This is a genomic window from Streptomyces sp. NPDC060028, from assembly GCF_042736725.1.
GTDB lineage: Bacteria > Actinomycetota > Actinomycetes > Streptomycetales > Streptomycetaceae > Streptomyces.
In genome coordinates this window covers 55243-106477 of record NZ_JBHWVJ010000017.1, presented here as the reverse complement: position 1 = coordinate 106477, position 51235 = coordinate 55243, and the positions used below count along the sequence as shown (strand labels likewise).

Sequence of the window (51235 nt, the reverse complement as noted above, 5' to 3'; positions counted from 1 at the left end):
CCCCCGAGGGGGCCCGCCTCTCACGCACCTCCGTCAACGGCCGCCGGGGCTATGCGAAGAGTCGGCGCCAGGTCTCGGGGCCGGGGTAGCCGTCCGCTGACGAACCTGTCCAGCCTTGGGCGCGCTGGAAGGCTTCGACGTTGCGCCGGTCGCTCTCGGTCCACCGTTCCCCGGGCCCTTGGGTGTAGTGCTTTCCGAAGCCCTTCTTCACCAATTGCACACCGATGGCCTTGACGTGCGTATTGACGGCGCCCGGACGGAAATGCGACGCGCCGGGGAAGGCGGTGCCGCTTTCGCCGCCTCCGGTGCCGATGTTCTTGCCCTTGCCGTTGACCAGGTAGTCCCAGGTGGCTTTGCCGGGTATGCCGTCGGCGTCGCTGCCGGTCCAGCCCTGGGCTCGTTGGAATGCCTGGGTGGCTTTGCGGTCGGATTCGGACCAGCGGGGGCCGGGACCTGAGGTGTAGTGGGAGCCGCCGCCCCGTTTGACCAGCATCTGGCCCAGCTTGGTCACATGGTTGTTGTTGGCTCCCGGGCCGAACTTGCCGGCGCCGGGGAAGGCGGTGCCGCTCTCGCCACCACCGTCCGAGGCCAGGTTGTTGTACCGGTACGCCACGTAGCGCGAGGAGTTGTTCCAGTAGGCGTAGGGCGTCGTGCGCTTGAGGGTGTGCGGTCGGGTCTGGTCGTAGGCGATGTACTGGGTCTTTGCCGAGTTGGCCCAGCCGCCGAAGATGACCACATGTGAACCGGCCACCGGATTCGCCGAGTTGTGGAACAACAGCATGTCACCGGGCTTGAGTTCACCCTTGGATATCCGGGTGCCGTATGAGGCCAGACTGCCGGTCCACTGGTTGTCACGCAGCCCCCAGGCCTGGGAAACGAACCCTGAACAGTCCATGCGGTATCCGTCTGACCAGTAGCGGTTCATGGAGTACGGCACCTTGGCGTTCACCCAGACCTGGGCCCGGGCGATGATCTGCTCCCGGGTCAGCCGCATGTCCTGTGAGGCCCGCCGGGTCGGCGCTCCGAACAGCGGCCCCGGCTTGCCCTGCGGGTTTCCCGTTGCCGCGACGGTGTCGGCCGCGGAAGAGACGGCAGACCGCTGTGGGGCGGCTTCGCCCGGTGCTGGATTCGCCGCGAACGCCGTACCCGCACCGGTCACGAGTGTGGCGCCGCCTGCCAGAGTGGCCACCAAGGCGGCTTTGGCGCCCTTCGGGCCATGAAGACCTGAGCGGCGGGCGGCGCGGGCTTCATGTACGCAGCCACCGCAATGACATTCCGCGGGAGCTCGGATCTCGTCGAAAACGGGTGCGCAGGACGTCACTTCGCAACATCCTTCCCGTTGTCTCCGCAGGGGACCCCAGCAGGAATTACGCGGGGGAAGGGACGCATGCAGCTTCTCCGATCGTTTACGGGACGGGTTTGACGGGGTGGTCGCCACGCCAGGCAGCCGGTTCCGGTGGGGGCGTGGCCCCTGCTGAACCAGGGGTGGACGGGGCGTGCTCCTCCTCGGCCATGGGACGTCCTGGTGTGACACATGCCGAAACCCCGGCACCGAGGTGGCGTGCAGGCGGGGCAGCCCGGAGCGGGGACGGGGCCGGGATGCATGCTGCCTGCGGCGGAGCCTCAGCGCCGGGATCGCCTGGTTCAGGGTCTGCGGGCCGGCCGACCCGCGCCGTCGGGCGGGTCGAAAGCCTCCGCCGTCAGTGCCACGAACACTGTCCTCAGCTTTTTCATACCGCTCCCCAAGGCCCTTGAGCATGCCGGCGAGATGCGCCCATGGATCGCATTCGCGACATTAATGATCTTTGACTCAAACATTACTGACGGGGCGTAAGGGGGCAAGGGACGAAAGTCCCTGCTTCCTCGTCAGGTGCGGTTCAGGGGCAGGTCGAGGTGGGCGATGGTCATCGTCTGATCGGTGACGGTGACGTCGGTGTCGGTGAACCGGGCCGACTTGAGCCGGTCGCGGACGAGGGCGCGCAGGGCGGGGTGGTAGGAGTCGAGGTTGTCGAGGACGGCCTGCGGGACTTCGATGCTGCCGTTGAAGCCTCTCGGCTGGGAGGTGAGCCCCGGGGCCTGGGGCGTCTGGCGCAGACCGTCGACCGTGTGGAGAGTGAGCTGGATCTCCTGGCCGCCCGCCTCCAGGATCAGCGGTGTGGCCTCGACGGCGACAGCGAACTCACCGACGTGGGCGGTCACTTGGCCGAGCACGCCGGTGTAGTGGTACGGGGACGGCGCCGCGAGGGTGTCCGTGGAGCGGTCGGCGGGCGTGTTCTGAAGGACGTTGCCTTCGAGCGGTTCGCCGGTGGGGGTGAAGGTCCACTGGGATGCGGTGAGGGTTTTGCTCCAGTAGCCGGCACGGCCCTGGTCGCTGCCCTCGACGCGGAGTTCACGGGCGTCCGATCCGGCGCCGGTCTTGTGGATCGAGATCCGGTCGGTGACCTGTCCGGGGATCTTGGGCTGCCGCATCCAGTCCGGGGCGGGCAGCTGGATCTTAGGGAAGGTCGCGCCGCGCTGGTCCTCGTAGGAGTAACTGAAGAAGATCCTGTCGGAGCCGGCGATGTCGAAGTCGTACAGGCGGGTGTACATGTCGCCGTAGCGGTTGATGACGAACGAGGTGGAGGCGGCCGTCGACAGCGCCTGGGCCTGGAAGCGTCCGCGCAGCGGGGTGGACATCTCGTAGCTGTGGTCGACGGGGAGCCAGGGGTCGACATAGGTGATGCGGCTGCCGTCGTCGCTGAGCGCGAAGACGTGGGAGACCTTGGCACCGCCGGCCGGGTGATCGTTGCCCGCGGTGTCGCGCCACACCTTGTCCTCGCCGGGAGACAGGACGGACCAGGTCCATCGGGCCGACCGGTACGGGACGGTGTTGCCGCCGCCCAGCCACAGCGGGGCCCCGTAACGGTGCGTCCAGTTCCACGTCCAGGGCGCGTTGAGGGCGTGGTCCATCGTGTAGATGTTGCCGCCTTCGTCGAGCGCCACCAGCTCGTCGTCGTCCACGGAGATCCCGGTGACGTGCCCGGTCAGGCATGCGGGCAGCGACATCGTGCGCCAACCGCCGTTCCCAGAGGCTTCCTTGACGTACATCTGGCCCTCACGCAGGGCGAAGGACCACCGTCGGTTGAAGGTGCCCGTGGTTCCCCGAAGGTGGATCTGCGGCGGCAGGTCGACGGTTGCCGGCTGCAGTGCGGAGAGCCCGAGGGTGCTGTTGCCCGGTATGAGGTCGGCCAGACCTGCGGTTCCGGCCAGTTGGCACGGTCCGGTGGCGGCCGCTGCCGGGGTGGCGGGGGTGAGGGTCACCACCGTGAGCAGGGAGGCGGCCAGGAAGGAGCGAAGCATGTCAGATCCATTCGAGAGAGACGAGGGCCACCAGCGCGACGGCGTCCAGACCGAGTCTGGCAGCGAAGCGCAGCTCAATTGAAGGATCGTCATATTAGGTGGGCTGGGTGAGGTTTTCCGTTGCGCTGCGCCCTTCATTGAACTGATTTCGTTGAATGCTGGCGCGTGAACAGCGATATCGGTAGCGTGGGGTGCATTCCACCGACGGTCTCCGTGGGCCCCCGCACTTGTGAAAGAGAAGACGTGAACCACAGCCAACTCCCGTCCACGCTGCCGGAGACAGACCGCACCCGTCACCGCCGCCTGCGGGATCAGGGAAGCCTCGACCGTGCCGAACTCGACGCGATCCTGGACGCGGGCTTCATGTGCCACTTCGGGGTGGTGGTCGACGGGCACCCCATGGTCGTCCCCACCGTCTACGGCAGCGACGGCCGCAACCTCTACTTCCACGGGTCCGTGGCCAGCCGGAGCCTGGTCGCCTCACCCGGGGCGACGGTGTGCGTGACCGTGACGCACGTGGACGGCCTCGTCCTCGCGCGGTCGGTGTTCGAGCACGGCGTCAACTACCGCAGCGCGATGGTCTACGGCGTCCCGCGTCTGGTCACGGACCCGCAGGAGAAGCTCGAGGGACTGCGCTGCCTGACCGAACAGGCCACACCCGGGCAGTGGGACTACGCGCGACGGCCCAACGCCAAGGAGATGGCGGCGACCGCGCTGCTGTGCATGTCGCTCGACGAGGCATCGGTCAAGACGAGCACCGGCGGCCCGGAGGACGGCGACGGACCCGACGCCGCCCTCGGAATCTGGGCCGGAGTCCTCCCCCTGGTCGCCACCTGGGGCGAACCGGAAGCCGACCCCCTCCTCGCGGACGGCGTCGAACCGCCCGAGCACGTCACCGCCCGGAGCAACACCCGCGCCTTCGCGACGCAGGCGACCGGCCGGGGGGACCGCCTTCCGGCGCGGGCGTCGGGGTCGACGGCGGCCGGGTGAAGGTGGCCCCGCCGGGGTCAGCCCGAGGAAGTGGTGGGGTAGCCCCGGCCGTGGGGAGCGGCCGTGCCGCCCGTCGTGGCGGGGCGCGCCGGGGTCGCGCCGGAGGCCGGGATCCCGTCGCTCGACGAGGCCGGCCGGGCGGCGCTCGCCCGCTGCGGGGCGAGGGCTCCGCCGACGGTGACACCGGGGACCAGGCGGGCGGTTCCCTTCAAGGCGGCGTCCACGAGGGTGTGGTGGAGTTCCTGGCCGGCGCCGGCGCCGGCGCCGACGCGGTCGATGCGCAGGACCAGGTTGCGCTCCTGCGTCCGGCCGGGCCAGTCGTGGTCCTTGCTGCGCACCACCTGGCTCTCCACCCCACCCACGGTCTCCCAACGGCTCGTCACCGCACGGATGTTGGGGCGCCATTCGTTGTCGTACCGGTGCTCCAGAGCCAGATCCCAGCTCTGCGCGTCGACCAGCTGCGTCCCCCCCGCGGTGCCCGGTACGACCAGTCGGGCGCGGCTGCCGTGCACGGTCACCACCGCCCGCTGGGGCCAGTCGGCGTCCACACCGATCACCGTGATGCGGCAGGGTCCCTGATACCAGGCCATGACTCTCCTTCGCTTCCGCTTCCGCTACCGGGAGCGGCTCGATCCGTGGTTGACGGGGGCCAGGCCGCGCTCCTCCAAAAGGGGCGCAAGGGCGCGGACGGCATAGAAATTGCGGGACTTGACCGTGCCCGTGGGCACGCCGAGAGCGCGACCGGTCCTCGCGGCGGTGTGATCGTTGAAGTGCAGGTGCACCAGCACTTCCCGCTGGTGCGGCGGCAGTTCGCCCAGCGCGCGGCCCACGTCATGGGCGGCGAGGACCTCGTCGTACGGGTCCTGGGTGCCCGCCCGTTCCTCCTGCGCCTCCCCGCCCACCTCCTTGACGCGTGCGGCCGCCATCCGGAAGTGGTCGATCGCGATGCGCCGGGCCACGGTGAACAGCCAGGGACGGCCGTGCTCGGGCCCCCGGACCAGCGCCCGCGGATTCTGCCAGGCACGCAGGAAGGTCTCCTGAAGGATGTCCTCGGCCTTGCCGCGGTCCCCGTTGGCCATCCGGAGCAGTGCCCGCAGCAGATAGGGGGCGTGGAGCCGGTACAACTCCGCCAGGGTGTCCTGGTCCAGCGTCGTGGTCGGCGCCGTGTTCGCGTCGGCGGAATCGAATGCGGTTGTCGTCACTGCTTTGCTCCCGGGCAGGGGGGTGGGGACGGGACTGCAACGCAGCCTGTCAGCGCCCGCAAACGCCCCGCTAAGCAACGCCTAACGCCGCCCAGCACGCCGCGTTAGCGGTCACGGCGGGTTCCCGAGCCGCTCCCCGTTTCGCTCCCCGCGTCGCTGTCCTCGTAGCGGCCCGGCCGCCACCCGCGACGCAGACCGCGGGGAACCACGTACGAGAGGCCGGCCGCCGCGAGCACGGTGACGCAGGCCGCGCCCGTGACTCCGTAAGCCGTACGCGCGCCCCCGTCCCCGGGCTCGGGGGGCATGGCCAACCGCTGCCGGACCACCACCCGGTCCCTCGGCTCCCCCTCCTCCGGCAGGACGGTGGTCGTGGCGGCGACCGGGTCGAGGGAGCCGTAGCCCAGGTGGGCGTCGGGCAGGGCCGTACCCGGGTGGTACGCCGTGGTCTTCAGCCGGTGGACCAGCTGGCCGACGCTCAGGCCCGGCCGGTAGCCGAGCACCAGCGCCGCGGCCCCGGCGACCTCGGCGGCGGCGAAGCTCGGTCCGGACGCGGTGAAGTGCCCGCTGCCGGAAGGTCCCGTGCTCAGCACCGAGTCCCCGGGCGCCACCAGATCCACCCGGCCCGCGGGAGCCGGCCGGGCCGGTGCTCCGCCGGGCCCGCTGTCGGCCACCGCGAGCACCTCGGGGTAGGCCGCCGGGTACACGGGTGTCCTGTTCCCCGGAGCGTCGGCGGCGGCCGGGGCGACGATCAGCGCGCCCTTGGCGGTGGCGTACTTGACGGCCTCCGCGAGGGAGTCGCCGGCAGCGGGACTGACGGCGGCCACGTCGATGACGCGGGCGCCCCCGTCGGCCGCCGCCCGGATGCCCTTGGCCAGCAGCTCGGCATCGGTGTTGCCGGCCGCGTCGGTGACGGTGACGGCGAGGATCCGCGCCCGGGGTGCCATCCCGGCGAACCCGGCGCCCGGCCCCCGCTTCGCCGCGATCAGTCCGGCCACGAAGGTGCCGTGTCCCACGCAGTCCGCTCCCTGTCCGGCATCGTGGAACCGGGGTCCGGCCAGCATCCGCTCGCCGAGGACCCCGGCGGTGTCGTCCACGCCCGAACCCACGACGGCGACCAGTACGCCCTCCCCTTCGGTCAGCGGCCACACCGCGTCCGGACGCAGGTACGCCTGCGCCCACGGCACCCGGCCGCTGACCCGGTCCGAACCCTTGCGGCAGCCGCTCTGCCGGACGTCGGGCAGGGTCTGCGTCATGCCCGGCAGCGAGTCCGGCTCCCCGTCGGCGAGCGCCCGTACCGTATCCGCCCGCGCGGGCGCGGCCACCGCGAGCAGCCCGAACACCCCGGACGCACCACACACCGCGAACACCCCGAACAGGGCTGTGGCGGTGAGGGTGCGGCGTACCGCCCCCGCCCTCACGCGGCGCTTCCCGTCCGCGCGGAAACGGGCAGGTCCGACGGCAGCAGGAGACTGATCTCCGACAGGTCGTCGACCTCCATCCGGCTCAGCCGCCCCGCCTGACGGGTGATCATCGACTCCAGGGTCTGCCGGGCGAACCGGCCGTTGCCGAAGGTGCGGTCGCGCGGCGCCGCGGCGAACAGCTCGTGCAGCGCGGCGGCGGTGTCCGGCGCCAGTACGTAACCCGCGCCCTGCGCCTGCTTCGCCACGATCTCCACCAGCTCGTCGTCCGAATAGTGCTCGAACAGGACCTGCCGGGAGAACCGGGAGGCGAGACCCGGGTTGGACGCCAGGAAACCCTCCATCTCGTCGGAGTAGCCGGCGACGATCACCGCCACCTCGTCGCGGTGATCCTCCATCAGCTTCATCAGCGTGTCCACGGCCTCTTGGCCGAAGTCGTTGCCGCTGCCGCCGCGCGGCGTCAGCGTGTACGCCTCGTCGATGAACAGCACACCGCCCCGGGCCCGGTCGAAGGCCTCCTTCGTGAGCTGCGCCGTGTGGCCCACGAACCGGCCCACCAGGTCGGCCCGTGCCACCTCCACCAGCTGGCCGCCGGGCAGCACGCCCAACTCCGCGAGGAGCCTTCCGTACAGCCGCGCCACCGTGGTCTTGCCGGTACCGGGTGCCCCCGCGAAAACCAGGTGGTGGCTGATGGTCGCGGTCGCCAGCCCCGCCTCCCGCCGCCGGTTGACCTGCTTGATCAGATTGACCAGATCCTGGACCTGTTCCTTCGCGGCCGACAGCCCGGTCATCGCCCCGAGCTGGTCGAGGAGTTCGGCGCGGGGCGCGCCCTCGGCCGCCGCGTCCGGCGCCGGGGCCGCCACGTCCTCGGGCAGCAGCAGCGCCAGGTCCGCGTTGCCGAACTCCGCGAGGCCGGCCAGCCGGGAGGCCTGCCGGTCGACCATCTCCTCGAACACCTTGCGGGCGGCCCGGCCGTTGCCGAAGTCGGCGCCCTTGGTCATCGACGCGAAGTGCCGGGCCAGGGCCTCGTGGGTGCCCTCGGCCAGCTCGTAGCCGTGGCCGTGGGCCGACAGTTCCACGATCGTGGTCAGCTCGGCGTCCGAGTAGTTCTCGAAGTCGACGGTACGGCTGAAGCGCGACGCGAGGCCCGGGTTGGAGTCCAGGAAGCCGCGCATCTCCTCGGAGTACCCGGCGACGATCACCACGATGTCGTCACGGTGGTCCTCCATCAGCTTCACCAGCGTGTCGATCGCCTCCCGGCCGAAGTCGGGACCGGTGCCGCCACCGCCCTGCGACAGCGTGTACGCCTCGTCCAGGAACAGCACCCCGCCCAGGGCCCCCTTGAACACCTCGGTGGTCTTGATCGCCGTACCGCCGATGATCGACGCGACGAGGTCCGCGCGCGCCACCTCCACCAGGTGGCCGCTGCGCAGTGCCCCCAGCTCCGCCAGGATCGTCCCGTACAGCCGGGCCACGGTCGTCTTGCCGGTGCCGGGGGGCCCCGCGAAGATCAGGTGCCTGCTCATGGGGAGCGCGGGCATCCCGGCCAGTTCCCGCCGCTTGGCCAGCTTGTTCAGGTTGACCAGCGTCTCCACCTGGTCCTTGACGCCGGCCAGTCCGACCAGGGCGTCGAGGACCGCCCGCGGACCGTCGGGTGTCACCGGCTGCGCCGGCCCCCCGGGCCCGGCCGGTTCGCCCGCCCGCTCCTCGGCGGACCCGCCGCCCGCCGGTGCGGTCGCCGAGCCGTGCGCGTCCGGCATCGCGTTGCCCCGGCTGGTCAGGTTCTCCACCGCGAGGCGCGTGCCGGGCTTGGTCTGGCGCAGTCCCGACCCCCGGTTGTCGATGACGGCGCAGTCGTGCACCCGTACCGCCTCCGTCGAGTCGACCCGGATGCCGTCGTGGGTGTTCTCGGCCGCCTCGCACGCCGTGAGCGTGGCGCGGCCGCCCGGGGCCACGGTGATGCCGTGGCGGCGGTTGGCGCGGGCCCGGGTGCGCGTGGCGGTCAGCTCCCCGCCGTCCTCCACGACGGCTCCGTCCTCCACCGACTCGGCCAGATCGCAGTCGCGCAGCGAGGCGACGCCCCCGCCGCCCACCGACACCCCCGCCGCACCGGTGCCCCGTACCGAGGTGTCACCGACGTAGGCGTGGCCGCCCTCGGAGATCCGTATCCCGGACTGTCCGGTGGACCCGATCTCCGAACCCTCCACCCGGCCCCGGCCGCCCCGCGTCACCTCCACGCCGTGGCCGCGGACGTCCAGGACCTTCAGGCGGCGCAGCATCGGATTGGCGCCGTCGGTCACCAGGACGCCGGCACCGACCCCGTCGCGGACCTCCAGCCTGTCGAAGTCGGGTGCGCTGTCCCCGCTCAGCCACACGCCGGCGGCCCCGCAGTCGCGTACGGCGACCCGGGCGAACGAGGGGCTCGACGACTCGTCGACCCGTATCCCGGCGCCCTGCGCGCCGCCGACCTCGCACTCCTCGAAGGCGCCCCGGGAGCGGCCGGTGACGTGGATGCCGTCCCCCTTCGTCCGGGACGTACGGCAGCGCCGCAGCACCGGATCGGTGCCGCCCGCGAGCGCGATTCCGTGGCCGGTGGTGTTCGTGACCGTGCAGTCCTCCAGCAGGACCCGCGAGGCCGAGTTGATGTACACGCCCAGCACGCAGTCCCGTACCGTCGTGCGCAGGACCCGGGTCGCGCTGTTCTCCTCAAGTGCCACGGCGGGCTTGTCGGTCGAGGAGATCTCGCAGTCCTCGATGGAGCCCCGGCCCTCCCCGTTGGCGCACACGCCGTTGCCGCGCGCATCGCGCAGCACGCAGTTGCGGATGGTGGGGTTGGCGCGCTCGCCGATCACCACCGCCGAGGTGCCGAGGTGCTCGATGACGCAGTCCTCGATGACACTGGCCCCGGTCGACGTCTCCACGATTCCGGCGCCCGACGGGTTGACCACCCGGCAGCCGCGCATCGCGAGAGTGCCCTGCTGGCGGGTGAGCAGAGCCGTCCAGGAGCTGCCCACGACCTCGCAGTCCTGCAGCGCTGCCTGGCCGCGAGGTACGTCCACTGCGGGCAGTTCGTCGTCGTGACCTTGCAGCACCAGTCCGGTCAGCTGCACGGCCTCGGCGACGACCTGGACGACCGCGCCGCTGCGGGGCGCGACCTTGACACTGCCCCGGGCGTCCTCCGCGGTGATGGTCACCATCTTGTCGATCACCAGGTTCTCTTCGTAGAGACCCGGGCGTACGGAGATCACCGCGCCGCTGCGCGCCACGTGGAGGGCTTCGCCGATCGTGCGGTACGAGCCACTTCGTGACTGCGCGCACACGGTCAGCACAGGGCGCGACATCTCTGGAGGGTCCCTTCGGGGGGCGGGGGAAGGCGGGGGAGGAGAAGGGCGGGGAGGGGAAAGGGGGTTACGCGGTGCAGGAGACGCGTACGGCGGACGCCGCGTTGTGGGCGTACGTCTCGGTGTTGCCGACCCAGTCCTGGCCCCGGTCGTGCAGCTTCACCGCGAGCTGGCCGTTGCGTACGTCGTACGTACCGCCGTTGACCCAACTGCCGTAGTTCGAGTGCTGGTTGATGGTGAAGGAGTCGATCGTTCCGCTGCCCGGGGAGAGCGAGTTCTGCACCGTGTAGTAGGCCGGGTTGCCGCCGACCGCCTTGATGTCCTTGCTGTTGGGGACGTACACGGACACCTTGCAGCGGCCGCTCGACACCGGGCCGGTGCGGAAGGTCCACAGCGCGTAGTTGCCGTTGTCCTTGCCCGCCGCGCCCGACATCGGGATGGCGGTGAAGGACCCCTTGCAGCCGTCGCCGTTCCAGCCGCCCGAGCCGTAGGTCTTCCAGCCGGCCTGCCCGTCGTCGAACCAGCCGTTCTGGCTGTATCCGGTGCCGCTGCCCTGGCACCCGGCGCCCGCGACGGCCTGGTACGTCTTGGCGGCGGCGGGCGGCGCGGGATCGGCCGCGGGAGGCCGGCCGTCCCCGCCGCCCCCGCTCGCGCCGTTGCCGGCGCCCCCGCTCGTACCGCTGCCGCTGCCGCCGCTGCCGCCGGAGCCGTTCGAGCCGGCGCCGCCGGGCGAACCCGGTCCGCCCTGGGCGGAGGTTCCGCCTTGGCCCGCGCCGGCCGCGTTCTCCGCGTTGGGCAAGCCGCCCTGAGTGCCACCTGCGGAGTTCGGGTCGTTCTGGCCGGGCGACGGGGCGCCGGCCTGAAGGCCCTGGGGCGGCACCGGGTTGCCGCGGTCGTCGAAGCCGGGCACGAAGCCTTCCGGGCCGCCCGCCGGGCGGTTCATCCCGGCCGGCGGCGGTGCGTCGGGGCCGTGCGCGGGTCCGCCGCCGCCCAGCTGGGACAGCACCAGGGGCAGCCCGACCAGGACCAGGCCGCCGACGAGGGCCGCCGCGACCACCGGCTTGGGGATCCGGCCGACGCCCTGCCCGGTCGAGGCGCCCCCTGCCGCGCTTTCCGGAGCCGTGGCGGTGGCGACGAACTCCCCGAGGACGGGGCTCGAGGCCTCGCTGGCTTCGGTTTCGGCCTCCGGCCTCGTCTCGGCCTCCGGCTCCGTCCCGGCTTGCGCACCGGGGGCCGCCGGGTCGGGCAGTACGGGGAGGACGATCGGGGCGGCCGGGGCCTCAGGTTCGGCCTCGGCCTCGGCCTCGGCCTCCGGCTCGGCCGGGGTGCCGACGGGACCGGCCGGTTCCTCCTCTGCCCACGCGACAGCCGGCAGCTGGATACCCCCCGACGCCGGTGCCGTCGCTTCGCCCTCGCCGTTTCGCCGTTCGCTCTGCTCCACCGCTCATCCCCTCCGCGCGCCGTCAGACCCCTACACGGCTCGACGGATGGGCACCCCCCGAGGGTTCACGGCCGTACGTCACGCGCAGGGCCGTCACTCGTGACGCGAACGCGGGGGAGGGGCGCGAGGGGCTCCGGCAGGGTGGCGACGGGCGCGCCCTCGGGCAGTTCCTCGGGCTCCTGCTCAGGCTCCTGCCGGAGGATCTCCAGGGCCGCGCTCAGTACGGAGTCCTCGATCCGCATCGCGACGCCGGCGGTCGGGTTGACGTACAGCTCGTGGCCCGCCGGGAGCAGGGCGGCCAGCTCGGGCAGCGGCAGCACCTGGTAGGCGAAACGCCCGGCGGCCTGCAGGTACGAGGCGCAGGAGTAGACGGCGACGACCGGTGTGCCGTCCGGGGCCGCAGCCGTGACCGGGAGGCCGTCAGCGGTCGTGTGCACGGCCAGGGAAGCCTGGGCCAGAGCGGTGGACACCGCCTCGGCGGGGCCGTATCCGGTGGCGGAGAGCTGGACCGCCGAGTCGAGCGCGTCGGTGGGCTGGGGCCAGCCGAGGCTCTCGGGGGAGGGGCGGTAGTCGGGGTTCTCCTGCCACTCCACGACCTCTCCGGCCTCGTCGGAGCGCCACTGCCCCCGTACCGCCCAGGCGGGCGGGGCCTCCTCGCCGTCCCACGCGGGGTCGATGACGGCCAGCCAGTGCTCCGGCGCCTGCCGGGCCGCCTCGCGGATGTCCTCGGGCACGGGGGGCAGGGTCGGGGTCGGTTCGGAGTTCTCGCTCATGGTGTCCTCGAAAGGGTGGTGGGGCGGCGGTCCGCCCCGGAACGGGGTGAAGGGCAAGACATGCAGGTCGGGGGAGTCTGTCAGTCGCCGGCTCCGGCTCGGTCGACGGCCCAGAGGAAGTCCGTGCCGTCGTCCACCAGGAACACCTCGGGCCGTCCGGTCCCGAAGCTGCGGCGGCTCCCGTCGGCGGCCACGTACGTCACCGTGACGTTGAACTGCCGCGCGGCGATGGTGCTCGCCAGCGCGATGGCCTCCCCGTCGGCGCGCTGCCCCGAGAGGCCGGCGAAGACGCCCCGCGCACGGTGCAGCGGGGAGTCGGCCTGGGACGACTGACCGCCCAGCACGTCCTGCACGAACCGGGGGAGGCTCGCCCCGCCGATGCCGTCGAAGTCGGAGTCCCGCGCGCCCTGCAGGAACTCTTCCCGCCACGTGCGCTCTTCGTGCTCCGCGGTCGGGACGTGGCGGCGGTCGACCGCCGTGCGGACCGCGTTCGCCAGCACGGCCGGGTAATCACCGCCCGGGAACGAGCGGAGGTCCGCGGGCAGCCGCCCCGCGCCGTTGCCGGCGCTCTCGCCCGTGCCCACGGGATCCGGGAGGGCGGTCTCGGTCGCACGGGGGGCCCGCTGCTTCCCCCGGTTCTTCGCAGGCGGCCGCTCGGAGGCCGGGCCGCCGTCGGCGGCGGGGTGCTCCCTCGGGTGCGTTCCGTCCCCGGCGTCGGGCGCGCCCTTGTTCTTGTTCTTCTTGCCCTTAGGTGCCTTCGGTTCCCCTTCCATCCACTCGAGCCGGTGCTCCGGGAAGTGCTGTGCCCTCGTCCACTCGCCGACATCGCCGTCCCAGCCGAACTTGCCGGCGAGGGCGCCCTTGTAGGTCTCCTTGATGGCGGTCGGCATGTACGCGTAGTTCGCGGCCCGGTTGACCCGTGCGCGCAGGTCGAAGCGTTCCTGCTCGGTGTTCGGGCGCGCGTCGGTCAGCAGACCCGCCGCGTGCCGCCTGAACTCGCTCTCGCCGACTGCCGTCAGGAACTCCGGGTGTCCGAGCAGCTGGTGGAGGGCGTGCAGCCGCTCCGCCTGCTGCTCCATGGCCCTGGCGGGGGCGTTGTACGGCAGCACCAGGCGGGGCGAGGGGTCTTTGCCGGGGCTGATGTTGGGCACCTTGGCAACCGCTGCCGGGTCCGGCACGGGCCGCTCGGGCAGCGGGCGTACCAGTTCCGGTATGTCGCGCAGCTCCGGCAGGCCGAGCTCGTCCAACATGTCGCTGAGCGTGCGGACCTCGCCGTCGCGCACGCCGGGCTGGTACTCGCCCTGGTACTGGTCGAGGACGTAGGTACGCAGGGATCCGGGCAGAGCGTCGTTCCTGATCTCCGCCACGCCGCGGCCGCGGATCAGGTACTGGTCGGAGTCCTTGTTCCGGTCCGTGTTGAGATGGTGGCCCTCGCCCAGGCCGCCGACCTGCTGCTCCTCGATCGCCCGGGACGTCAGCCGCTCGTACGTCGCCAAGGGGACGAGGAACGACCGCACGAGCGGCTTGCCGTGCTCACCGGCCTTCGCTTCCTGGATCCGATTGTGCCCCTGGTCCCGGTAGCTCCGCATGTAGTGGAGGGCCCGCCAGGGACGGCCCGCGTTGACCCACATGTCCCTGGTGTCGGGACGGATCGTGATCGTGCCGTCGGGCAGCTGGTGGATGTCCTTGAAAACGACCCCGTCCGGCGCGTACACGGTCTGGAACAGTCGGACGTACTCCTCACCCTCCACCGTCTCGGTGCGCACGTCGCTGCGGTGGGTGAGGGATTCCACCACGAGCACGGTGCCGTCCGGGGAGTCCCGTTCGGTGATGCGCAAGTCCCTGCCGTCGCGACTCATCAGGCCCTTCAGCGTGCCCGGCTCGAGGCTCGACTTCAGGACCTCGGACACCACGTGGTACGCGGGCTCGGCCGGCCGGTACTTCACCTGCGGCTGCGGACCGGCCGGCGGTGCGGGCGGTGCGGGCGGTGCGGGCGGCGTGGGCGGCTCGTCGCCGTCGAGCGGGTTCGCCTTGGGCTCCCCGGTGCCCTCCATGAGGAACGTGACGATGCGGTCCACTTCGTGGTCCGCGAAGCCCTTTGTGAAGCCCTTCTTCGCCGCCGCCTTGATATCGGCGGTCATCTCGGAATCCGTGCTGCGCCGGGCGAAGATGAACGGGGGCTTGAGCTCTGCCCTGTCGACTTTGGAGTTCTTGGTGTTCTTCATCTGCTGGAGCGGGCCGTCGCTGCGGTCGATGAATTTGCCGCTGCGCGTGGGCGGCTTGTCGACCTTCAGCAGTTCGTAGCCGACGGGCTGACCGCCCAGTTTGGTCTTGGTGGTGTCGTCTTCCCGCGCATGCCAGTCGGCCATGCGCTGAGAGCCGTAGCTGTTCAGCTCCTCCATGTAGCGGAGCTTGTAGCCGAGCAGCGCCATGGCTTCCAGATTGCCGCTGCGGAAACCGATGTGTCGCGCCGATTCCGCATGTCGATCCAGGTACTCGTACAGCCTGAACTGGCCCAGCCGGTCATGACCGTTCCACGCCCTCAGGAGGGTGCGGACCGACTCGTCTCCCTTCTTCCAGAATTCGGTCAGATCGTGGACGGACACGTGGTCGGAGCTCAGAGTCCGCGCGATCCCCGTGTACTTGTCCCTGTGGGCGGGGTCCGCGCTCGAATCACCGACGATCAGCACGACCGGTTTCCTGCCGTCCCCCGATTCCCCGGCGGTGCTGCCGATCTTCCGGATGATCTGGCGGACCCCCTCGTAGCTGGTGTCGTGCTCCAGGTGCGCGCCGCCCAGCTTCCCGCTGAAGCGGGACCACAGGACGACGACTTCCCTACCCGTGATGTCCGGCACCTCGTTCGCCGTCAGCCAGTTGGCGACATCTGGTTCCGCGGCCCGGGGGAAGTCGCTCTCCACGCCCCAGTGTTCGCGCACCAGGGTCTTCATCGCGGCATCGTGCGTGCCGGCCACGTAGTGCGTGCCCACGTTGAGCGGCAGCGCCCGCTTGTCCATCGCGCGCTTGCTCAGGTCGTTCGCGCTGACCAGGTGCTTGTCGTTGGACTGCGGGTCGAAGCCGTCCTCCAGGAGCCCGGCATCCCTCAGATGCCGGATCCGGTCCGCCTCGGCAGTCGTTTCCGCGAGGTGGCGGACGAGGTCCCGGGCGCGCATGTCCTCGGGGTTCCCCCGCTCCCACAACTCCGCCATCTTGCGGAACCGGGGCAGGTCCGTGAGCTCCGGGGCATTGGGGTCGCCGGTCTTCCACAGGCCGGCCGCCATCAGGAGCCGGGTCAGGTCCTTGGCGTCGGGCGCGATGCCCTCCGTCTCGGCCCTCTCCCAGAGCTCCGACGCCTTCCCCAGCAGACGGATCCGTTCGTCGGGGGTGCCCGTGTGGTCCGCCTCCGCCTTCAACCCGTCCCGCGCCGTCAGGAGCCGGGTCAGGACATCGGCCTTGGTGTCGGTGATCTTCTTGTCACCCCACAGGTCCCTCACTTTCAGGAGGTGGATCCGGTCGGCGGCGATACCGCTGCGCACGTAGAAATCGCGGATCGAGGTCGCCTTGTCCTCCCGATGAAGCGGCATGCCGTCCGGGCCGACGGCGCCTTCGGAGATCGCCACGTGCAGTCGGCCGACCTTGAGCAGCGTCGCCGCGACGGCGAACTGGTCGCCCGTCGCGTATCCGGGCTGGACGAGGACCAGCGGGTGGGGATCGCCCTTCTTCAGTTCCTCCCACGGCTGCGCCCTCTGCGGCGCAGGCGCGTCGAAGACCTCCGCGACCGGGTCGGTGGGCAGCGGGCGGCCGGTGAACTCGTGGGCCTCGCGCCGGGCCTCGGCAAGTGCCCTGGCCGCGTGCGCGAGCTCGGGCTCCCTGCCCGTGGTGTGATCGTGGAACAGGGCCAGGAGTTCTCGGGCGGCGTCCCGCCGGCCCGTCTCGAGGCTGCCGTCCGCCGCGAACCGGTAGGGCTCGGGGCCGTGGTCGCCGCGCAGGACGAGCTCCACCGGCCGGTCCAGTCCCAGGGCCGTGCGGTGGGCCACGTACAGGGCCTGGGCGCTGTGCAGGGGATCGTCGGTGGCGAACCAGACCTGCCGCCGCTGATCGCCCTGCGGGCCCAGGGCCTGCGCCAGCCGGTCGACCTGGGCGGCGAGAGCGGCGTCGTCGCCCGCGTCGACGGCGCGGCGGATGTCGTGCAGGTCGACGTGGTCGCGGGAGGAACGGCCGAGGACGCCGTGGCCGAGCAGATCCTCCTCGGTCACCAGCAGCTCGATCCGGCCCCGGACGGGTGCGCCGGGCGTACCGTCCGGGCCCGTGACCGTGATCTCGGCGTCGAGCCGGACCACGTGCTGTACCGGGGCGCCGGCCGGGGGTGTCCCGTCGACCGCGGGGGCGTCGGTCTTGCCGCTCTTGACGACGTCCAGGGCCAGGGAGGATGCGGCGTTCGTCGTGCTGTGCCGGGTGTTGGGCCCGGACACCGGCATGCTGAAGCCGGAGGTACCGAACCGCTGGACATAGTCGGCGCCGAACTGGGTGCGCGGGGCCGAAGAGGCCGCGCTGGTCGTGCCCTGACGGCTGCCCCGGTCCATGGCGATGCTCCGAGTGCCCCCGGCCGGGCCGACGTGCTCGGGGTTCGTGAGCCGGATGTCGAGGCGGGCTCCTCCCGAGGTTCCGATGGTGCCGGTGAACGCGGAGGCCAGGGACGGGTCGAGGGTCAGACCGCGGCGTGCGCGCACCAGGTCGCCGAGCAGGCTCAACTGGTGGAAAGCGGAGGTCGAGAGGAAGGACGTGCCGCCCGAGAAGCCGTTCCCGGGCCTGCGCAGGGCCGAGGCCAGCTCCGGCAGGGCGTCGAAGCTCAGGACCGAGAAGTGGCGTACGGGGACGAAGGCCGTCGGCGGTGGGCTCGTTTGCGGGTTCGCCTGCGGGTCCGCCTGCGCGGGATCCAAGGGGACCACGGGCGCCTGGTCGGCCTGTGCGGGCAGGGGCTGTCCCGGGCGCCAGGACCCCGGGCCGGCGGCTCCCTCGGCGAGCGGCGTGTCCACGACGGGGAAGCGCAGGACGACGCGCGCCTGCAGATGGGCTTCGTCGAAGCGCCCCCGTCCCACCAGCTCGGTGACGGCGTTGCCCGGCGCGTGCAGCGGGTTCAAGGAGAGCGGTGTACGGCGTACCGAAAGCGTGTAGTCGTAGCGGACGTCCTCGAACTGGGTGACGTGCTCGGTGCGCAGCCACGTGCGGTTCTCGGTGAAGTGGGTCGTGGGCTGGGTGAGCGCACCCCCGTGGCTGCCGGTCAGGGCGGCGCCGCTGGTGCGGTTCGTCGTGCCGTCGCCCGGCTGGAGCGGATAGGTGACCTGCGGGGAGAAGGTGTACGTGTGGGCGGTGGCGGAGCCGCGGTTCGCGGCGACGGCGGTGTGCGTCAGGTGGGTCTGGTTCTCGACGCCGGACGTGCCGGGCAGTTCGACACCGCGTACGTGGCCCTGCGAGGGGTCCGGTTTCGCCTGGAGGCTCACCTGGACGAGGTTGGCGCCGCCCAGCCCGTGGTGCTCGAAGGAGAACGTCATCGCGCCCGGGTACCGGGAGGGCAGCGAGCGTACGGCGGCCGGGGAGGCCAGGTTGGCCAGGGTCGTCGCCGCGCCGGCGACGTACGAGCCGTGCCCCAGGATGCGGGCACCGGGGGCGATCGAGTCGACCAGCCGGATGAGCTGGTCGCGTGCCGGGTTGCGCCGCAGGCCCCCGGCGCCGTTCTCCTCGTCGTGCGGGCGCAGCGTCACCTCGTCCACCGACCCCTGGCCGATGTGCCCCGCTTCGGCGAAGCGCTCCGGTATCCGGCGGGTGCCGCCGGGCTGGACGGCCGCCGGGAGCAGCGCGTCGACGTCCAGGCCCGCGTCCGTGAACTCGCGCCGGTGCCGCTGGAGTTGCTGCGGAGTGAGGAGTACGCCGACCGAGTCGGGAAGGGTCACGACCCGGCGCCGCACCGACGTCTGCGATCCGAACCCGAGCGCGTTGGCGGCTCCGCTGCGCCACCCCTGCCGGAGCTTGATCTCGTACGTGGCGTTCAGCCGCACGCGGTGGTGGGTGCCGGCATCGTTCGGCACCTGGGCGGCGGTCAGCGCCGTCGTCCGTGACGACGCGGTGGTGGTCTCGCGCGTGTACTGGTGGCCGCCGGAGGGCGTTCCCGCGTTCGGGGGCGCCTGCGGGCCGGTGTTCTTGAAGGCGACGCCGGCGCCGATCCGCCCGCTGTGCGTGGAAGTGCTGCCCGACGTACTGCTGTCCGCGTGGGTGACACCGGCCTCCGTGTAGAGGCCGAAGGCATCGCCCTGGCGGGCGATCGGGAAGGCGCTGCCCGGCTCCGGAGAGGCGTGCAGGTATCCCTCGATCTCCAGCAGCAGGTGGTGGTCGGCCGCCGTGCCGTAACCGGTGGCGTGCTCCACCACGTACGTGCCGCTGAAGATCTGGTGTCCCCGGGCCAGCAGCGCCGTGGCGGTCAGCTGGCTGTCCAGCAGCACGTGGCCGTCCGGGAGGACGTCGCCCAGGGGCTTGCCGGTCAGCCAGTTCCACGAGGCGAGGGCGCCGCCCGCGACGGCGTCGGCCAGCGGACGGACCGTGTCCCGGGCCGCGCCGGCCAGCGCGGGGCCGACGCGTTCGCGCAGCGGGGGCACGGTGCGCTGCTGCTGCCCCTCCAGGTCGGTGGCCCGGTCGGTGGCCCGGCCCGCCGCGTCGGCGGGCCGGCGGGCGTCCGGTACGAGCGGGGGTTCGGCGGGGTCCACCGGCGGGCGGGCGCCCAGCATCTCCCGTACGACGTCCTGCAGCACGTGCGCCCCGCGGAGGTGTTCCACCACGGCGTCGCCGGGGAGGGTGACGACACCGGGCAGCAGGACGCCTTCGGGGGTCACCAGGGTCGCCAGGTGCCGGTCCATCTCGGCGGGGGTCCGCAGGACGTGCCCGGTGGCGGGCGGGGCGGCCGCGGGCTCCGGCGCCGCCGCGGGCTCCGGCGCCGTCGGGACCTGCGTCGTACGGTCGTGCGCGACGGCCAGCGTGATCACGGAAGGCCGAGGGTGCGCGCCGGGTTCCGGCGTGGGCCGCACCGTGACCCACGGGCCGCCGTCGGACCGCTCCAAGCGGTACGTGACGGGCACGTCGAAGAAGTCCACGCCCTCCTTGGTGATCACCTGCTGGTCGTGGCTGACCGAGGTCGACCAGCCCTGCGCAGTGCCGCGGGCATAGGTGTATCCGGGGTCGACGGAGCTTTGGGCCTGCCAGTTCGAACCGCCGAGCGGCACGTTCAGCCGTCCCGTGACGCCGAGCGTGCCGGACGGGGAGGTGGTCCGCTGTCCGGCGGCGGGGAGGCTGTGGCTGACGGAGTTGGACAGGGCCATGCGGGCGTTGTCCAACGTCCCCCGGTGCACGATCGGCTCCGGGGTGCGCTCGGCGGTCAGGCGCAACTGGATCTGCCCCGTACGGCCCGGGCGGGGGTCGTCGAGCCGTACGACGTGGCCACCGTCGACGATCTCCCCGGCGGCGCCGCGCAGCGCGAACTCGCTCCAGGCCGCTTCGAGGCGGTGCAGGTTCATGAGCTGGATGCCGCGGTCCGGGGCGTCCGGCCCGCCGTGGTCCCGGCCCGCCGGACCGTCGGGCAGGTAGTGCCCGCCGCGCAGCTCCGCGACGGCCGCCTCGAAGTGCCGCTCCGCGCCCTGCACCCGGGTCGAGGTGGCGGACATGCCGAGCGAGCCCAGACTTGCCAGCTCGGGCGGCAGGCGCCTGCTGTTCGCGTGTTCCAGGTTCAGGGTGCCCCGGTCGGGGACGTACAGCGTCAGCGCGGCGGGGTCGCCCGTGACGGACTGCTCGTCCCCCGGCGGCAGACCTTCGTGAAAGGTGACCGTGTAGCGGGCCGTGCCGCCCACGAGCAGATGGGCGGCGCCGCTGCGCAGGCTCTGGCTCAGCTGGGCGCCGCCCCCGGCCGAGAAGTCCTCGCTCGCCTGGAACTTGAAGCCGGCCTTGCCGCCGAGCGCCCCGCCGAAGGCGGTGCCGGCCCCGGGGTGGCCCGCGTCGTGCGAGGCGGTGAGATTGGCCTGGCCGCCGCCCTCGACCTGGAGGGAACTGGCCAGGGTGGACTTGCCGGAGTACCGGTTGAAACGGACGTTGTGCGACTCCAGGTTCATGGAGCTGGTGACCGCCATGACCTCGGTGTGCGGGTCGACCGTCGCCTTCAGGCCGAAGAAGCCGACCGCCCGGCCGGACGCGTCGTGCAGGACGGGTGAGAAGAACTCGCCGGACACCGCGATCGGAAGGCCGCCGCGCAGCGACTCCTCGGAGGTCCAGTGCCCCACCTCGGTGAGGGACTCCGGCGACAAGGTGTCGAGGGTCGGCCCGAACCGGCTTCGGACCAGGCGGGCGAGCCCGCCCGGCTCGCCGATCCCGGCCGCCGCCCACAGCGGGGTGGCGCGCAACTGCTCCCCGGTGACCGGGTGGTGCTCCTCGGTCACCGGCGTCAGCAGGTGCTGCGGGAAGTACACCGTCAGCGGCTCGGTCTCGGCCACCGGAGGGTGGTGGCCCTCGCCGTCCCGGCCGGTCCCGTCGCCGTCGCTCTCGATCACCCACGTCGCCTTGTACGCGTGGGGCGTCGACGACTCGTTGCTGCGCAGGGCCTGGACGGACTGGTGGCCCTGGAAGAGGTTCTGGCTGTGCGTCAGCTCGTTGTGCACCACGGAGACCGAGACGCTCCACGGCGCCTTCGCCAGCGCGCCCGGTGCCGAGGCGTCGAGCGTGTCACCGTAGGTACCCGTCACCCGCCGCCGGTTGCCGCCGCCGAGGCCCTGGGAGAACTCGTTGCCCGCGCCCGCCCGGCGCTCCAGCCGGGTTTCGGGCTGCGGTCCGTGCTCCGCGCCGAGCGGGTGCGCCGCCTGCGGATCGGACAGCAGCAGGCGCAGCCGGACGCCGCGGCCGCCCAGCAGTTCGGCGGGGACCGGCCAGCCGTCCTTGTGCAGCAGGTACGGCAGGACCGATGTGAGCCCGTCCGGGTGGAGCCGGCCGGCGAGGGCCGTTTCGAAGGCCGCCTCGTCCGTCGCGAGCAGCCGCAGCCGCTCGTGCAGCTCCTTCACCGGCAGCCGGTCGGGCAGGGCCATGCCGAGCTGCGCGGAGCCGTGGTCGGTGAGGGCGTGGACGAAGCGGCGCGGGTTGACCGGGTCGAGGGGGCCGGTGTGCGGCGGGGCGGCGGGCGGCGGGGTGGCCTCGACGGCCAGGGGGCGGGGGATGGCCGAGGTCCACGTGTCCCGGGTGTTGGAGGGATCGCTCAGCGTGGCGATGACCCCCTCGTACCGGTCGGCGGCCGGACCCGACTCGTCCGCGCCGGGCCGGGGGCGCAGGGCCGAGTACGTCGTGGCGGTCGAGGCGTACACCTTGCGGCCGGTGATGTCGGCGAACTCCTGGAGCTGCGGCGTGTGCACACCGATCCGGCAGGCGGTCAGCACGAGCGGGGCGCCGGGGGGCAGCACGCTCACGCGCTCCTTGAGCTGCGTGCCGAATTCCCGCAGCGTCACGGTCCGGTAGTCGCGGTCGCCCGGGGCGAGGACCTTCACCCCCGGGCCGTCACTGTGCAGGCTGAGGAAGAACGGCTGCGGTTCACCCTTCCAGGGGGCGTCGAGGTCGCCACCGCCGTGCTGCCGTCCGGCCTGCTGCCCCAGCACGGCCTCGGTGCTTCCCGTCCAGTCGAACGGCTTGTTCTGGTCGTAGCCCCTGTTCTTCTCGTGCACCTGGTACACGGCGGACGCCCCGCCGAACCGGTTCAGCGACTGCTCGCGCAGCTTCCAGTCCGGCTCGTGGTGGAACGAGAGGCCCACCTCGTTGTCGTCGGCGTCCTTGACCGGGCGGGTGAGCAAGCGGGTCGCGGGCGCCGGGGTGGACGCGGTGGGCGTCCTGGCCGGCCCGGCCGGGTCCGCCGGGTCGTCGCCGCTGTCGTACGGGCGGGCCGTCGGGGGCTCCGGGACGGTGGCCTCGGGCACGCTCGACAGCGGCTTCCCGGTCGACAGGGGCTCCTCCGGCGGCGGCGCGGAGCTCTCCTCGTCCAGGTCGAACCGGCGGTCACCGGCGAACTCCCCGCCGTCGCTGCTCACGGCCCGGCCCGGGGCGGTCGCCGTCGCGGACCCGTCGTCCGTCTGCGTACCGTCCTCGGTGTCCTTGTCGCCCTTGCTGCCCTCGCTGCCCTTGGCGTCGCCGCCGTCGTGCTTCGGGTCGTCGTCCGAGCCCGGTCCCTCGCTCTGCGTCTTCGGCCCGAGCGCCGCCGTGACCTTGTCCGCCTCCGAGGGGGCGTCGGAGGTGTGGTCCGCGTCGTGTTCGGGAGTTTGGACGGGCAGCGGGCGGTCGAAGAAGGAGCGTCCGGTGAAGGGGTGGGAGAAGACCCACTCGACCATGTCCTTCGTCTGCTGCTTGAAGGTCACGTCGTGCTCGAACGAGGTCGGACGCGGCACCGGGTAGGGGGCAGGGTGGCCGGACATGTTGGCCAGGAAGGAAACGACGTTCAGCGGGTGCAGGGCCCCGAAGTACTTGCTGTCGTTCGGGTTCGCCTTGAACTGGTGGCCGGCGAACCACTCCGCGTAGCGGTTCATGGCCGGTTCGAAGAGCTTGTGCAGCGCCTTGCCGAGGGCGCCCATGGCCATGCCGGAGACGAAGGTCGACCATGTGGTCGTGAACTCGTGCTCCTCGCTGAAGATGAGGTTGTAGAAGCCCTCGCTGAGGTTGTTCTGGACGCCGTCCTTGAGGTTGGCCGAGACGGCCAGGCCCAGCTGGTACATGGGGTTTCCGTGCAGCGGGGTCGTCTGGAACATCCGCTTGAACGGCTGGGTGAAGGCGTTTCCGGTGAGCTTGGAAGGGGAGAAGAGGTCCGGGAGGTCGTGGGCCAGGTTCTTCAGCCCCTTGTTCCCGGCGAGGTCGCCGAGTGACTTCTCCAGGGCCTCGCCGAGCCCCGTGTGATCGGCGGCGAGACGCTCCCACTTCTTGGTGAAGGTGTCGCCGAACTCCTTGCCGACCGCGCGCATCTCGGCCTTCAGGGCCGCGTTGCCCTCCGCCGCGAGGTGCTTTTCGAAGATCTTGCCCATCTCGTCGGAGACCTTGTGGGCGATGCTTCCCTTGCCGTGTCGTACGAAGCCCTGCTCGATCTGCCCGCTCGCCGCGCCGAGCAGCTTGCCGACGTCCTTGGCGAAGCCGTTGCGTGCCGCGTCCGTCGTCAGCAGTTTGGTGATGCTGCTCTCCGAAACCGCTCCCTTGGCCGCTGCCGCGGCGGCCTTCGCCTCGCCCTCCGCCGCGCCGGCGACGACCTTCTTCTCACCGCTCGCGGCGGCCGCGGCGACGTCCTTGGCGACGTTGCCCGCGCCGGGAGCGGCGGCGCCCGGGGTCTGCGGGGTCTTCGCCTTGGGGGCCTCCAGGCCGTCGGAGGCGGTACGGGCCCCCTTGGCCCCGGCGCCGGCCTCGTCGGGTACGACGCCCTTGCCCGTCGTCGGGGGTTTGACCGCCTCGGCCGCCGGCTTGGCGGCCGCACCGGGCTTCGCGCCCTCCAGACCGTTGGACGCCGTCTTGGTCGCGCCGCTGCCGCTGCCGCTGCCGCCCTTTCCGGCCGCGGCCTTCGCCTCGGCGCCGGCACCCTTGCGGGCGGCGTTGGACCCGGTGGACCCCGCGGCCGTGCCCGCGGCAGCGCCCGCGGTCCGCTTGCCCACGGTCGCCGATCCCGTGGCCGCGCCGGTGGCCGCACCCGTCGCGGTCCTGACCGTGGGTGCCTTGGGCGCCGTACCCGGCAGGTCGTTGACCGCGGACTTGGTCGTCGGCGGCGGCTTGGGGGCGGCGTCCTTCTTTGCGACGGTGTTGAGCTCGTCCTTGGCCAGGCCCTTGCCCGTCGTCTTGACGCTGTTCTCCTTCGCCGCGTCGGCCAGTTCCTTGCCCAGCTTGCCCGTGAAGGAGTCGTCGATCCTCTTCGAGATGATCGAGCCGGCGTCCTTGCCGAGGAATTTGCCGAGCAACTGGCCGCCGTAGTGCCCGAGGATCTCCAGCGGCCCGGCCACCAGGCCGTTGAGCGCGCCGCCCTTGAGGGCCTCCAGGGTGTGCTCGGTGTCCCACTTGTCGGTGTGGCCGGAGGAGAGCTGGTAGAGCTGGATCACCATGTCCTGGAAGATGCCGGCGGTGATCCCGATGAACGTCTGCGTGATGATCGTCCGCACCAGGAACGACAGCACGTTGCGCAGGCCCTCGCGGACGATCACGAACTGGAGGGCCGCGTTGATGGCGGACGCACCGAAGGTGACCGGCCCGAAGATCATGGCGAACAGGATCTGTGCGATCAGTTCGACGATCTGGAGGATCGCCATGATCTTCGTGTACTCGACCTGGTTGGCGACGTTCCGCGCCGCGTCGCCCAGTTGGAGTGCCAGCTCGCTGGTCTGCTGCATGACATTGGAGCCGGTCACCCCGCCGATGAGGTCCCGCATCGAGGACATGAAGGCATCCGCCGCCTCGCCCTCGAAGTCTTCCTTGATCATCGGAACGAGTTCCGCGATGTACCCGGCCAGCGTGTCCAGGTCCGAGGCCATGGCCTTGTAGTTGTCCGACACGTTCCGCATCAAGTCCTCGTCGGCCTGCGGCCAGGGCATGCCGGTGAGGAACGAGAAGAACTTGGCGACGTCCTCGGAGGGCTTGATCGACATGGTGCGGGCAACCTTCTGCCGGACGGGGCGTGGGCGGGAAAGGAGGTACGGGCAGGGCTGCGCGGGCTACCAGTCGCCGGCGGTGCCCCCGGCGTCCTCGTCGGCCTTGTCGGTGATGTCCTTCGAGTCCTTGCCCGCGGTGGTGACCCGGCCGAGGGACTTCCCGATGTACTTGACGGTCGCCGTCAGGTTGTCGGTCGGCTTGTCCACCACCTCGTGGTACTTCTTGCCGATCGCGTCGTGCCCCGCCGAATCCTTGTTGAGGCGGTTGATCTCGGCGATGCGCAGGCTCAGGTCGTGCAGCTTCGCCTCGTAGTCCTCGTAGTGGGCGAACTTGCCCTTGAGGTCCGCCAGTGACTTGAGTTTCGGCTTAGCCATTGAATTCCTCCTGCTTCGTGGAACGCTTCCTGGCCTCCTGCGCCTCGAAGCCCGGGCGCATGGAGCGCAGCGGCTTGAGCAGTTCGTCCATGTCCGTCGGCAGGTCGCTCAGTCCGGCCGCCATGCGGATCTGCTCGCCGACGTTCGCGAAGGACTTGATCCGCTCGATCACCTGCTCGCCCATGCGTCCGCGGGCGTCGTTCAGTACGTTGGTGAGTACGTCCGCGAGCTCGGCGGGGGCCATCTCCTGGTACGCCGTGGTGCGGAAGTTCATGGAGATGACCTGGCCCTGCGGACCCACGGTCACGGTGACCATGCGGTCCTTCGAGGTCGCGCTGGCGGTCGCCCGGTCGAGCTCCGCGCGCGCCTCGGCCATCTTCTCGGTCTGGTCCCGCAGGCTGGCCATGACCTGCTCGATCCGGCCCTCGGCTTCGAGGCTCACTGGTCCTTCTCTCCTGTGTGCTGGGTTCGTACGGTCATCGGCCGATGACTCCGCTGACGGTCCCGGTGTCGGTGCCCCAGGTGTCCTCGTCCTCGGAGAGCCAGGTGGTGCGCTGGCGGTCCTTCTGGCCGGCGGCTCCGCCCGCACCGGCGCCCGCACCGGCGCCGCCCATCGGCGGCATCATCGGCCCGCTCTGGGTCTGCTGCTGGGTGGCCAACTGCCTCGCCGCGTCCTCGGCGGCGGTGGCCTTGGCCCGGTCGGCCTCCGTGCCGGGGGGCGCCGCGGCGTTGGCCGCCTGCAGGGCCCGGTCGCTGACCATGGAGGGGGAGGCCAGGAGCGGTCCGGCGGAGCCGGCGCCCTTGCCTGCGGTGCCCCCGCCCGAGGAGGCTCCGAGGCCGGAGAGGGCTCCGGAGCCGGACAGGCCGAGGGGATCGCGCCCGCCGGACAGCAGGGAGGACTGCGAGCTGGTCGGCGGCTTCAGGCCGCCGCGGGAGTCGAGCAGCGCGTGCTCGGTGTCGGTGAGCAGCTGGGACGAGCGGTCGATGGGGCGGCCCTTGGCGTCGACGAGTATGCCGTCGTGGTTGACGCTCGCGCCCTTCGGGAGGACGTACGGGTTGCCGTTGGAGTCGAGCAGCGGCTTGCCCTGGGCGTCGACCAGTACGCCGTCGGGGTTGACCTTCGCGCCCTCGGGCACCTTGATCCGGTCGAGCAGCGAGGGGTCGATGCCGCCGTTCGGGTTGGTTGCGGGGTGCTCTTTGAGCTTGGCGCCGGGCGGCGCCACGAGGGGCTTGCCGTCCTTGCCGAGGACGAGGTTCCCCTTGGAGTCCCGGATCTTGCCGTCCTTGCCGATGACGGACCCGACCGGCACCGCGATCGGCTTGTGGTCCTTGCCGAGGACCGGCTTGCCGTTCTTGTCGAGGAGGTCCGCCGTACCGCTGCCGGGCAGGCCGGTGCCCGGGTGCGGTATCGGGGGGCCGGGAAGGGGGACCGGGGGCTTGATGCCGCCCTTCTTGTCGCCCCCGCCCTTTCCGCCGCCCTTCGAGTCGCCACCGCCGCCGAGCTTCAGATCGCCGCCGGGCGGGGGGATCTTCTGGTCGCCGCCGCCGCCCTTCTCGTCGCCGCCGCCCGTTCCGCCGTCGCCGATCCCGCCGCCAGGACCCGGCACCGGCCCGCCCGCGCCGGATGCCTGGGGCAGGCCGAGGTTGGGCTGGGTGACCCCGCGCCCCAGGGCGCCGGCGAGCTCGGTGTACTTCGCGTCGAGGGTTTCGTAGACACTGTGGGCCAGGAGGTCCATCGAGTACCGGGTCGGCCCCCGATCGGTAAGGGTCAGCACCTCGGCGCTCAGGCCCGCCAGCCAGTAGTCCTTGGCGGTCCGCTCCACCTTCTCCCAGAAGGGGTCTTGGTCGATGTTCAGCCCGGCGGCGGTGACGGTGCCGTCCTTCGCCCTCTTCAAATCGACCAGGTGCTCGGTGAGGGACTTCTTCAGTACTTGAGTCGCGCCGCTGTCAGGGGTGGCGAACCATTTGGCCTCCACCTCCATCATTTCGAAGTGGGCCTGCCGCAGCATCGCCCCCGCGAGACCGAGCTGTTCCGCGAACTGATAGGGGTGCCGGAGGTCGGTCTGGATGTGGGTGAGACCCAGGGCGATGGTGGCGAGGTACTTCTTGAACTCACCTGCCGCGCTGCCCCGCCAGTTGTCCCCGGTCTCGCCGAGCTCGGCGATCCAGCCCAGGAGTCCGGTCTTCGGGTCGAGCGACTTCTCCAGCAGGTCCGCGACCCCCCGCAGCGCCCGGGCGGCGCCGTCGAAAGTCGCGGCATTGACGTTCTCGTTCTTCTGCGTCTTGTTCAGTTCTTCCAGGTGGGCGTAGACCCCGGTGCGGTAGAGGTTGTAGGGCTGCGTGCTGTCGTTGAACATGGTCCAGTTCATCCGCAGCCCGACCAGACTTCCCTGACTCGACCCCTCGTACGTGAGGTAGCTGAAGACGTCGAGTGGTGGGCTGTTCTCGGCGGCCCCCTTCTTGGCGCCCGCCGCGGTCGCGTCGCGGAGGGTGACCTTCACGTGTTTGTCGATCCACTTCGGCGAGCCCGGCCCCGCCACGTCGTTGCGCGTCTTCACGGAGTCGGTCTTGGGCAGGAAGAGGGGTATGACTTCGTCCCAGTTGGGCATCGCGCGGTGCCTTTCTCGTCAGCTCTGGGAATCCGCGGGCGGGTTGCCGCTCGTGGGGGGCTTCGAGTGCTGTTGCACCTGCGTAAGCACCTCCCACATCTCGGCGGCGCTCAGCGCCTCGTCGTCCGCGTTCTGCAAGAGCAGCCGGATGTCGTGCAGCGTGACGTACGAGCCGTGCGCGGCGGCGGAGATGATGGCGAACGCGCTCACCAACTGCTTGGCGTAGGCCTTGAAGTTCGTCTGCAACTGCTCGGCACTCGGCAGGCGCACGGTGTTGCCCGGCAGCAGCTTGCCGTCGTTCCCGATCATCGACCCGTTCTGCCAGTTGTTCCGCAGGAGGAGGAGATGGGGATCGCCCTCCAGCAGGGACATGTACGGGGCGATCTTCTTCTCGGCGAAGTCGAGGAGGTACTTGTCGGTGATCTTGAGGTCGTTGCCGTCGCTCGATCCCTCGTCACCGTCGGGCTTCGGTTCCTTCACCATGGCTGCTCCTTCGTCGGGGTGCCGGCAGCGGGGGCGGGCCCAGCCGTGCGTCCGTCGTCATCAGGAGGAACGGGCCGCCCCGGAGCGGGGGTTCACGCGCCGGTGAAAGCGCGGACCCGGCCTGCTGGGGGAAGCGAGGCCGGGTCCGCGTCGGCACTTCCGGAAGGGGGGAACCTCCGGTCGTGCCGGTCTGTGGGGCGGGCGTCCGCCGTGTCGGGCAGGTCGCCCGCCGGGTCAGGTACGGCCGCCGGGGAACAGGGCGGCGCTCCGCTTGTCGGCGTTCCTGATGGTCAGGTGCATGTCCGCCAGCTTGTCGGCGCCGGTGTCGAACTCCTGGGACATCGCGGTGTCCAGCTGGTGCACGGTCGTGACGAAGTCCTGGAACGCGGCGGCGGCCGCGCCCTTGAACTTGTCCTTGACCGTGGAGAGCTCGGTGACGAGCATCTCCAGGTTGGAGTGCATCTGCTTGGCCGCCGCCTTCATGTCCTCGTTGGCCTCGGCGAGCGCGTTGTGATTGATGTCTATGTCTGCCACGGGAGCGGGGCCTTTCTCTGGGATCCGGTGAGCGGGTGCGCGAATTCGGACGGAGGAACGAGTGCCGCTGGTGCTGTGGCCGGAAAGGTTTGCCGGGCGCCGCGACTCGGTGAACCTTTCCGGTCACAGAACTAGGCGTCAGCCGTTCAGCGCGTCGAATATCGGGCCGCCCCAGTTGCCTCCCGTGGCGTGCGCCTCGTCCTCGGCCTGGGTGAGGAACTTCTGGGCACCCTGGGTCGAATCGATCAGCGTCTGGTACTTCTGCATGATCGTGTCGTAGCCGATGATCCACTCCTCGACCTTGCGGAGGAACGCCTTCGCCGACTCGGCCTGGTAGTTCCACCCGACCCGCTCCATCACCTCGTCCACCTTGGACCGGGCGTTCATCATCTGGACCAGGTAGCCGTCCAGGTGCTGGATGGTGTTGAGGATGACCTGGTCCGAAGTGACCAACTGCTCTTCGGGGCTGGCTGTCACGTGTTCTCCTGGGTCGTTTCCGGGGCGGCCGGCGAGGTGGTGTGGGGCCTCCACCGGATGTAACGGGGCTCCCCCCGCCCAGGGTTCATCCCGGCTTCCGCGCCGAGCAGGGCGGGGCCGGGACGGCGCTCACCACGCCGCCCGCGGCCAGCGCCTGCGGGTCCAGGCTCGGACCCGTGGGCAGCAGCTTCAGCAGGCCCGCGGGCACGCCCACGGTGCGGGCGGCGCCGTAGCCGAGCCGCTTCGCGGCGTCCGCGGACGGCAGCGGGTACTTCACCCCGCTGTCCGTCACCAGGTAGGCGGTGCCGCCCGTACCGGCCCCGGACAGGGCCGTGACGAGCGCTCCGCCACCGGGCCTGACCATGATCCGGTCGGCGTCCGCACAGGTCGGATCGACCCCGGGCTGTACCGCCGGCGGCGCTCCCGCCACGGCCGCGGTGTTCGCCAGCGTCACCAGGGTCGCTGGCCCGGAGGCCCCCGGCCGCAGCCCCGCGCAGACGCTCTGGTGCCGGGCCGGGGCGCGGAGCTGTGGGGGTTCGGCCGGCAGGGCCGTACCCGCGGCGGGGCTCGTGGGCGTGGCCGTGGCCGGATGGGCGGCGAGGTCCGCGGCTCCCACCGGGGTGGCGGCCGCCGGAGCGCCGGCGTACGCCTCCCGCTGGGTGCGCGGATCGCCCCGCAGCAGCTCGAACTCCGTCCGCGTGAGCGCCCTGAGGCCCTCCCGCGCCAGTACGTAGTACTCGCCGCCGGGCCCGGTGAACAGCTGCCCGGTCGTCGTCGGGTGCCCGGCGAGTACGGGCCCGGTCCCGCCGCGCCCGGGTACGTCGGCCGCCGCCAGATCGGGCCCGGCCGGCAGGGTGTTGAGGAAGGACGCGGCGACGGTGAACGGCGCGGCGGAGCCGTAGCCGAGCGCGGAGAGCGCCCCGTTGCGGGTGTCCAGCCGGAGCCGCTGCCCCTGCCACAACAGGTACCGCTCGCCGTCGGGTGTGGCGACCAGCACTCCCTGGCCGTCCGTCAACGGGGTGCCCTGGGCGGCCATCGCGACGGCGAGCGCGATCTGGGGCGCGGCCGGTCCGGAAGCGGGCTGCGGCAGACCGCAGGCGAGCCAGCCCTCCGCCGACAGGTCCCCGGCGGCCGGCAGGCCGTCCGGGGCGCCCACGATGCCCACCGGTGCGCCCCGCGGGGCGCCCTTGAGCGACTTCTCGCTCACCTCGGCGAACTGCATCTTCTCGCCGGCCAGGAGCCGGGCGCTCGACTGGTTGAGCACCGGGTGCAGTTCACCGCCGAGGAACAGGTACCGCGCCCCCGTCTTCTTGACCACGACCAGGGTCCCGGGCTTGCGCCAGCCGGTCGCGCCGCCGGGCGAGATCACCCCGTACAGGCCCACGACCACGGCGATGGCGATGGCGACGTACAGACCCGTCCGGATGCCCCGGTTCGTCCGGCCGGTCGGCGTGTCCGGTGCGTCGGGCTCGGCCCGCAGCATGCCGGCCCCGAGGCGACCCATGACGAACAGGTGCGCCTGGACCTGGTCGCGCCTGGACTGCATCCCAACTCCTTCTGAAGAAAGCCGAATTCGTGATGCGGCGGCAGGTCAGCCGGCGGCCGAGCGGATCATCTGGAAGATCCCGGCCACGGTCAGCGCCAAGGGCAGCAGGCTCAGCGCCGTCAGGCTGTGCGCGAGGTCGGCGATCCGCCCCCAGTAGGGCAGCAGCCGACGGCCCGGCACCGTCCACGACACGACGGCGAGTGCGCCGGCCACCGCCACCAGCGCGGAGAGCAGCAGGAGCCGCCCCTCGGGAGCGAGGCCCGCCGCGAAGCCGGCCGTCAGCAGCGCGAGACCGTGGACGCCGGGCAGCAGCAGCGCCAAGCGCTGCGGCACGCTGCCGACCGTACGGGCGTGCAGCAGGAGCAGCGCGGACAGGGCCGCGGTCAGGGCGGCCGGGGCCCAGCCGCTCAGGCCCGCGACCAGGGTCAGGCACCCCGCGCACGCGGCGCCGACGACGACGTGGAACGCGGTGAGGAAGCCGTCGGCCACCGCACTGCGGGCCAGCACGTCGGCGGCCGGGAAGGGCTCGATGTTCTCCTGGAGCTCCTCGGCGTTACGGGGGAGCGCGGGAAGCCGTAGCCCGGACATCCGGAACGAGAGGCTGGGTGCGAAGGCGCCGAACGCCACGACGACCACCGCGGCCAGGGCCGCGGTGTGGCCGAGCGGCAGACCGGCCAGCGCGATGGTGCCGGCCGCCATGCCGAGCGCCGCGGTCACCGCCACCCCGAGGAACAGCGGGGCCGAGCAGCCCACCGCCGCGAGCGCCAGTACGGCGCAGCCCGCGGCCGCGGAGCTTCCGGCGAGCAACCGCGCCGCCGTCGGATCGCCACCGGCGGCGGGCAGCAGGGCTCCGGCGAGAGCCAGGTACGGCACGGCCGCCGCTCCCAGCGCGGTTCCCGCCCCGGCGTCACCCACCGCACGGGAGGCGCTGCCCGCGCAGAGCAGCAGCAGCATCCCGACGGTGGCGGCCGACGTGATCCGCAGCTCGTGCGGTCCGGGGAGGGCCAGCAGGGCGATTCCGCCGGCCAGGGCGAGGAGGGCGAGAGCGAGCGCGAGGTGGTGGGTCAGCGCGGGCCGCCAGGAGTCGCCGCGGTCGCGCAGGCCGGTGGCGATCCCGTCCACGAGGTCGTCGAAGTGGACGAGCGGCATCGTGTCGCGACGGTGGCGCAGGTGGAGCGCTTCCCCGTCCTTGAGCCCGAGGGCCTCGGCGGTGAGTTCCTCGTCGAGCGGCTCGGCCCCCAGTCGCTGGAGCACCCAGCCGCCCGCCTCGACGGCCTCCTCGGCCAGCTCGTCGCCAAAGAACCCGACGACGGTCGGCAGCAGGTCGGCCAAGGGCACATCGGAGGGCACGGACAGCTCGACCACCTTCAGCGGTCCGTGGAACCTCAATCGGCAAAGCCCTGCCACCGCGCCACCGCTCACTGCCCGCCCGCCCTTCCCCACCGGCACGTCCGCGTGCCGGAATACCGTCATCGGCGAGAACGGCCGGGACGGGGCGCCGGGTTCACCGGGCGCGTCGGCCGGTCGGCAGCGGGTCAGAGCGGAGCGGAGCCGCCCGGGGTCAGTTTTCCCCGCGCAGGGCGGCCACCAGCCACCGCACCCCGTCCTCGCCGTACCGGTCGAGCAGGAGCGCCACCCAGGACGCCACGTCCAGCCGCTCCGCGGCCGTCCACCGCGCGGCGGAGGGATGCTCGTCGACCACCAGGGCCTGGGCCAGCAGCCGCAGTTCGGCGAAACCCGCCGCGGACAGGGAGGACCGGCCCAGGAGGGCGGAGAGGCCGCCCCGGGCGGAGGGGAGGCCGAGCAGCCCGCGTACGGCCCCGGCCACTGCCGCCGCGTCGCCCGGGGGCACGTCGAGGCCGGTGCACCCGGAGGCGTCCCCGGGCTCGGCGGAGTGCGTCGGCGCGGTCGCCGCCAGCCAGCCGCGCAGGGTCCGACCGACCTCTTCGGTGTCCTTGTTCCCGCTCACCGGATCCACCGGGCTCTCCTGTCGTCTGGACGCACCTGCGCGCACCCTATCGATCGCCCCGCCCGGCGGCGGAGCGCCGTCGGCGACTGAACCTCGGCCCGTGCCGGGCACGTTCCCCGGAGGGACGGACCGCACGGCCGTCCGGAAGTGAGGAGCCTCCCGTTGAGCGTGGTGCCAGTCAGCCGGCCGGCCCGGCGTCCCGGTCCCGAGATGCCGGAGGGCGAGCTCCAGTTGCAGGAGCCCCCCGTTCTGCCGGAGAAGCAGAGCAGCGCGTCGAACATGATCACCATGGTGCCGATGGCCCTCAGCTCGCTGTCCATGGTCTTCGTGTTCCTGCGCCCCAACGGCGGCATCATGACGTACGTGGCGATGGGCACCATGGTGCTCTCCGCCGTCGGCATGCTCGTCACCCAGATCATCCGGGGCAACAGCGACCGCAAGGTTCAGCTGATCGGGGAGCGGCGCGACTACCTGCGCTACCTCGGCCAGATGCGCCGCCAGGTCCGCAAGGACATCGGTAAACAGCAGGAAGCCCTCGCCTGGCGCAATCCCGGACCGCAGGAGCTGGCCTCCCTCGTGCGCACCTCCCGGCTCTGGGAACGCCGCGCCTCGCACCCCGACTTCAGTGACGTGCGCATCGCGGTCGGCGCGCAGCGCCTCGCCGTGCGCCTCGCACCGCTCGCCACCAAACCGGTCGAGGACCTCGAACCGCTCGCCGCCCACGCGCTGCGCCGCTTCATCCACGCGTACGGCACCGTCGACGGCCAGCCCATAGCCATCCACCTGCGCGGTTTCGCGCAGGTGATGCTGCGCTGCGAGGAGCCCGAGGGCGAGGAGCGCACCCGTTCGCTGGTCCGCGCCGTCCTGGCCCAACTGGCGACCCTGCACGCCCCCGACGAACTGCGCATCGCCGTGGTCACCGCCCCCGACCGCCGAGCGCACTGGGACTGGACCAAGTGGCTCCCGCACGCCCTGCATCCCGTCGAGACCGACGGCGCAGGTCCCCTGCGACTGGTCGCCGCCACCATCGGTGAGGTCGAGCAACTGCTCGGAGAGGAGTTCTCGGCCCGCCCGCCTTACGAGCCCGACGCGACCCCCGGCCGCGACGAGCCGTACACGGTCATCGTGCTCGACGGCGCCCAGGTGGCCGGTCCGCACCGCGCGGTGCTCGCCGGATACCGCAACGCCACCCTCATCGACCTCGCCGGCGCACTGGAGTGGAAGCACTCCCGGGTCACGCTGCGGCTGCGGATCACCGACGGAAACCTGGAGATGGTCGGCGCGGACCGCAACCGCAAGGACGAGGTCACCGTCCTCGGCCGCCCCGACGCCATGTCTCTCGCCGCGGCCCGCCGACTCGCAACGCTCCTGGCCCCCTACCGGCTGGGCGACTCCGTCGACGCCGGGGAACCGCTGGCCGCCGACTTCGACCTGACCTCGCTCCTCGGCATCCACGACCTGCACACCTTCGACGTCCAGCAGCAGTGGGCACAGCGCAACCAGTCGAACAAACTGCGCGTCCCCCTCGGCGTCGGCGCCGACGGCACCCCCGTGGCCCTGGACATCAAGGAATCCGCCCAGGGCGGCATGGGACCGCACGGGATGCTCATCGGCGCGACGGGATCCGGGAAGTCCGAACTCCTGCGCACCCTGGTCCTCGCGCTGGCCCTCACCCACTCCTCGGAGATCCTCAACTTCGTTCTCGTCGACTTCAAGGGAGGCGCCACCTTCCTCGGCCTGGACAAGCTGCCCCACACCTCGGCGGTCATCACGAACCTCGCCGACGAGGCGGCTCTCGTGGATCGCATGCGCGATGCCCTGCACGGCGAGATGATGCGCCGGCAGGAACTGCTGCGCGCGGCCGGGAACTACTCCTCGCTGCTCGAATACGAGACGGCGCGGGCCGCGGGCACCCCGCTCGACCCCATGCCCACCCTGTTCGTCGTGGTCGACGAGTTCTCCGAACTCCTCTCCGCCCACCGCGACTTCATGGACCTGTTCGTGATGATCGGCCGCCTCGGCCGCTCGCTCGGCGTCCACCTGCTGCTCGCCTCGCAGCGCCTGGACGAGGGCCGCGTGCACGCCCTGGAGTCACACCTCTCCTACCGCATCGGCCTGCGCACCTTCTCCGCCATGGAGAGCCGGGGCGTGCTCGGCGTGCCCGACGCCTACCAACTGCCCTCGCAGCCCGGCAACGGCTTCCTGCGCAGCGACATCTCCACCCTGAGCCGCTTCAAGGCCGCGTACGTCTCGGGTGCGTACAAGCCGAAGCGACGCGCGGGCCGGCTGGCGGCCCTCACCGGCCAGGTGGTCGAGCACAGCACCGAGTACGTCGCCCCGCCCCCGCTGCCCGAGGTCGAAGAACCCTCCCAGGAGGAGCCCGAGGAGGTCCGGGCGCTCCTCGACATCGCCACGGAGCGGCTCTACGACGCCGGACCGCCCGCCTACCAGGTGTGGCTGCCGCCGCTCGACGTACCGCCCACGCTCGACGAGCTGCTGCCGCCCTTGGCCCCCGACCCGCGGTACGGACTGACCGTGGAGAGCGGTTCCGCACGCGGCACCCTGAAGGTGCCGGTCGGGCTGATCGACCGGCCCTTCCAGCAGATGCGCGACCTGCTCATGGTCGACCTGTCGGGCGCGGGCGGCCACATGGGCGTCGCGGGCGCCCCGCAGAGCGGCAAGTCGACCCTGATCCGGACCGTGATGGCCAGCCTCGCCCTCACCCACACCCCGGCCGAAGTGCAGTTCTACTGCCTGGACTTCGGGGGCGGCGCGCTCACCTCACTGCGCGGGCTGCCCCACGTGGGCGGCGTCGCCGGCCGGCACGATCCCGAGCGGGTGAACCGGACCGTCACCGAGATCGACGGCATCATCGCGCGCCGCGAGCGGTACTTCGCGGAAGAAGCCGTCGACTCCGTCGTCTCCTTCCGCCGCCGCAAAGCCGCCGGTGAGTTCGCCGACGACCCGTACGGCGACGTCTTCCTGGTGGTGGACGGCTGGAACACGCTGCGCCAGGAATTCCCGGACCTGGTCCAGCGGCTCACCCTGATCTCGCAGCGCGGCCTCAACTACGGCATCCACCTGATCATCGGAACCACCCGCTGGGGCGAGGTGACCAGCGGCCTGCGCGACCAGTTGCAGACGCGACTCGAACTGCGGCTCGGCGACCCGATCGACTCGGTGGTCAACATGCGCGCCGCCGCCAAGGTCCCGCAGATCCCCGGCCGCGGCCTGACCGCAGACGAGATGCACTTCCTCGCCGCCCTGCCGCGGATGGACGGCCGCGGCACCTCCGGCGACCTGAGCGAGGGAGTGGCCGACCTCGCCGACCTGGTCGCCGACCACTGGACGGGCGCCCGCGCCCCCGCCGTACGGATGCTTCCGCTGCTCCTCGGCGCGGCCGAACTCCCGCCTCCGCGCGGTGCGTTGCAGATCCCGCTGGGTCTGGAGGACCAGCAGATCCAGCCGCTGTGGCACGACTTCGAGCAGGATCCGCACCTGATCGTGGTCGGTGACAGCGAGTCCGGCAAGACGAACCTGCTCAAGCTGATCACCACGCAGATCATGAGCGCCTACACCCCGGCCCAGGCCCGCATCATGCTCGTGGACTTCCGCCGCGAGCTCTACGAGACGGTGCCCGAGACCCATCGGCTCGGCTACGCGGTCGCCGCGGACGCACTGCGGCAGATGGTCGACGGCGCCGCGAAGGCCATGGTCAACCGGGTGCCGTCGGCGGACATCCCGCCGAGCCGGCTGCGCCTGCGGGACTGGTGGCAGGGGCCGGAACTGTTCATCGTCGTCGACGACTACGAGCTGATCGGCAGTTCGGGAACCCACCCCTTCGCGCCGGTCCTCGACTACCTCGCGCAGGGCACCGAGATCGGCCTGCACCTCATCGTCGCCCGCTCGGCCAACAACGCCGGACGCGGGCTGGTCGACCCGCTCATGCGCAAGCTCCAAGAGGTCAACACCCCTGCGCTGCTGCTGTCCTGCCCGCCGTCGGAAGGCATTCTCTTCGGCAACGTCAAGCCGAAGGTGCTTCCCGCCGGGCGCGGCCTGCACATCACCCGGCGCCGCACGGTCCAGGTCCAGACGGGCCTGTACGCGGCGGCCGACGGGGACGGTGATGGTGATGGCGATGGCGGCAGTGGCGAATGACGGCGGCGGAGGCGCCGGGGACGAACAGACGGAACGGAACCAACCCATGAGCGCAGGCACCAGCACCCGCGGAACCCCGGGCCCGCCGCCCGGCCGCCCGGGCGGATCCGAACTCCGCCCCCTCGGCGTGCACTTCGTCATAGCCCCCGCCGACGCGGACGACGGCCCGCTGGCGGCTGCCCTGGCAGGGCTGCGGCCGGCCCCGGACGCCCTGCTCGTGCTGGCCGCCGCGGCCGACGCCGCGCCAGTGCTGCGCGGCTCCCTCGCGCGGCTGGCCGGCCTCGCGCGGGAGCGCGGTGCCTCGGCCCTGGCCCTGGCGGCTTCGGGCCTGGCGGTGTCGGCAGGGGACGGGCCCCGCCCGGCCGCGGCGCTCGCCCGGACCGCCGGGCTCCCCGTGATCGCACCCGACGGTCTGGTCTCGGTCGAGCCCGACGGCGGGCTGCGCGTGACGGCGGCCGGTAGCGCGGGGTGCGGCTCGTGGTGGCTGATCGACCCCGCCGGGGAGGCGAAGGACCTCGGCCCGTCCTGGCCGCCGAACGCGCGGGCCGAACCCCGCGCGACGGAGGAGGCAGAAGAGGAGAAGGCGGCGGAGGAGGAGGAGGCGGGGGAGCGGGGGCCCGTGTGTCCGGATGCCGACCCGATCGGCCAGGGATTCTGGCTGGCCGCGCCCGGACGTCCGGACCGGGCGTGCGGCCTGGCCGCCGCCGACCCCGGCACGCTGGTGCTCGTCGTCGGCTCACCGCAGGAGCCGCACCTGCCCGCCGCCGAGCTCCTGCGTCGGGTCGCGGCCCTGGACCTGGCGTCCTCGGGGCTGCTGCTCAGCGCCCCCTGGGCCGGACCCGCCGCACTGGCCGAGATGGCCGCCGCGCTGGCCGGCCACTTCGGCCAGGACGTACGGGCCGCCGTGGGCCTGCCCGTGCGGGGCGCGGACCACTGCACCACCACCTTCCTGGACACCGACGGCCGCCCCACGTGGGAGCCCGTCGTCGCCGAGCTCACCGCCTCGGCGGACCTGGGCCGCGTCGTCGCCTCGGGCTGGCACGGCCTCCATCCGCTGCCCCCGGCGGGGCCCGCCGTCTTCGGTGCCTGGGACGGCTGGGTACTGGAAGCCGTACCGGCCGGGTTGTGGCTGCGCCGCGAGGCTGCGCCGCAGGACGACGAACCCCGCATGCGCCCGGCCGCGTACCACCGGCCGCACCTGATCGTCGGGGAGCCGGGACGGGAGCTGGGCGGCGAGGTCTGGGACCATCTCGACGAGGTGCTCGCCGCCCTGCCCGCACTCGGCGGCGAGCCCTTCGGGCTGGTGCTGGCCGGCAGGGGGGACGAGGACGCGGAGGCCGTCGGGCGGTTCCTCTGCCGACGGCACCCGGTGGAGTGGATCAGCGCCGAGCCTTCCCCCGTGACCCCGGGCCCGACGGCCACCGGCGGCGACGCGCCACCTGCCCCGGCGGCGCCGGAACCGAAACCGGCACCTCTACCGGCCCCGGTAGCGGCCCCGGTTCCGGTACGGGAGCCCGTAGGCGGACCGGTCGCGGTGGCAGCGCCGGAGGCGGGCCCGGTGTCCGTGCGTCCGGGTCCCGGGCCCGCACCGGCGGCCTCCCCCGGCGTCAGCGGCGACGGGGACCGCGACGGGATGAAGGTCCTGCTGGGCAAGCGGTACCACCTCATCGCCAGCAAGGCCGAGATGGTGGCGGTCAAGCTGCCGGGCCTGCGTTCCTCGCAGGGGGACGACCTCAAGCCCGACCTGGTGGCGGTGCTGGTGCACCAGGCCGACAGCGGTGACCCCGCCACCCGCGCGGAACTGGTCGCCGCGGCCCGGGCCGCAACCAGCGGACCTCTCGCCCCGTACCTGCGCTGCCTCGGCTCGGGCCTGAGGAGGCTGCCGAGTCACCACGGGGCCGTCCTGGTCGGCGCGTCGGCGCAGCGGACCGAGCTCGGCGCCTACCGTCCCGGCAGGGTCGTGGCGGAGCCCGCCCCGGTCTCCGGCGTGGTGGCGCGGGACGTCGAACTGGGGGCGTCCGTCGAGTTCGGGATCTGGTCGACCACCGGACGCCGCACCGCCGCCTTCGCCTCGACCACGGCCGAACCGGAGGTCGTCTTCGCTCCGGGCACCCGCTACTCGGTGCTCGCGGTACTCCCCGGCGACGACGGGACCGGCCGGCCCGCCCGGGTCCTGCTGCGCGAGGTCTCCTTCGCCGAGGCCGAGACCATGACACCCGACGCGGGCGGCGCCGCCGGCCTGCGGGACCAGCAGGCTCGCGACAGGCTCACCGCGTGGTTCGAAAGCCGCGACCGGATCCCGCCCGAGGCCCGCCGCGCCGTCGAGGCCGAGCGATTCCACCTCGGCGCGGGAGTGGCGGCCTTCCACTGAACTCCCGCTGCCCGGTTCGGCCCGGCCCGGCCCGGATGGCCGTCACTGAGGCCGGGCGAAGCCCTCGGCGACCAGGGCGGCCAGTTCGAGGTGGGCCGCCCGCGTCCTGCGGCGCAGCGCTTCGGGGTTCAACTCGCTTCCGGCCGCCAGGTGTTCGTCGTAGGGAACGATCACCACGCCGCGGCAGCGGGTCGCGAAGTGAGCCACCAGCTCATCGGCGCGGACCGTCGGTCCGGGCACCCGGACACCCGAGAACACGGTGACGCAGCGGCGCGCCCGCTCCTGGAACCCGTGCTCCTCCAGCCAGTTGAGCGCCGTGCCCGCGCTGGTGGCGCCGTCCACGCCGGGCGTGGCGACGAGGACCAACTGGTGGGCCAGTTCCAGCACTCCGGGCAGCGGGCTGTCGGACAGCCCGGCGCCGGCGTCGGTGAGGACGAGCGGGTACCGGCGGCCCAGCAGGTCCATGACCCCGCGGTACTCCCGGTCGTCGAAGGGCCGGGAGGCCGCCGGGCCCGGGCCGTCGGCCAGTACCTCCAGGCCGCCCGGCATCCGCGAGGTGTACGCGCGGATGTCGGTGTACGTGTGCAGCCGCGGCAGTTCGGTGACCAGGCGGCGTACGGTCGCACCGGTCTCCCGCCCGACCCGGCGGCCGAGGGCGAGGGCGCCCGGGGCGGCGTCGGCGTCCACCGCGATGACCCGGTCGGCGCGTTCCGCCGCGAGTACGGAGCCCAGTACGGCCGCGGTGGTCGTCCTGCCGGATCCGGCCCCGAGGCCGATCACCGCGATCCGGTGGCAGCCGCGGAGCGGGGTGGTGCGTACGGTCCGCAGCCGGTCCGGGTCGTCCCGCGAGCCGAGCAGGCCGCCGAGCCGGCGCAGGCCGCGGCGCGGCTCCGGGACCGATGCACCCGAGGACGGCTCGGCCGTGTCGCCGGCGCCCGGGGCAGCCGCGGTCGACCCCTCGGGCGGTACCGGCACCGGCACCGGCACCGGCACCGAGGACGGCTGCTGCGCCGACGACGGCAGCACCGAAGGCGGCACAGGCGCAGACGTGACCTCCCGCGCCCGCCCGGTGGTCGCCCGCGCCACCGTCCCGTATGCGGGTGCGAGCGCCCACCCCGGATCGTCCTGCCCACCCAACCGGTACATCCGGGACGGCCCGGCGCCCGCAGCGCCGCCCCCGTCCGTCCCTCCGCTCTCCTCGCCCCGGGCCACCACAGCGTTCTCCCCTCGGCACCGTCGCGCCGATGGCGACCGGTACCCGGAGGAACGGCCGGCTCCGCCCGCCGGGTTCAGGCGGCCCGGCGGGACGGGGTGGGCGGGGGAGGACCGGGGCACTCCGCAGGCCTCGTAGGATTGTCGTTCCAGAGTGCGATATTCCGGGCCTGGCCGCCGACTCGGCCGCACCCCCGGCGCTCGGTGTTTGCGAGACAAGGGGGGTCTGGCGTTGGAGTTCCGATTGCTGGGCGGGGTGTGCGCGGTCGCCGGGGCGAGCGAACTGCCGCTCGGGGCTGCCAAGCGGCGCAGTGTGCTCGCCGTGCTGCTCCTGAGGGCCAATGCGGCCGTCCCGATGGAGCAACTGATCGACGCGCTCTGGGACGAGGAGCCGCCCGCGCATGCCCGTACCGTCATCCAGGGACACGTGTCACGGCTGCGGGCGCTGCTCGCCGGAGCCGGTGACTGCGGCGTGCGCCTGGTCACGCAGGGCCCCTCGTACGTGTTCGAGATGCCGAAGGAACTGCTGGACGCCCACCGCTTCGAGGAACTGGCCCGGCTCGCAAAGCACCGCAAGCGGCCCGCCGAGGCGGTCGCCACGCTGCGCGAAGCGCTCGCCCTGTGGCGCGGGCCGGCGCTGACCGGAACGGTCCGCAGCGCCTCGCTGCTCGCCGCCGCGCACGCGTTGGAGGAAACCCGGCTGCTCGTCGTCGAGGACCTGGCCGACGCCTACGGGCGGCTCGGCGACCGCGCCGGAGCCGCTGCCGTACTGCAGGCCGAGGCGGTGGCGCACCCGCTGCGCGAGTCCCTGGCGGCGTCCCTGATGCTCGCCCTGTACCAGGCGGGCCGCCAGTCCGACGCGCTCGACTGGTACCACCGCACCCGAGGTCTGCTCGCCGACGAACTGGGCATCGACCCGGGCCCGGCACTGCGCGGCGCCTACGAGGCGATCCTGCGCGGCGAGCCCTCGATCCAGCCGTCGCCCCCCGGCACCCTTGTCCGGGCGGACCGGGCCGGGACGGTCCTCGTACGCGCGGACCCGGTGCCGCAGGCCACGGCGGACCGGGCTGCGTCGGAAGGCGCCCAGGTGTCCACCGGGCCGCGCCCGGTGACGGACGGCCCCGTTCCGCGCCTGCTGCCGCGCGGGGTGCGCGGCTTCCTGGGCAGGGAGACGGAACTGCTGGAGATCGACCGGAGCGTACGGGACGGGGCCATCGCGCTCGTGATCGGCCCGGCCGGGGTCGGCAAGACCGCACTCGCGCTCCAATGGGCGCACGGCGGGCAGGCGCGCTACCAGGACGGAACGCTGTTCGCCGATCTGCGCGGCTTCGGCGGCGCCCAGGTCGAACCGGTGGAGATCGTACGGGAGTTCCTGCTCGCCCTCGGGGTGCCCGCGCGCCGGATGCCCGAGTCCGCGGCCGCCGCCTTCGCCCTGTACCGCACGCTCACCGAGGAACGCGAGCTCCTCGTCGTCCTCGACAACGCCCGCCGGGCGGACCAGGTCCGCTCCCTGCTGCCCGCCGGGCCGGGCTCGGCCGTGCTCGTCACCTCACGGCTGCGCCTCGGCGGGTTGATCGTCGAAGAGCTGGCCCGGCCCGTGCAGGTCGACGTGCTCGGGCCGGAGCCCGCCACCGCGCTGCTCGCCGTCGCGGTCGGCGGCGGCCGGGTGGCGGCCGAACCCGCCGCCGCGGCCGAACTCGCGCAGTTGTGCGACGGGCTGCCGCTGGCGCTGCGCATCACGGCGGCCCAGTTGGCGGCCCGGCCGCGCTGGCGGCTCGCGGACCTGGCCGCCGAACTGGCCAATGAGCAACGCCGGCTCGCCCTGCTCTCCCTGGACGATTTCGAGGACGCGGGCGTCGCCGCGGCGCTTCGGCTCACGGTGCAGGGTCTGCCCCAGGACGCGCTGCGGCTCTTCGCCCAGCTCGGGGTGCTGCCGGGGCCCGACCTGGACCGGGGCGCCGCCGCCGCGCTCCTCGACCGGAGCCCCGCCGTTGCCGCGGAGGCGCTCGACCGGCTCGCGGGCGCGCACCTGATCACCGAGTACGCCCCCGGCCGCTACTCCCTGCACGACCTGGTCCGGCTCTACGCGCGGGGGCTCCGCGCCGACGAAGGCGCGCTGCTGCGGCTGCTCGATTCCTACACGGTCACCGCGCTCGCGGCGTCCGCGGCCGCCGAGCCCGACGACAAGCCCTGCTGCGTACTGCCCGCGGACTTCCACGCCCCCTCCTCGGTACGGGAGTTCGACAGCCGCGAGGCCGCCTTCGAGTGGTACGCGGCCCAGCAGGACAACCTGGCCGCGGCGGTGGCGGCGGCCCGGGCCGCGGGCCACGACGAGCGGGCCTGGCGGCTGGCCGTCCTGCAATGGCCGCACGTCGTGTGGCACGTCCGCGACGGCTGGGTGCCGATGCTCGAACAGGCCCTGGAAGCGACCAGGCGGCTGGACGATCCCGACGCGGAGTCCCGGGTCCGGGCGCTCCTCGGCTGGGTGCTGACGCGGGAGGGACGGCTGTCGGAGGCGCTCGTCGAGCTGGAGCTCGCGCCCGCCCTCGCCGCCCGCGCGCAGGATCCGTCGAGCGAGGCGACCGCCCTGGTCAACCTGGCCGTGGCGCTCGACCGCAACGGGGTCACCGACGTATCCCTGCGGCACGTGAGCCGCGCGGTCGAACTGGCCCGTGAGGCCCAGGACATCTTCACCGAGCTTCTCGCGCTGCACCATCGCACCCGCCAGCTCCTGGTCCGGGGGGACGCGGTGGCGGCCGAGCGGTGCACGGCGTACGCGCTGACCTTGGGCGGCGCGGGAACGCCGACGGGTCTGATCGCGCTGAGGCAGACACTGCTGCGGCTCGGCCGGGGCGAGGCGCTCAGGGCCCTGGGCGAGCGGGAAGCGGCCGAGGTCGTGGTCCGCCGCGCCCTGACGGACGCCGTACGACAGGGCTTCAAGGAGGCGGTCACGAGCGCGAGGTCCCAGCTCGGCGCGCTCACGGCATTGACGGCCGACGCGGGAGCGGGAGTGGAAGCGGGAGTGGGAGTGGCGCGGCAACGCTCCTCTGCCTGACGGGCCGGCCCCCGGGCACGGTTCGGCGCCTGCGCGACGACCGCGCCCGGCGGCGCTTCACCCCTTCGGCGCGGCGGTGCGCCGCAGATACGGCAGCCGGGCCAACGGTGCGTCGATCCACACCGTCGCCGGGCCGACGTAGGACCGGCCGTCGTCGGCCAGCCACGTGCCCGGCGGGATGAGGACCTCGCGCCCGTCCGCTCCCTTGGCCACCACCGGAGCCACCATCAGGGTGTCGCCCAGCATGAACTGGTCGGTGACCGTCGCATAGCCCTGGTGGGGGAAGGCCCATTCCAGGGGGCGCTGGATCGGTTCGCCCGTGGCCGCGGCATGCGCGGCGAGGGCGAGTATCTCCGGTGCGATCTCGGTGTGGAGGGCGGCGGCCGCGCGGACGATGGCGAGGTTTTCGGGGGAGAGCACCCGCCACGGGGCCATGGAGAACTGCATCATGGGGAACAGCGCGGCGATCTGGGCGTAGCGGACGAACAGTTCCTCGTCGAAACCCTCGCCGCCCTCGCCCGGGACGAAGCGGAACTCACCGCCGCCGATCATGTCCGGGCAGGTGAACGCATGGCCGGTCAGGGCCTGGGCCAGGGCGTTGGGGATCAGGCTGGACAGCCCGAAGCGGCCCTCCCACAGGTGGTACTTGTCCTGCTGGCGCTGCGCGAGCGGCAGGCCGGCCGCCCGCCACGCGTCACGGAACTCGTTGAGCGGCCAGTCGATGCCGAAGCGGTTCCACGCGTGGGTGTACGCCTCCGGGTCCGCGCATCCGAGCGAGCGCCACCAGGGCGCGTCGCCGCCGTCGAACTTGAACCCGTCGATGTCGATGTCGTCCCGCAGGGCTTCCAGGCGGCTGGAGAGCCACGCCCGTGCCCGGGGGTCGAGCAGATCGAGGCCGGCGCTCCAGCCGTTCCACCACGAAGCGACCTTGGCCCGTCCGTCCGCGCCGGCAGCGGTGTCGCGGACCAGCAGGCCCAGGTCGTTCAGCTGTCGCGCGGTGGGGGAGTCCGGGGTCACGTAGGGCACGAGCCACAGCATCACCTTGAAGCCCAGCTGGTGGAGCCGGGAGACCATGGCCGCCGGATCGGGGAAGCGGCCGGGATGGAAGGTCCAGTCCCCGTAGTCGTTGCTCCACCGGTCGTCGATCATCAGCACGCCGGGCGGGAAGCCTTCCGCGAGCAGTCGCTCCGCGTACGCCAGCACCTTCGCCTGAGTCGGCTCGAACACCGTCTCGATCCACAGGTTGTACTGCGGTGCGCCGAAGAGCAGCGGGTCCGGCATCGTGCCGGACGGAGGGTAGTGGCGGGTGACCGCGTGGCGGTAGGCCCCGCGCAGATCGCCGTGCCCCTCGCCGTATTCGAGGACCGCGTCCGGTTCGTGGGTGTGCGCGGTCAGCCGGCCGTCGGAGATCGTGAAGCTGAAGGTGCGCTCGCTGTGCACCCAGCGGCCGCGGTCGGAGAGCAGGATCGGCATGCCCTGGTTGGCCAGTACGTCCTGCAGGTCGAAGGTGTAGCCGTCGGGGTAGGGCATGTGCCGCCCTTCGGCGACCGCCCCGCCCCACCAGCGTTCGCCGTCGAGGAGGGGGAGTTCGAGTGTCGTCATACCGGTGGGCTTCTCCTCGTGAGCGCGCCTGGTGGATGAAATCGGTGTGGCGGACGAGCGGGCCGCGGGGACCGAGGTCCCGGCGGCCCGCCTGCCGAAGGAAGGACGGGACCGCCACGGGCTACTTGACGGTGAAACCCTGTTCCTTGCCGTAGACCTTCAGGCGCTCCTGCCAGGTGGCCAGTGCGCCGGGCAGGTTGCCGCCGGGCTGAAGGGCCTGGCCGACGGAGTCCTTGAAGACGCTGTTCGCGTACACCTGGAACGGCAGGTACTGCCAGCCGGGCCGCACTGCCTTCGACATGTCGGCGAAGACCTCGTTCGGCTTGCTGCCGGGGAAGAACGGCACCTCGGCGCCGCGGAAGCCGGGGTTTTCCAGCAGCGCCTTGGTCGCGGGGAACAGGCCGACTTCGGAGTTCAGTGACGTGACGGCCTCGGGGTCGGAGTTGAGCCACTGGGCGAAGGCGACCGAGGCCGCCTTGTTCTTCGCCTGGGTGGTGACCGCGACCGACGAGCCGCCGTTCTCCGCGCTGACACCGCCCGGCATGGGGGCGACCGACCACTGGCCCTTGCTCTGCGGGATGTTCTGCTCCAGCACCGCGGGCGCCCAGGCGCCGGCCAGCCAGGTCGCGTACTTTCCGGCGGCCATCGACTTCCACCACTCGTCGTTCCAGCTCGCGGTGGAGTCGACCAGCTTGTTCTCGATCAGCGGGCCCCAGGTGTCGGCGTAGGCCTTGGCGCCGGGGTCGTCCTTGAGGTCGACGGCGACGTCCGTGGTGCCGTTGACGGCGTACGGCTTGCCGCCGAAGTCCCAGATCAGGCTGTTGGACGTGCCCGCGTCGCCCGGGTCGACGTAGGTGAGCTGGACGGTCGGATCCGCGTCGTGGATCTTCTTGGCCAGGGCGCCGTACTCCTCCCACGTGCGCGGCGGCGTCGCACCGAACCGGTCGAGGATGTCCTTGCGGTAGAACATCGCCATCGGGCCGGTGTCCTGGGGTATGCCGTAGATCCCGCCCGCGACGCTGACCTGGGACCAGGCCGAGTCGGCGAACTTGTCCTTCAGGTCGGCCGCGCCGTAGTCGGCGAGGTTGACCAGCGATTTCGAAATCGCGAACTGGGGGAGTGCGAAGTACTCGATCTGCGCGACGTCGGGGGCGCCCGTGCCCGCCTTGAGCGTGGTGGTCAGCTTGGTGTACTCGTCCTTGGAGCGGCCCGCGTTGACGAGGTTGACCTTGACCTTCGGGTACTTCTTCTCGAACAGTGCGACCGTCTTGTCGATGTTCGGGACCCAGGACCAGAAGGTGATCTCGGCGGGCTTGTCCAGTGCGGCCTGCACGGTCGCGGCATCGGCCTTCTGGGCGTCGTCGGAGGTGCCGGAGCCGCCGCCGCACGCGGTGAGGGAGAGGGCGAGGGTCGCGACGGTGGCCGTGGTGAGCGTGCGGGTGAGGGCCGGCAGTCGCAGGGATCTGCTCATTTCGAATCCTTTCGATGGGGGCGTGGAGAGGGGGGTGGACTACTGCTTGACGCCGCCGGCGGCCAGCCCCGACTGCCAGAACCGCTGGAGGAAGAGGAACGCGACGATCAGCGGGACGATCGCCAGCAGGCTGCCGGTGATCACGAGGGGGAGGATCGGGATGGCACCGGCGCCGGCGCCGCCCTGGGCGAGCGAATCCCACTGCCGCAGCCCCACCGTGAGCGGGAACAGGTCCGGGTCGTTGAGCACGATCAGCGGCAGGAAGTAGTTGTTCCAGGTGGCGACGAGGGTGAACAGCAGCACGGTGACGAAACCGGGAGCCAGCAGGCGCATCGCGATGGTGAGGAAGATCCGCAGTTCCCCGGCGCCGTCGATGCGGGCGGCCTCCAGCATCGCGTCCGGAACGGCCTCGGTCGCGTACACCCGCATCAGGTAGAGGCCGAAGGGGCTGGCGAGGGAGGGCAGGAGGACCGCCCATGGTGTGTTGACGATGCCCATGTCGCTGAAGAGCAGGTACGTCGGGACCGCGAGTGCGGACGCCGGGATCGAGATCGCCCCGATGACCAGGGCGGAGAGCGCCCGTCGGCCCGCGAACTCGAACTTGGCCAGGGCGTACCCGCCCATCGTCGCGAAGACCGAGGCTCCGCCCGCGCCGACCACCGAGTAGAGCAGGGTGTTGCCGAACCAGCGCAGGTAGATCCCGCCGTCGTAGGTGAAGACGTCCCGGATGTTGTCGAACAGGTGGAAGCCGTCCCCGAACCACAGGCCGGGCGAGTCGAACAGGGTCTGGTTGGACTTCGTCGCGCTGATGGCGAGCCAGAGCAAGGGGATCAGCGTGTACGCGAGCATCAGGCCCATCGCCACGGTCAACGTGGTGGACCTGCCCGGACGGCGCCGGCGCGGGCGGCCTCGGGGGCCCCGGCGTCGGGTCGGGGTCCGGGTCCGGGTCCGGCCAGGTGCTTTCCCGGTGAGAGCCCCGGCGGACCCGCTGACGGTCTCGGGCACGGTGGCGCTCACAGCATGTGCTCCCTTCGGGCGGTCACGCGCTGGACCGCGTACGCGACGATCACGGTCACCAGGCCGAGCAGCACCGCGACGGCGGCCGAGTAGTTGAACTGGCGCCCGTCGAAGGCGAGGCTGAAGGCGTACATGTTGGGCGTGTAGTTCGTGGTGATGGCGGCCGGCGCCAGGGACTGCAGGACGCTCGGCTCGTTGAAGAGCTGGAAGCTGCCGATCACCGAGAACGTCGTGGCCATCAGCAGGGCCGGGCGCAGGGCCGGCAGCTTGATGCTGAACGCCTTGCGGAAGGCCCCGGCGCCGTCGACCTCGGCCGCCTCGTACAGCTCCTCGGGGATGGACCGCAGGGCGGCGTAGAAGATCAGCATGTTGTAGCCGACGTACGACCACGTGACGATGTTGCCGATCGACGCGAGCATCCAGTTCCCGGAGAGCAGGTCGGGCAACTCGGTGTGCAAGAGGTCGCCGATCTCCCCGGCCAGGCCGAAGCGGTCGCCGTACAGGTAGCCCCACATCAGTGCCGCGACCACACCGGGGACGGCGTAGGGCACGAAGATGCCGATGCGGAACAGACCCGGGGCGCGCAGCCGCCCGCTGTCGATCGCGAGTGCGGCCACGAGGGCGAGGCCGAGCATGAGGGGTACCTGGATCGCGAAGAAGAGCGCGACCCGTCCGAGGCCGGCATGGAACAGGTTGTCCTCGAACGCCTTGGTGTAGTTGTCCAGCCCGGTGAAGACCCTCCCGCCGATCATGCGCTCCTGATAGAGGCTCAGGTTGACGGAGTAGATCAGCGGGGCGACGACTCCGATGGTGAAGACGCAGAGGAACGGCAGCAGGAACGCATGGGCGGTGAGGTTGCGCCGAACAGCGCCGCGTTTCACCGCAGTCCCCGGCGGCGGCGGTCGGCGACGTCTCCATCGCCGACCGGGGCTTGGTCGACTCTCACGGGTAAGACCTCCGATGCATGTTAGCGCCAACACGGTGGCGCGGTTCGGAAGTGTGTCGAGAGCTGTCAGCGACTGTCAATAGTTTTGACCGAGTCTTCTGTCGCCTCGTCAATTACCGTGGAACACAAGGGTTGTCGCGAGCTCAAAATGTGACGACAGAACTACCCGTCCACCCGAAGCCACTCGTCAGCCTGTTGACCAATGCGCCATGTTCGCGCAAACATGATGAGGGCCAGGAAACGCCTGGGCATCACCGTGCGAGAGGAGCTGCACCATGGCGAAGGATGGGCAGCGGCCGCGCAAGCCCCGTTCCCCGGCCGCGGATCGCCCCAGGCCCCCGTCGATGGCGGACGTCGCGGCCATGGCGGGGGTCTCGGCGCAGACCGTCTCCCGGGTGGTCAACGCGACCGCCCGGGTCGACGAGGTCACTCGCGACCGGGTCGTCCGGGCCGTACGCATGCTCGGGTACCGCCCCAACACCGCCGCCCGGGCGCTCGCCACCGGCAAGTTCCGGATGATCGGCGTCATCAGCTTCGACCTCACGGCACACGGGAACGCCCGCACGTTGGAGTCGATCGTCTCCGCCGTGCAGTCCACCGAGTACTCGGTCAACGTCGTCGTACCGCAGGCGCAGACCCAGGAGGCGGTACTGGAAGCGTTCCGGCGGCTGAGCGGTCATGCGGTCGACGGGGTCATCGTGAACGAGGCGCAGATCCTGACCGGTTCGCTGATGCTCCCCTTCGGGCTTCCGGTCGTGGTCGTCGACGGCGGCGACGACCACCGCTACCCCGGCGTCCACACCGACCACGCGGCCGGTGCGGAGATCGCCGTCAACCACCTGCTGGGCCTCGGCCACCCCACGGTGTGGCACCTGGCCGGCCCGCAGGACTCCCATCCCGCGCGCCGACGCGCCGAGGCTTGGCAGCGGGCGCTCCAGGCGGCGGGCGCTGCGGTCCCGCCGGTCGTCCACGGCGACTGGAGCGCCGACAGCGGTTACCGGGCGGGGCGGGAACTCGCCGCCCGGCCGGAGGTCACCGCGGTGTTCGCGGCCAACGATCAGATGGCGCTCGGGATGGTCCGTGCGCTGCGCGACGCGGGGCGCTCGGTTCCCGAGGACGTGAGCGTGATCGGGTTCGACAACATCGCCGAATCCGCCCACTTCCTCCCGCCGTTGACCACCATCGACCAGGACCTCTCCCGGGTCGGCGCGGCCTGCGTGGACCGACTCCTGAGCCAGATCGAAGACGCTCCGTCGGCGGACTCGTCCGTCGTGTCGGTCATGCCGACCCTGGTGGAGCGCGACAGCACGGCGCCGCCGCGGGTCTGAGCGGGGCCACGCGCGGCCACGGACCGGGTCGCCCTGGCCCGTCCCGGCCCGCCCCGGACCGGCCCGCCCTGGCGGCCCAGTCCGGTCCGGCCCGGCATGTCGTGGGGCCTGCGCCTGGCCGCGCATGTTGGCGCAAACATGGCCACCGGCATGCCGCACACGAGACGTAATGCCTCCCGAAGTACCTGAAGGGGTATGGAAGATGAACTCTCCGGCACAAGACCGTGCCCGAGCCCTCGGCGCCCGACTGGGCGGCCTCGGATTCGGCGGCGACTACAACCCCGAGCAGTGGGACAAGGCCACCCGCGCCGAAGACCTGCGCCTGATGAACGAGGCGGGCGTCAACCTCGTCAACCTCGCCATCTTCGCCTGGGCCCGGGTCGAACCCGCCCGCGACGCCTATGACTTCGGCTTCTTCGACACCGTCATGGACGACCTGGCCGCCCACGGCATCACCGCCGACCTGGCCACCATGACCGCGTCCCCACCCCCGTGGCTCGCCGTCGAGCACCCCGAGATCCTGCCGGTCACCGCCTCCGGCGGGATCCTGTCCCCAGGGGGCCGCCAGCACTTCTGTCCGTCCAGCCCGGTCTTCCGCGACCGCGCCGTCCGCCTGGTCGAAGCCGTCGCCACGCACTACCGCGATCACCCGGCGCTGGGCCTGTGGCACGTCGGCAACGAGTACGGAATCCATGTCGCCGAATGCTTCTGCGACACCTCCGCCGCCGACTTCCGACGCTGGCTGACGGCCCGGTACGGCGACGTGGACGCACTCAACGACGCGTGGTCCACCGACTTCTGGTCGCAGCGCTACACCTCCTTCGACCAGGTCCTGCCCCCGCGCGCCGCACCCACCTACCCCAACCCCTCCCAGCAGCTCGACTTCAAACGGTTCAGCAGC

At 72.1% G+C, this 51235-nt stretch carries 29 protein-coding genes (1 of these 29 cut by a window edge); 6 read left to right on the top strand and 23 right to left on the bottom strand.

Features of this window, described 5'->3' with window-relative positions:
* Nucleotides 1–49 precede the first annotated feature (49 nt).
* Nucleotides 50–1321, bottom strand: coding sequence for a peptidoglycan-binding protein (locus tag ACFWBF_RS11975; RefSeq protein WP_385599067.1), 1272 nt, complete (start codon nucleotides 1319–1321; stop codon nucleotides 50–52).
* A 545-nt stretch (nucleotides 1322–1866) separates the two neighbouring features.
* Nucleotides 1867–3339 carry a hypothetical protein gene (locus ACFWBF_RS11970; protein ID WP_385599064.1) on the bottom strand — a complete coding sequence of 491 codons (1473 nt, stop codon included), beginning with the start codon at nucleotides 3337–3339 and terminating at the stop codon, nucleotides 1867–1869.
* 243 nt (nucleotides 3340–3582) lie between these two features.
* Here ACFWBF_RS11970 and ACFWBF_RS11965 point away from each other — a divergent pair, with 243 nt between their 5' ends.
* Nucleotides 3583–4329, top strand: a complete 747-nt coding sequence (locus ACFWBF_RS11965) for a pyridoxamine 5'-phosphate oxidase family protein (RefSeq protein WP_385599060.1) — start codon at nucleotides 3583–3585, stop codon at nucleotides 4327–4329.
* A 17-nt stretch (nucleotides 4330–4346) separates the two neighbouring features.
* Here the strand turns inward: ACFWBF_RS11965 and ACFWBF_RS11960 are convergent, their stop codons facing one another.
* The 16 genes from ACFWBF_RS11960 to ACFWBF_RS11885 form a co-directional block, all read right to left on the bottom strand.
* Complete coding sequence (locus ACFWBF_RS11960) at nucleotides 4347–4919, bottom strand: hypothetical protein (RefSeq protein ID WP_385599057.1); 573 nt, start codon at nucleotides 4917–4919, stop codon at nucleotides 4347–4349.
* Nucleotides 4920–4943: 24 nt separating this feature from the next.
* Complete coding sequence (locus ACFWBF_RS11955) at nucleotides 4944–5531, bottom strand: sigma-70 family RNA polymerase sigma factor (RefSeq protein WP_385599054.1); 588 nt, start codon at nucleotides 5529–5531, stop codon at nucleotides 4944–4946.
* 104 nt (nucleotides 5532–5635) lie between these two features.
* The gene (locus tag ACFWBF_RS11950; protein ID WP_385599052.1) at nucleotides 5636–6949 is read right to left on the bottom strand and encodes a S8 family serine peptidase; all 1314 of its coding nucleotides are present in this window, start codon (nucleotides 6947–6949) and stop codon (nucleotides 5636–5638) included.
* On the bottom strand, nucleotides 6946–10290 hold the full coding sequence (locus ACFWBF_RS11945; RefSeq protein ID WP_385599050.1) for a right-handed parallel beta-helix repeat-containing protein: 3345 nt from the start codon (nucleotides 10288–10290) through the stop codon (nucleotides 6946–6948). Before ACFWBF_RS11945 ends, ACFWBF_RS11950 begins: the two co-directional genes overlap by 4 nt.
* 67 nt (nucleotides 10291–10357) lie before the next feature.
* Nucleotides 10358–11731, bottom strand: a complete 1374-nt coding sequence (locus ACFWBF_RS11940) for a hypothetical protein (RefSeq protein WP_385599047.1) — start codon at nucleotides 11729–11731, stop codon at nucleotides 10358–10360.
* Between the two features lie 65 nt (nucleotides 11732–11796).
* Nucleotides 11797–12504, bottom strand: coding sequence for a type VII secretion system-associated protein (locus tag ACFWBF_RS11935; protein ID WP_385599044.1), 708 nt, complete (start codon nucleotides 12502–12504; stop codon nucleotides 11797–11799).
* An 80-nt stretch (nucleotides 12505–12584) separates the two neighbouring features.
* The gene (locus ACFWBF_RS11930; RefSeq protein ID WP_385599041.1) at nucleotides 12585–25178 is read right to left on the bottom strand and encodes a hypothetical protein; all 12594 of its coding nucleotides are present in this window, start codon (nucleotides 25176–25178) and stop codon (nucleotides 12585–12587) included.
* Nucleotides 25179–25244: 66 nt separating this feature from the next.
* Nucleotides 25245–25556: a hypothetical protein gene (locus tag ACFWBF_RS11925; RefSeq protein WP_385599038.1), complete on the bottom strand. Its 312-nt coding sequence runs from the start codon at nucleotides 25554–25556 to the stop codon at nucleotides 25245–25247.
* Complete coding sequence (locus ACFWBF_RS11920) at nucleotides 25549–25998, bottom strand: YbaB/EbfC family nucleoid-associated protein (RefSeq protein ID WP_385599034.1); 450 nt, start codon at nucleotides 25996–25998, stop codon at nucleotides 25549–25551. The genes ACFWBF_RS11925 and ACFWBF_RS11920 overlap by 8 nt, the downstream gene beginning before the upstream one ends.
* Before the next feature lie 34 nt (nucleotides 25999–26032).
* Complete coding sequence (locus tag ACFWBF_RS11915) at nucleotides 26033–28165, bottom strand: hypothetical protein (protein ID WP_385599031.1); 2133 nt, start codon at nucleotides 28163–28165, stop codon at nucleotides 26033–26035.
* An 18-nt stretch (nucleotides 28166–28183) separates the two neighbouring features.
* Nucleotides 28184–28648 (bottom strand): hypothetical protein, encoded by a 465-nt coding sequence (locus tag ACFWBF_RS11910; protein ID WP_385599028.1) that lies wholly within the window; start codon nucleotides 28646–28648, stop codon nucleotides 28184–28186.
* Between the two features lie 234 nt (nucleotides 28649–28882).
* Complete coding sequence (locus ACFWBF_RS11905; protein WP_385599025.1) at nucleotides 28883–29182, bottom strand: WXG100 family type VII secretion target; 300 nt, start codon at nucleotides 29180–29182, stop codon at nucleotides 28883–28885.
* A gap of 138 nt (nucleotides 29183–29320) precedes the next feature.
* Entirely contained in the window at nucleotides 29321–29659 is a 339-nt protein-coding gene (locus tag ACFWBF_RS11900) for a hypothetical protein (protein WP_385599022.1), read from the bottom strand.
* An 85-nt stretch (nucleotides 29660–29744) separates the two neighbouring features.
* A complete protein-coding gene (eccB, locus tag ACFWBF_RS11895; protein ID WP_385599019.1) occupies nucleotides 29745–31205 on the bottom strand; it encodes a type VII secretion protein EccB in 1461 nt (486 codons plus the stop codon).
* A gap of 45 nt (nucleotides 31206–31250) precedes the next feature.
* Nucleotides 31251–32594, bottom strand: coding sequence for a type VII secretion integral membrane protein EccD (gene eccD, locus ACFWBF_RS11890; RefSeq protein ID WP_385599017.1), 1344 nt, complete (start codon nucleotides 32592–32594; stop codon nucleotides 31251–31253).
* A 172-nt stretch (nucleotides 32595–32766) separates the two neighbouring features.
* Nucleotides 32767–33183, bottom strand: coding sequence for a hypothetical protein (locus ACFWBF_RS11885; protein WP_385599014.1), 417 nt, complete (start codon nucleotides 33181–33183; stop codon nucleotides 32767–32769).
* Nucleotides 33184–33336: 153 nt separating this feature from the next.
* Here ACFWBF_RS11885 and eccCa point away from each other — a divergent pair, with 153 nt between their 5' ends.
* Entirely contained in the window at nucleotides 33337–37332 is a 3996-nt protein-coding gene (gene eccCa / locus ACFWBF_RS11880) for a type VII secretion protein EccCa (RefSeq protein WP_385599011.1), read from the top strand.
* Between the two features lie 46 nt (nucleotides 37333–37378).
* On the top strand, nucleotides 37379–39703 hold the full coding sequence (locus tag ACFWBF_RS11875) for a hypothetical protein (RefSeq protein ID WP_385599009.1): 2325 nt from the start codon (nucleotides 37379–37381) through the stop codon (nucleotides 39701–39703).
* A 42-nt stretch (nucleotides 39704–39745) separates the two neighbouring features.
* Here ACFWBF_RS11875 and ACFWBF_RS11870 read toward each other — a convergent pair whose 3' ends face one another.
* Nucleotides 39746–40741, bottom strand: coding sequence for a MinD/ParA family protein (locus ACFWBF_RS11870; protein ID WP_385599006.1), 996 nt, complete (start codon nucleotides 40739–40741; stop codon nucleotides 39746–39748).
* Nucleotides 40742–41147: 406 nt separating this feature from the next.
* On the opposite strand from ACFWBF_RS11870, the gene ACFWBF_RS11865 reads away from it, so the two are divergent.
* Nucleotides 41148–43970 (top strand): BTAD domain-containing putative transcriptional regulator, encoded by a 2823-nt coding sequence (locus ACFWBF_RS11865; RefSeq protein WP_385599004.1) that lies wholly within the window; start codon nucleotides 41148–41150, stop codon nucleotides 43968–43970.
* Between the two features lie 57 nt (nucleotides 43971–44027).
* Here ACFWBF_RS11865 and ACFWBF_RS11860 read toward each other — a convergent pair whose 3' ends face one another.
* From ACFWBF_RS11860 to ACFWBF_RS11845, 4 genes are all read right to left on the bottom strand, one after another.
* Entirely contained in the window at nucleotides 44028–45572 is a 1545-nt protein-coding gene (locus tag ACFWBF_RS11860; RefSeq protein WP_385599001.1) for a glycoside hydrolase family 31 protein, read from the bottom strand.
* A gap of 121 nt (nucleotides 45573–45693) precedes the next feature.
* The gene (locus ACFWBF_RS11855; RefSeq protein ID WP_385598998.1) at nucleotides 45694–47043 is read right to left on the bottom strand and encodes an ABC transporter substrate-binding protein; all 1350 of its coding nucleotides are present in this window, start codon (nucleotides 47041–47043) and stop codon (nucleotides 45694–45696) included.
* A 39-nt stretch (nucleotides 47044–47082) separates the two neighbouring features.
* Nucleotides 47083–47901, bottom strand: a complete 819-nt coding sequence (locus ACFWBF_RS11850; RefSeq protein WP_385599090.1) for a carbohydrate ABC transporter permease — start codon at nucleotides 47899–47901, stop codon at nucleotides 47083–47085.
* A 155-nt stretch (nucleotides 47902–48056) separates the two neighbouring features.
* A complete protein-coding gene (locus tag ACFWBF_RS11845; protein ID WP_385598995.1) occupies nucleotides 48057–48941 on the bottom strand; it encodes a carbohydrate ABC transporter permease in 885 nt (294 codons plus the stop codon).
* 409 nt (nucleotides 48942–49350) lie between these two features.
* Here ACFWBF_RS11845 and ACFWBF_RS11840 point away from each other — a divergent pair, with 409 nt between their 5' ends.
* Together ACFWBF_RS11840 and ACFWBF_RS11835 are read left to right on the top strand one after the other, a co-directional pair.
* Complete coding sequence (locus ACFWBF_RS11840; protein ID WP_385599087.1) at nucleotides 49351–50334, top strand: LacI family DNA-binding transcriptional regulator; 984 nt, start codon at nucleotides 49351–49353, stop codon at nucleotides 50332–50334.
* A gap of 202 nt (nucleotides 50335–50536) precedes the next feature.
* Nucleotides 50537–51235, top strand: partial view of a beta-galactosidase gene (locus ACFWBF_RS11835; protein ID WP_385598992.1) — the 5' end (the start) only. 1398 nt of this gene lie beyond the right edge of the window; the window shows 699 of its 2097 coding nt (coding positions 1–699); it begins with the start codon at nucleotides 50537–50539; its stop codon lies off the right edge, out of view.

Coding starts and splice junctions, on each gene's coding strand:
- ACFWBF_RS11970 (WP_385599064.1), bottom strand. CDS start 3,339: ATGCTTCGCTCCTTCCTGGCCGCCTCCCTGCTCACGGTGGTGACCCTC.
- ACFWBF_RS11960 (WP_385599057.1), bottom strand. CDS start 4,919: ATGGCCTGGTATCAGGGACCCTGCCGCATCACGGTGATCGGTGTGGAC.
- ACFWBF_RS11945 (WP_385599050.1), bottom strand. CDS start 10,290: ATGTCGCGCCCTGTGCTGACCGTGTGCGCGCAGTCACGAAGTGGCTCG.
- ACFWBF_RS11935 (WP_385599044.1), bottom strand. CDS start 12,504: ATGAGCGAGAACTCCGAACCGACCCCGACCCTGCCCCCCGTGCCCGAG.
- ACFWBF_RS11930 (WP_385599041.1), bottom strand. CDS start 25,178: ATGTCGATCAAGCCCTCCGAGGACGTCGCCAAGTTCTTCTCGTTCCTC.
- ACFWBF_RS11925 (WP_385599038.1), bottom strand. CDS start 25,556: ATGGCTAAGCCGAAACTCAAGTCACTGGCGGACCTCAAGGGCAAGTTC.
- ACFWBF_RS11915 (WP_385599031.1), bottom strand. CDS start 28,165: ATGCCCAACTGGGACGAAGTCATACCCCTCTTCCTGCCCAAGACCGAC.
- ACFWBF_RS11910 (WP_385599028.1), bottom strand. CDS start 28,648: ATGGTGAAGGAACCGAAGCCCGACGGTGACGAGGGATCGAGCGACGGC.
- eccB (WP_385599019.1), bottom strand. CDS start 31,205: ATGCAGTCCAGGCGCGACCAGGTCCAGGCGCACCTGTTCGTCATGGGT.
- ACFWBF_RS11875 (WP_385599009.1), top strand. CDS start 37,379: ATGAGCGCAGGCACCAGCACCCGCGGAACCCCGGGCCCGCCGCCCGGC.
- ACFWBF_RS11860 (WP_385599001.1), bottom strand. CDS start 45,572: ATGACGACACTCGAACTCCCCCTCCTCGACGGCGAACGCTGGTGGGGC.
- ACFWBF_RS11855 (WP_385598998.1), bottom strand. CDS start 47,043: ATGAGCAGATCCCTGCGACTGCCGGCCCTCACCCGCACGCTCACCACG.
- ACFWBF_RS11850 (WP_385599090.1), bottom strand. CDS start 47,901: ATGGGCCTGATGCTCGCGTACACGCTGATCCCCTTGCTCTGGCTCGCC.
- ACFWBF_RS11840 (WP_385599087.1), top strand. CDS start 49,351: ATGGCGGACGTCGCGGCCATGGCGGGGGTCTCGGCGCAGACCGTCTCC.